The sequence below is a fragment of the Mesorhizobium sp. M0830 genome, from assembly GCF_040319965.1.
GTDB lineage: Bacteria > Pseudomonadota > Alphaproteobacteria > Rhizobiales > Rhizobiaceae > Mesorhizobium.
Window position 1 is genome coordinate 1 of the sequence record NZ_JAMYOR010000053.1, and the last position, 48,525, is coordinate 48,525.

54 protein-coding genes and 1 pseudogene are annotated in these 48,525 nt (G+C 61.3%); 31 read left to right on the plus strand and 24 right to left on the minus strand.

Annotated elements, in window-relative coordinates:
• Positions 1-452 precede the first annotated feature (452 nt).
• The 8 genes from NKI20_RS25350 to NKI20_RS25385 all read left to right on the plus strand — a co-directional run bounded on the left by NKI20_RS25350 (position 453) and on the right by NKI20_RS25385 (position 8,765).
• Complete coding sequence (locus NKI20_RS25350) at positions 453-1,097, plus strand: helix-turn-helix domain-containing protein (protein WP_245266448.1); 645 nt, start codon at positions 453-455, stop codon at positions 1,095-1,097.
• A 136-nt stretch (positions 1,098-1,233) separates the two neighbouring features.
• Entirely contained in the window at positions 1,234-1,893 is a 660-nt protein-coding gene (locus NKI20_RS25355; RefSeq protein WP_352835448.1) for a 2Fe-2S iron-sulfur cluster-binding protein, read from the plus strand.
• Positions 1,894-1,896: 3 nt separating this feature from the next.
• On the plus strand, positions 1,897-2,886 hold the full coding sequence (locus NKI20_RS25360) for an FAD binding domain-containing protein (RefSeq protein WP_023757906.1): 990 nt from the start codon (positions 1,897-1,899) through the stop codon (positions 2,884-2,886).
• Between the two features lie 82 nt (positions 2,887-2,968).
• On the plus strand, positions 2,969-3,439 hold the full coding sequence (locus tag NKI20_RS25365; RefSeq protein ID WP_023757905.1) for a nuclear transport factor 2 family protein: 471 nt from the start codon (positions 2,969-2,971) through the stop codon (positions 3,437-3,439).
• Positions 3,440-3,518: 79 nt separating this feature from the next.
• On the plus strand, positions 3,519-5,846 hold the full coding sequence (locus NKI20_RS25370) for a xanthine dehydrogenase family protein molybdopterin-binding subunit (RefSeq protein WP_352835453.1): 2,328 nt from the start codon (positions 3,519-3,521) through the stop codon (positions 5,844-5,846).
• A gap of 107 nt (positions 5,847-5,953) precedes the next feature.
• The gene (locus tag NKI20_RS25375; RefSeq protein WP_352835455.1) at positions 5,954-6,826 is read left to right on the plus strand and encodes an aldose 1-epimerase family protein; all 873 of its coding nucleotides are present in this window, start codon (positions 5,954-5,956) and stop codon (positions 6,824-6,826) included.
• Between the two features lie 387 nt (positions 6,827-7,213).
• The gene (locus NKI20_RS25380; RefSeq protein ID WP_023757902.1) at positions 7,214-8,023 is read left to right on the plus strand and encodes a nucleotidyltransferase family protein; all 810 of its coding nucleotides are present in this window, start codon (positions 7,214-7,216) and stop codon (positions 8,021-8,023) included.
• Entirely contained in the window at positions 8,016-8,765 is a 750-nt protein-coding gene (locus NKI20_RS25385; RefSeq protein WP_352835458.1) for a metallophosphoesterase family protein, read from the plus strand. Before NKI20_RS25380 ends, NKI20_RS25385 begins: the two co-directional genes overlap by 8 nt.
• A 42-nt stretch (positions 8,766-8,807) precedes the next feature.
• Here the strand turns inward: NKI20_RS25385 and NKI20_RS25390 are convergent, their stop codons facing one another.
• Positions 8,808-8,993 (minus strand): hypothetical protein, encoded by a 186-nt coding sequence (locus NKI20_RS25390; protein WP_023757900.1) that lies wholly within the window; start codon positions 8,991-8,993, stop codon positions 8,808-8,810.
• A gap of 202 nt (positions 8,994-9,195) precedes the next feature.
• Here NKI20_RS25390 and NKI20_RS25395 point away from each other — a divergent pair, with 202 nt between their 5' ends.
• The gene (locus NKI20_RS25395) at positions 9,196-9,402 is read left to right on the plus strand and encodes a hypothetical protein (protein WP_352835461.1); all 207 of its coding nucleotides are present in this window, start codon (positions 9,196-9,198) and stop codon (positions 9,400-9,402) included.
• A 114-nt stretch (positions 9,403-9,516) separates the two neighbouring features.
• Positions 9,517-10,272 carry an NYN domain-containing protein gene (locus NKI20_RS25400; protein ID WP_352835464.1) on the plus strand — a complete coding sequence of 252 codons (756 nt, stop codon included), beginning with the start codon at positions 9,517-9,519 and terminating at the stop codon, positions 10,270-10,272.
• A gap of 53 nt (positions 10,273-10,325) precedes the next feature.
• On the opposite strand, the gene NKI20_RS25405 is transcribed toward NKI20_RS25400, so the two are convergent.
• The 8 genes from NKI20_RS25405 to NKI20_RS25440 form a co-directional block, all read right to left on the minus strand.
• Positions 10,326-10,532, minus strand: a complete 207-nt coding sequence (locus NKI20_RS25405; protein ID WP_023757898.1) for a hypothetical protein — start codon at positions 10,530-10,532, stop codon at positions 10,326-10,328.
• A gap of 62 nt (positions 10,533-10,594) precedes the next feature.
• On the minus strand, positions 10,595-10,900 hold the full coding sequence (locus NKI20_RS25410) for a DUF1236 domain-containing protein (protein ID WP_352835467.1): 306 nt from the start codon (positions 10,898-10,900) through the stop codon (positions 10,595-10,597).
• A 243-nt stretch (positions 10,901-11,143) separates the two neighbouring features.
• Positions 11,144-11,635 carry a sarcosine oxidase subunit gamma family protein gene (locus NKI20_RS25415; protein WP_352835470.1) on the minus strand — a complete coding sequence of 164 codons (492 nt, stop codon included), beginning with the start codon at positions 11,633-11,635 and terminating at the stop codon, positions 11,144-11,146.
• Positions 11,628-14,582: a sarcosine oxidase subunit alpha family protein gene (locus tag NKI20_RS25420; RefSeq protein ID WP_352835473.1), complete on the minus strand. Its 2,955-nt coding sequence runs from the start codon at positions 14,580-14,582 to the stop codon at positions 11,628-11,630. Before NKI20_RS25420 ends, NKI20_RS25415 begins: the two co-directional genes overlap by 8 nt.
• Positions 14,579-14,845 (minus strand): sarcosine oxidase subunit delta, encoded by a 267-nt coding sequence (locus NKI20_RS25425; protein ID WP_352835476.1) that lies wholly within the window; start codon positions 14,843-14,845, stop codon positions 14,579-14,581. The genes NKI20_RS25420 and NKI20_RS25425 overlap by 4 nt, the downstream gene beginning before the upstream one ends.
• Positions 14,846-14,858: 13 nt before the next feature.
• A complete protein-coding gene (locus tag NKI20_RS25430) occupies positions 14,859-16,115 on the minus strand; it encodes a sarcosine oxidase subunit beta family protein (RefSeq protein WP_352835479.1) in 1,257 nt (418 codons plus the stop codon).
• Between the two features lie 10 nt (positions 16,116-16,125).
• Positions 16,126-17,274 carry a M24 family metallopeptidase gene (locus NKI20_RS25435; protein ID WP_352835482.1) on the minus strand — a complete coding sequence of 383 codons (1,149 nt, stop codon included), beginning with the start codon at positions 17,272-17,274 and terminating at the stop codon, positions 16,126-16,128.
• A gap of 36 nt (positions 17,275-17,310) precedes the next feature.
• The gene (locus NKI20_RS25440; protein WP_352835484.1) at positions 17,311-18,501 is read right to left on the minus strand and encodes a M24 family metallopeptidase; all 1,191 of its coding nucleotides are present in this window, start codon (positions 18,499-18,501) and stop codon (positions 17,311-17,313) included.
• Positions 18,502-18,728: 227 nt separating this feature from the next.
• Between NKI20_RS25440 and ehuB the strand changes: the two genes are divergently transcribed.
• The 5 genes from ehuB to NKI20_RS25465 are packed head-to-tail and all read left to right on the plus strand — an operon-like array spanning position 18,729 to position 22,530.
• A complete protein-coding gene (gene ehuB / locus NKI20_RS25445; protein WP_352733425.1) occupies positions 18,729-19,598 on the plus strand; it encodes an ectoine/hydroxyectoine ABC transporter substrate-binding protein EhuB in 870 nt (289 codons plus the stop codon).
• Positions 19,599-19,650: 52 nt separating this feature from the next.
• The gene (gene ehuC, locus NKI20_RS25450; protein ID WP_352733428.1) at positions 19,651-20,379 is read left to right on the plus strand and encodes an ectoine/hydroxyectoine ABC transporter permease subunit EhuC; all 729 of its coding nucleotides are present in this window, start codon (positions 19,651-19,653) and stop codon (positions 20,377-20,379) included.
• Positions 20,376-21,035: an ectoine/hydroxyectoine ABC transporter permease subunit EhuD gene (gene ehuD, locus NKI20_RS25455; protein WP_352835488.1), complete on the plus strand. Its 660-nt coding sequence runs from the start codon at positions 20,376-20,378 to the stop codon at positions 21,033-21,035. Before ehuC ends, ehuD begins: the two co-directional genes overlap by 4 nt.
• Positions 21,032-21,811, plus strand: coding sequence for an ectoine/hydroxyectoine ABC transporter ATP-binding protein EhuA (gene ehuA / locus NKI20_RS25460; RefSeq protein ID WP_352486724.1), 780 nt, complete (start codon positions 21,032-21,034; stop codon positions 21,809-21,811). Before ehuD ends, ehuA begins: the two co-directional genes overlap by 4 nt.
• Positions 21,808-22,530: a GntR family transcriptional regulator gene (locus NKI20_RS25465; RefSeq protein ID WP_352835491.1), complete on the plus strand. Its 723-nt coding sequence runs from the start codon at positions 21,808-21,810 to the stop codon at positions 22,528-22,530. Before ehuA ends, NKI20_RS25465 begins: the two co-directional genes overlap by 4 nt.
• A 26-nt stretch (positions 22,531-22,556) precedes the next feature.
• Here the strand turns inward: NKI20_RS25465 and NKI20_RS25470 are convergent, their stop codons facing one another.
• Both NKI20_RS25470 and NKI20_RS25475 read right to left on the minus strand, forming a co-directional pair.
• Positions 22,557-23,747, minus strand: a complete 1,191-nt coding sequence (locus tag NKI20_RS25470) for an NADH-quinone oxidoreductase subunit D (RefSeq protein ID WP_352835494.1) — start codon at positions 23,745-23,747, stop codon at positions 22,557-22,559.
• A gap of 64 nt (positions 23,748-23,811) precedes the next feature.
• Positions 23,812-24,156, minus strand: a complete 345-nt coding sequence (locus NKI20_RS25475; RefSeq protein ID WP_352835497.1) for a hypothetical protein — start codon at positions 24,154-24,156, stop codon at positions 23,812-23,814.
• 215 nt (positions 24,157-24,371) lie between these two features.
• Between NKI20_RS25475 and NKI20_RS25480 the strand changes: the two genes are divergently transcribed.
• Positions 24,372-24,632 (plus strand): hypothetical protein, encoded by a 261-nt coding sequence (locus NKI20_RS25480; protein ID WP_352608257.1) that lies wholly within the window; start codon positions 24,372-24,374, stop codon positions 24,630-24,632.
• Between the two features lie 170 nt (positions 24,633-24,802).
• Positions 24,803-25,003 carry a hypothetical protein gene (locus NKI20_RS25485; RefSeq protein ID WP_032907017.1) on the plus strand — a complete coding sequence of 67 codons (201 nt, stop codon included), beginning with the start codon at positions 24,803-24,805 and terminating at the stop codon, positions 25,001-25,003.
• Between the two features lie 107 nt (positions 25,004-25,110).
• Here the strand turns inward: NKI20_RS25485 and NKI20_RS25490 are convergent.
• Positions 25,111-26,977 (minus strand): annotated as a pseudogene (locus NKI20_RS25490) (multicopper oxidase domain-containing protein).
• Between the two features lie 181 nt (positions 26,978-27,158).
• Here NKI20_RS25490 and NKI20_RS25495 point away from each other — a divergent pair.
• A complete protein-coding gene (locus tag NKI20_RS25495) occupies positions 27,159-27,590 on the plus strand; it encodes a hypothetical protein (RefSeq protein WP_023757880.1) in 432 nt (143 codons plus the stop codon).
• 59 nt (positions 27,591-27,649) lie between these two features.
• On the opposite strand, the gene NKI20_RS25500 is transcribed toward NKI20_RS25495, so the two are convergent.
• The 5 genes from NKI20_RS25500 to NKI20_RS25520 form a co-directional block, all read right to left on the minus strand.
• Complete coding sequence (locus tag NKI20_RS25500; RefSeq protein ID WP_352835501.1) at positions 27,650-27,811, minus strand: hypothetical protein; 162 nt, start codon at positions 27,809-27,811, stop codon at positions 27,650-27,652.
• Between the two features lie 104 nt (positions 27,812-27,915).
• The gene (locus NKI20_RS25505; protein ID WP_023757878.1) at positions 27,916-28,383 is read right to left on the minus strand and encodes a YbhB/YbcL family Raf kinase inhibitor-like protein; all 468 of its coding nucleotides are present in this window, start codon (positions 28,381-28,383) and stop codon (positions 27,916-27,918) included.
• Positions 28,384-28,438: 55 nt separating this feature from the next.
• Positions 28,439-28,681, minus strand: a complete 243-nt coding sequence (locus tag NKI20_RS25510; protein ID WP_352733452.1) for a hypothetical protein — start codon at positions 28,679-28,681, stop codon at positions 28,439-28,441.
• A 32-nt stretch (positions 28,682-28,713) separates the two neighbouring features.
• Complete coding sequence (locus tag NKI20_RS25515) at positions 28,714-28,920, minus strand: hypothetical protein (RefSeq protein WP_023757876.1); 207 nt, start codon at positions 28,918-28,920, stop codon at positions 28,714-28,716.
• Positions 28,921-29,000: 80 nt separating this feature from the next.
• On the minus strand, positions 29,001-30,992 hold the full coding sequence (locus tag NKI20_RS25520) for a protein-L-isoaspartate(D-aspartate) O-methyltransferase (protein WP_352835505.1): 1,992 nt from the start codon (positions 30,990-30,992) through the stop codon (positions 29,001-29,003).
• A gap of 315 nt (positions 30,993-31,307) precedes the next feature.
• Here NKI20_RS25520 and NKI20_RS25525 point away from each other — a divergent pair, with 315 nt between their 5' ends.
• From NKI20_RS25525 to NKI20_RS25555, 7 genes are all read left to right on the plus strand, one after another.
• The gene (locus NKI20_RS25525) at positions 31,308-33,719 is read left to right on the plus strand and encodes a phosphoketolase family protein (protein ID WP_352835508.1); all 2,412 of its coding nucleotides are present in this window, start codon (positions 31,308-31,310) and stop codon (positions 33,717-33,719) included.
• On the plus strand, positions 33,716-34,903 hold the full coding sequence (locus NKI20_RS25530) for an acetate/propionate family kinase (protein ID WP_352835547.1): 1,188 nt from the start codon (positions 33,716-33,718) through the stop codon (positions 34,901-34,903). The genes NKI20_RS25525 and NKI20_RS25530 overlap by 4 nt, the downstream gene beginning before the upstream one ends.
• 167 nt (positions 34,904-35,070) lie before the next feature.
• Positions 35,071-36,075 (plus strand): L,D-transpeptidase family protein, encoded by a 1,005-nt coding sequence (locus NKI20_RS25535; protein WP_352835510.1) that lies wholly within the window; start codon positions 35,071-35,073, stop codon positions 36,073-36,075.
• 216 nt (positions 36,076-36,291) lie between these two features.
• A complete protein-coding gene (locus NKI20_RS25540) occupies positions 36,292-37,359 on the plus strand; it encodes a type III polyketide synthase (protein WP_352835513.1) in 1,068 nt (355 codons plus the stop codon).
• On the plus strand, positions 37,356-38,066 hold the full coding sequence (locus NKI20_RS25545; protein WP_352835516.1) for a class I SAM-dependent methyltransferase: 711 nt from the start codon (positions 37,356-37,358) through the stop codon (positions 38,064-38,066). Before NKI20_RS25540 ends, NKI20_RS25545 begins: the two co-directional genes overlap by 4 nt.
• A 2-nt stretch (positions 38,067-38,068) precedes the next feature.
• Positions 38,069-39,319, plus strand: coding sequence for an NAD(P)/FAD-dependent oxidoreductase (locus NKI20_RS25550; protein WP_352835518.1), 1,251 nt, complete (start codon positions 38,069-38,071; stop codon positions 39,317-39,319).
• Positions 39,320-39,524: 205 nt separating this feature from the next.
• On the plus strand, positions 39,525-39,989 hold the full coding sequence (locus NKI20_RS25555) for a DUF2231 domain-containing protein (RefSeq protein ID WP_352835521.1): 465 nt from the start codon (positions 39,525-39,527) through the stop codon (positions 39,987-39,989).
• A gap of 119 nt (positions 39,990-40,108) precedes the next feature.
• On the opposite strand, the gene NKI20_RS25560 is transcribed toward NKI20_RS25555, so the two are convergent.
• Both NKI20_RS25560 and NKI20_RS25565 read right to left on the minus strand, forming a co-directional pair.
• A complete protein-coding gene (locus NKI20_RS25560) occupies positions 40,109-40,273 on the minus strand; it encodes a hypothetical protein (RefSeq protein WP_352608237.1) in 165 nt (54 codons plus the stop codon).
• Positions 40,274-40,287: 14 nt separating this feature from the next.
• Positions 40,288-40,680 (minus strand): hypothetical protein, encoded by a 393-nt coding sequence (locus NKI20_RS25565; protein ID WP_352835525.1) that lies wholly within the window; start codon positions 40,678-40,680, stop codon positions 40,288-40,290.
• Between the two features lie 105 nt (positions 40,681-40,785).
• On the opposite strand from NKI20_RS25565, the gene NKI20_RS25570 reads away from it, so the two are divergent.
• Positions 40,786-41,673, plus strand: a complete 888-nt coding sequence (locus NKI20_RS25570; RefSeq protein WP_352835528.1) for an isocitrate lyase/PEP mutase family protein — start codon at positions 40,786-40,788, stop codon at positions 41,671-41,673.
• A gap of 25 nt (positions 41,674-41,698) precedes the next feature.
• Here the strand turns inward: NKI20_RS25570 and NKI20_RS25575 are convergent, their stop codons facing one another.
• Both NKI20_RS25575 and NKI20_RS25580 read right to left on the minus strand, forming a co-directional pair.
• On the minus strand, positions 41,699-41,938 hold the full coding sequence (locus NKI20_RS25575) for a KTSC domain-containing protein (RefSeq protein WP_502898156.1): 240 nt from the start codon (positions 41,936-41,938) through the stop codon (positions 41,699-41,701).
• A 54-nt stretch (positions 41,939-41,992) separates the two neighbouring features.
• Positions 41,993-42,430, minus strand: coding sequence for a GFA family protein (locus NKI20_RS25580; RefSeq protein ID WP_023757864.1), 438 nt, complete (start codon positions 42,428-42,430; stop codon positions 41,993-41,995).
• 373 nt (positions 42,431-42,803) lie between these two features.
• On the opposite strand from NKI20_RS25580, the gene NKI20_RS25585 reads away from it, so the two are divergent.
• Positions 42,804-43,412 (plus strand): alpha-ketoglutarate-dependent dioxygenase AlkB, encoded by a 609-nt coding sequence (locus tag NKI20_RS25585; RefSeq protein ID WP_352835553.1) that lies wholly within the window; start codon positions 42,804-42,806, stop codon positions 43,410-43,412.
• 594 nt (positions 43,413-44,006) lie between these two features.
• Here the strand turns inward: NKI20_RS25585 and NKI20_RS25590 are convergent.
• Positions 44,007-44,240, minus strand: coding sequence for a hypothetical protein (locus tag NKI20_RS25590; protein WP_352835531.1), 234 nt, complete (start codon positions 44,238-44,240; stop codon positions 44,007-44,009).
• Positions 44,241-44,375: 135 nt separating this feature from the next.
• Between NKI20_RS25590 and NKI20_RS25595 the strand changes: the two genes are divergently transcribed.
• The 3 genes from NKI20_RS25595 to NKI20_RS25605 all read left to right on the plus strand — a co-directional run bounded on the left by NKI20_RS25595 (position 44,376) and on the right by NKI20_RS25605 (position 46,695).
• Positions 44,376-44,993, plus strand: coding sequence for a flavodoxin family protein (locus NKI20_RS25595; protein ID WP_352835534.1), 618 nt, complete (start codon positions 44,376-44,378; stop codon positions 44,991-44,993).
• A gap of 162 nt (positions 44,994-45,155) precedes the next feature.
• A complete protein-coding gene (locus NKI20_RS25600; protein WP_023757858.1) occupies positions 45,156-45,320 on the plus strand; it encodes a DUF3309 family protein in 165 nt (54 codons plus the stop codon).
• A gap of 88 nt (positions 45,321-45,408) precedes the next feature.
• The gene (locus NKI20_RS25605; RefSeq protein ID WP_502898157.1) at positions 45,409-46,695 is read left to right on the plus strand and encodes an Nramp family divalent metal transporter; all 1,287 of its coding nucleotides are present in this window, start codon (positions 45,409-45,411) and stop codon (positions 46,693-46,695) included.
• 36 nt (positions 46,696-46,731) lie between these two features.
• Here the strand turns inward: NKI20_RS25605 and NKI20_RS25610 are convergent, their stop codons facing one another.
• Together NKI20_RS25610 and NKI20_RS25615 are read right to left on the minus strand one after the other, a co-directional pair.
• Positions 46,732-47,445, minus strand: coding sequence for an MgtC/SapB family protein (locus NKI20_RS25610; protein WP_352835537.1), 714 nt, complete (start codon positions 47,443-47,445; stop codon positions 46,732-46,734).
• A 125-nt stretch (positions 47,446-47,570) separates the two neighbouring features.
• The gene (locus NKI20_RS25615) at positions 47,571-47,831 is read right to left on the minus strand and encodes a hypothetical protein (RefSeq protein WP_023757855.1); all 261 of its coding nucleotides are present in this window, start codon (positions 47,829-47,831) and stop codon (positions 47,571-47,573) included.
• Positions 47,832-48,130: 299 nt separating this feature from the next.
• Here NKI20_RS25615 and NKI20_RS25620 point away from each other — a divergent pair, with 299 nt between their 5' ends.
• Positions 48,131-48,325, plus strand: a complete 195-nt coding sequence (locus tag NKI20_RS25620) for a DUF2934 domain-containing protein (protein WP_352486737.1) — start codon at positions 48,131-48,133, stop codon at positions 48,323-48,325.
• The last annotated feature ends 200 nt before the right edge of the window (positions 48,326-48,525 follow it).

A 48,525-nucleotide genomic window follows, 5' to 3' on the forward strand; every position in this document is an offset into this window, starting at 1 on the left:
GGGGGGCTCGTGGCGGATAATTTTTATTCATTCTAATCTCACTGCTGTTTTTTTTTATTCCGGGCGGTGGGCGTTTCTCCTGTTGCCTGCGGTCCCCCCCTAAACAACCTGGGGGGCCGGCCCCGGCTTCCGTGCTGATCATCTTCCCATCGGAGGCCAGGCGAATAATCCCAAACCGAGCGTTCTGTTGCTCAAAAGTGGATCAGTAAAATATCGCCATGTCATTCAGACCCTTGCTTGGTCACGGACGGATTCGGAGCCGGGAGGAGAAGTCGGAAGCCCTGCAAACGGCAGCCTGGGTCGACTCTTCGGTCGTTTTCGACAATCGGCGCTGGGTGTGCCGGGACGCAGAGCTCCGCTGGACAGCTCCCCACCATCTGATCGTACTGACTGAGGAAGGGGGGACGTCGCATACATCGATCCGCTCCGGGGAAAAGTCCGTCTACGACGGGATGGATCGTCCGGGAGACCTGACCTTCGTCCCCGCCGGCGCGGAGCGGCTCGGCGTCTACCGGGACGTCAATCTTTCCTATTCGGCCCTGTGGATCGATCCCGAATTTCCAGGAAGCGAAAGGCTTGCGGATACGCCGATCCTGGTGAACAGGAGCGATAATGTCATCGCAACGCTTTTGAGTTCGCTCCGGGTCGAGATGGCGCTCGGTCACAGGCCGGACACCGGCTATGTCGAGCATCTGGCTGCGCTCGTCAGCATGCGCGTGGCGATGCTGGCCGGCAAGCAGCTCCCGGCCCCGCGTTACGGCCGTCTCAGCCGCCGCACGTTTGCCCGCATCCGGGAATACATCGAGGCACGCATCAACTCCGACATTTCGCTGCGCGAGCTGGCGGCTGTCGCAGAGATGGGAGTCGACACGTTTGCGCGCCGCTTCAAGGCGACGACCGGTCTTGCACCCTACGCCTACGTGATCGAGGAACGGGTCCGGCGGGCGGAAGTCGTGTTGCGTGAAACCGGGTCGTCCATCGGCACCATTGCCTTTCGCTTCGGCTTCTCTAGCCAGAGCCACTTCACCGCGACGTTCAGGCGCCTCAGGGGCATGACTCCTCGGGCCTACCGGGTGCAGTTTTCTCCGGAATCCTGATAGTGCCGCCGATTTCCTGAAAGAAATGCCGAGCCTGCCGGACCACGTCCATAAGCGTCAATGAGCGCACCCGACGCGCCCGCTGTCGGGCCGGGGTCGCTGTCGAGCCCTTATCACTGCGCCCGGGAGATCACGCATGGCTGAGACGGACAACAGGAACGGACCGACGCGTCGAGCGGTGCTGGAGGGAGGGGCCGCGACCGGTCTGCTGCTAGCAACCGGGCTACCGGTTGAAGCCCAGCAAATGGAGCCCGCCGTCGCAGCCGCATCCACCACGCCGGGACCAACGATGCCGGTGTCGCTGCGCATCAACGCCAGGGACTTTGCCGTCGAGCTCGATCCTCGGACAACGCTGCTCGACACGTTCCGCAATCATCTCGGCCTTACCGGTTCGAAAAAAGGCTGTGATCACGGCCAGTGCGGCGCCTGCACCGTCCTCGTCAACGGGCGTCGGATCAATTCTTGCCTGACGCTCGCTGTCATGCATGAGGGCGACGAGATCACCACTGTCGAAGGGCTCGCCGACGGCGACCGGCTTCATCCCGTTCAGGCCGCCTTCATTGCACGCGACGGCTTCCAGTGCGGATATTGCACGCCCGGCCAGATCTGCTCCGCGGTTGGCATGCTGGGCGAGGCCAGGGAGGGTTGGCCGAGCCATGCCAGCGACGAAGTGGCGGCAGCCTCGGTCGCGCTCGACGATGCCGAGATCCGCGAGCGGATGAGCGGCAATATCTGCCGTTGTGCTGCCTATCCGAACATCGTCGCCGCCATCCGCAACGCGGCAGGGGAGGCGTGAGCGATGCGGGCTTTCACCTATGAGCGCGCCGGGAGTGCGGAAGAGGCGGCCGCCGCGGTTGCCAATCGGCCGGATGCCAAATTCATCAGCGGCGGCACCAATCTCCTCGACCTGATGAAGCTCGATATCGAGCAGCCGGCGCATCTCGTCGACGTCAGCCGCCTGCCGCTCGACCGGATCGAGGAAACGGAGGAGGGCGGCCTGCGCATCGGCGCGCAGGTCCGCAATAGCGATCTTGCCGCCGAGCCGCGGGTGAGGTCGCAATACCCGATGCTCTCACAAGCGCTGCTGGCGGGGGCTTCCGGTCAGATCCGCAACAAGGCCTCGACCGCCGGCAATCTCCTGCAGCGCACGCGCTGCTTCTATTTCTACGACCGCAACATGCCGTGCAACAAGCGCGAGCCGGGTTCCGGTTGTGCCGCGCTGCAAGGCTTCAACCGCATGCATGCGATCCTCGGTGCAAACGACGCCTGCATTGCTGTTCATCCCTCCGACATGGCGGTTGCCATGGCCGGGCTCGACGCCAGGATCGAGACCTTGTCGCCAGGTGGCGAAGCTCGCACCATTCCGATCGGCGATCTCCATCGCCTGCCCGGGACAACGCCCGACGTGGAGACCACGCTCGGTCATGGGGAGATGATCACCGCGGTCACCTTGCCGCCCCCTCCGCCCGGTCGGCAACTCTACCGCAAGGTGCGCGACCGCGCCTCCTATGCTTTCGCGATGGTGTCGGTGGCGGCGATCGTCGAGAAAAGTGGCGATCGCATACGCAGCGCCCGCATCGCCATGGGCGGGGTCGCGGCCAAGCCCTGGCGCGCGACCGCGGCTGAGCAAACGCTCGCCGGCTCGGTGGCGTCCGATGGCGCTTTTACCGAAGCCGCCGAAGCCGCGCTGGCCGAGGCAGTCGGGCATGGCGACAATGATTTCAAGATCCCGCTGGCCAAACGGACGCTGCGGCACACGCTTGCCGCAGCCGCAGTCGAGCGCGCGTAAGGTCATGCAGAGACGATGGCCCCGAACGGCCGTCCCTAGATGTTTGTCCCGCAGTCGACGGGCCGGTGGCAAGGAGATAGACATGAAACTCACGCGACGCGCCGTTACAGCCGCCAGTGGCGGCCTTCTCGTCGCGCCCGCCACCGCTTGGGGCGCCGCGTCAGATACTGAGCTTCGTCGCGAACTTGAAGCGGCCGTGGAAGCCTTCTTTGCCGGCTGGGCTTCCGGCGACTGGTCGGCTTTCCTCGATCGTTGCGACGAGACGATGACCTTCCAATTTCCGGTTGGTGAGCAACGGGGTAGACACGAACCGCCGAACGGCAAGCGCGCGCTCGCAGCGTGGACCGCCGCACATAAAGCGCAGGGTAACAGGATCACGGAATCGATCGTTGATCTTAAGCTCTTCGCCTCCGATTGGATCATCATTTGCGATCGCGGGAGTGGGACGATCGGCGGCGGGCCCTATACGGGCCTGCACGCGCTTTTCATGCGGGCCGGCCCGACGGGGCGGCTGATCGAGTTTCGAGAGTATTTCGGCGATATTGCTACGTGAACAGCAGCTGCGCGGCGATCACGAAGAGCCATGCTGCGGCTATGTGAGTTTCCGAGAACCGAACATTCCAGGTGAGCCCATGCACAAGACCACGACGCTTCGCGGACAGTCCGCAGATTCGACCGGCTTTGTTTCCCGTTCAACGGTGAAATCTTCCCCACATGCTGAATTCATTGGTCGTCCGGTCGACCGCATCGACGGGCCGTTCAAGGTGACGGGCCGCGCGACATACGCCTATGAACATCCAATCGACGGCGTAGCTTATGGCTATGTCCTCGGCGCTGCCATCGCCAAAGGTCGCATCGCGGAGATCGATATCTCGGACGCCGAAAGGGCACCGGGCGTAGTCGGCGTCATGACGCACCGAAATGCTCCGCCACAACCGGATTTTGGCCCGGCGGTGACACCGACCGTACCGGAGGTTTTCACGCGCGCCCGACCGGCGCTCAACAGTGACCGCGTACGCTACTATGACGAGCCGGTGGCGCTGGTCGTCGCGGAGACGTTCGAGGCGGCGCGCGCCGCCTCGGGACTCATCAAGGTGCGCTACGAAGAGGAGGTGGGCACCTACGATCTACAAGCGCATCTCAGCGATGCCTATGCACCCAGGCGAACAAATGCCGGCCTGGCGACGGACAGCGTTGTCGGCGACTTCGAGAGCGCCTTCGCACAAGCTCCGGTCAAGGTCGATGCCACGTATCGGACGCCCTTCGAGCACCATAACCCAATGGAACCGCATGCGACGATCGCCGTCTGGTCAGGAGACGAGTTGACGATCCATACATCGGCGCAAACGCTTGCGAATTACAGGGCAGGCATTGCCACCACGCTCGGCATGCCGCCGGAGCGCGTGCGCATCGTCAGCCCCTTCGTCGGCGGAGGCTTCGGTTCCAAGTTGATTATCCATGCCGACACGGTGCTGGCAGCGCTTGCAGCGCGGGTCTTGCAGCGTCCGGTGAAGATCGCGCTTACGCGCCAGCAGATGTTCGCCAACACCGGCCACCGCGCCGAGATGATCCATCAGCTGCGCTTCGGTGCGGATAGCGACGGACGGCTCACCGGGATCTCGCATGACGTCTGGTCGGCGACGTCGAGCTTCGAGGAGTATTGCGAGCAGACGGCAGCCTTTGCCCGCTCGCTCTACGCGGCGCCGAACCGCCTTACCCGCCATCGCTTGGTTCGACTCGATATCAATCGCGGCGAATGGATGCGCTCGCCCGGCGAAGCGCCGGGCATGCTAGCCTTCGAATGCGCCATGGACGAACTTGCCGAGCATCTTAGGCTGGATCCGATCGAGCTCAGGATTCGCAACGAGCCGACACAGGATCCGGAGCGCGGTGTGCCGTTTTCGACCCGCAACCTCGTGGCCTGCATGGAGGAGGGTGCGCGTCGTTTCGGCTGGCAGGGGCGGGATCCGGTGCCCGGCCGCACCCGGGAGGGCCGCAACCTCATTGGCTACGGCATGGCGGCGGCGATCCGTCCGAACTATATAGGCGCGACGACGGCGCGGGTCGCGATCGACCGGGACGGCCAGGTCACGGCACGGCTCGACATGACAGATATCGGCACCGGCACCTATACGATCTTGACTCAGATCGTCGCGCAAAACCTTGGCTTGCCGCTCTCATCTGTCAAGGTGGAGCTTGGCGACAGCCTTTTCCCGCGCACCGCCGGCTCCGGCGGCTCCTGGGGTGCGACGAGTTCGGGTTCCGCGCTGCATCAGGCGTGCAGCATCCTCAAGCAGCGGATCCTGGAAGTGGCGCGGTCGAGCGAAGCTTCGCCGTTCCGTGGCGTCAATGTCAGCGAGGCGAACTTCGCCCACGGCGAAGTCAGGATCGGCGAGCGTTCGGCAAGGCTGAGCGATCTCATTCGCAATATTGCCCCGGACGGGTTCGTGGCCGAAGGCTCAGTTGCCGCCGCCAATGCCACCGAAACCTACAAGGCCTATTCCCAGCACTCACACGGCGCCCATTTCGCCGAGGTCGCGGTCGATTGCGATACAGGCGAAATCCGGATGCGTCGCTTTCTGGCAGTGATTGGCGCCGGCCGCATCCTCAACCCGAAAACCGCGCGCTCACAAATCATCGGCGGCATGAGCTGGGGCATCGGCGCCGCGCTGATGGAGGAGACGGTGCTCGATCGGCGCCACGGCCACTTCGTCAACCACGACCTTGCCGAGTATCACGTCCCGGTCAATGCCGATATCGGCGCGATGGAGGTCGTCTTCCTCGAGGAACACGATGACAAGGCCAATCCACTCGGCGCCAAGGGATTAGGCGAACTTGGCGTCTGCGGGGCGGGGGCTGCTGTCGCCAACGCCGTCTACAACGCCACCGGCGTCAGGGTGCGCGAATTTCCGATCACCCTTGACAAGGTGCTGCCTGGCTTGCCCTTGACCGCCATCTGATCCGGCAAGCACCAGGACGAAGGCGCCAACACGCTCGCCCTTGAGTCCGCGAAGGCTTTTGCTAACCTGACTGTCCCGCCAGCAAACCGCGAGGACATCGAGGACATATGGAACAGGATAGCCAGACGCTTCACGGCGACGGCATCTCGGCGACTGTCGTCGGGCAGGGCGCCGAACTGGTCTCTCTGCGCGATGCCGACGGCACAGAGTTTCTATGGCAGGCCGGCCCGGAATGGCGGCGTCACTCGCCGGTGCTGTTCCCGATCGTCGGGCGGCTCAAGGGCGACCAGTTGCGCCATCGCGGCCGAACCTATCCGATGACGCAGCATGGGTTCGCGCGCGACAAGCCGTTTGCCTGGGCGCAGAGGCGGCCAGGGTCCTGCACGCTGGTTCTCACCGACGACGCCGATACCCGCGCACACTACCCATTCGCCTTTCGCCTGGCGGTGACCTACACGCTGGACCGCCGGCAGCTCGGCGTGACCTTCGACATCACCAACACCGGCGACGAGCCGCTTCCGGCGTCGATTGGGGCGCACCCGGCATTCAATTGGCCATTGCTGCCGGAGCTGGCCAAGACGGATTACCAGCTGGCCTTTGCCGAGGACGAGGGTGCGCCGATCCGCCGGCTGAAGGACGGTTTGCTGTTGCCGACGCCGCAGCCGACGCCTGTCGAGGGCAATATCCTCAAGCTCTCCGAACGGCTGTTCGACGAGGACGCGGTCATTCTCGATCGGCCTGCCAGCACCAGCGTGCGCTACGCCTCCGAGCGTGGTCCGGCGATAGAGATGTCGTGGCAAGGGGTTCAGGAGTTGGGCATCTGGTCAAAGCCGAGCGGCGCGCCGTTCCTGTGCATCGAGCCCTGGCACGGCATCGCAAGCCCGGTGGACTTCGACGGCGATTTTGTCGACAAGCCGGGACTGATGCGGGTCGCGCCCGGTGGGAAGCGCGTGCTGAGCTATCAGATACGGCTGCCGTGACGTGCCTGCAGATCCAGCCACACCGGCGGTGCCCAATGCCTGACGACAGCCCCAGTTCGGCGGTGTTGGCAGCTTTTGCGCCGGCAGCTGTTCACGATAGGAATTTTTTCTTGATTCCGTGACCTCAGCTATGGTACAAGTTTGTCTATGGTGCTGATTCGCGCCAGTGACCCGCCTTACAGGCGGGTTTTTCGTTTGATGCTCCGTCAGCCAACGCACCGGCGAAGGCTGCGAAGGAACCCGTTCACATTGACCAGGAGGCGCGCGGCGGTCAGGCCGACAGGACGAGAACGAATCCACTCACCTGTCCCGCCGGGGGAACCGGGTGCGGTTCACGTTGTTACTCCAGCGGGCGGTCGTTGGCCGTCGGATTGGAGTCATCATACCATGACCAATGGTCGTTCACCTGAAAACGTTCTGGTTACGCTTCCCACGATTGATGCAAAGGCCGCGCCGACACTCAACAACACCGAGGCCGAGGTGTTCTATTCGGAGGCGATCCGCGAACTCACCGGCACGGACATTCCTTTTCTTGTCGCTGGAACATACGCCTTAAGTGCCTATACGGGCGTCACCCGCCAGACCAAGGATCTCGATATCTTCTGTAAGGCGGGCGACTATGCGCGCATCCTCGCCCATTTCAAACAGCTTGGATATGCGGTCGAAATCGAAGACGATCGGTGGCTTGGAAAAGTGTTCAAGGGCACGCATTTCTTCGATGTCATATTCGGCTCCGCCAATGGCATGATGCCTGTTGGCGATCTGTGGCTGGAACACGCCCGGCAGACCGAGCTGCTGGGCAACCGGGTGAGAATTATCGGGCCGACCGAGCTTGTCTGGTCCAAATGCTTCATCCAGGACAGGGGGCGTCACGACGGAGCCGATATCGCTCATACGATTCTCAAGGCGCATGACCAGATCGACTGGCACAGGCTGCTTTCCTATCTGGAGGTTCATTGGGAGGTGCTGCTGATGCATCTGCTCAATTTCAGGTGGATCTATCCGAGCGAGCGCGATCATGTTCCGGCTTGGCTGCTCGATGAATTGCTGGACCGCCTCGCCAAGCAGCGACAATTGCCGTCTCCTAGAATGAAGATCTGCCGCGGGCGCCTGCTTTCGCAAGTCGACTACGAAATCGATGTCAAGGAATGGGGCTTTGCCGGTGTCGGCGGCGCGGGAGAATTTCGCGATGGCTGATCGCATCAGGAAGGCCACGCCGGGGGACGGCAAACGCATGCTCAAGATTGCCGCGCTAGGCGACCTGCATGTCAGGGAAGATGGCCATGCCTCTTATCGCGACCTTTTCGGCGAGATATCGCGCGAAGCCGATGTACTCGTACTCGCGGGCGATCTCACCAATCTCGGTAAGCCTAGTGAGGCGGAGCTCCTCGCCGAAGATCTGCGCAATTGCTCGATCCCGGTGGTGGCCGTGCTCGGCAATCATGACTACGAGTCCGATGCGGCAGAAGATGTCACCAAGATCCTGCGCCAGGCGGATGTTCACCTCCTCGACGGGCAGGCGATCGAAATTGGGGAGGTCGGCTTTGTCGGTGTGAAGGGGTTCGTAGGCGGTTTCGGGTCGCGCATGCTTGGCTCCTTCGGCGAACCGGCGATCAAAGCGATGGTCGCGGAAAGCGTCAGCGAAGCAATGCGGCTCGAAAATGCGATGCGGCAGGTCCGCGCGAAACGCACGATCGTGGTCCTTCACTACGCGCCGGTCGTGGAGACCGTTGCAGGAGAGCCGCCGGAGATATTCCCGTTTCTGGGCTCTTCACGTCTAGCGGAGACGATCGATCGGTTCCAGGTCAGCGCCGTCGTGCATGGCCATGCGCATCGCGGCTCGTACAAAGGTCAAACGCCTGGCGGAGCCAAGGTCTACAACGTCGCCATGCATGTGGCCAAGCCGAGCGGCCGCCCCTATGCCTTGCTCGACATCTGATGCGCGTTGGCATGCAGCCTGACCAGGTTCAATCGACCTGGTTCAATTCGCTGCGTTGATCGACTTCGCCAGCTCTTCCAGTTTCTTGGGATCGTTGCCGTGGCGACGCACCAGTTCGCGGGCTTGCTTGGAGGGCAAATCGGTTGCGACGGCAAGCTGCCGCACCTGGAGATCGTCGATGGCAACCTGCGGCAAGGTGTTTTCGAAATCTGCTGCCTTGTCCTTCATGGCGGTTCTCCTCGCTGTCTTTCCAAGACAACGGCTTGAGAATCGGACCGGTTCCGAAAGATATGCAAAACCCGAAGGCCAAGGCCTCGTCGCGACCACCAGCATGTGCGATTCCACTGCGCAATGATCAGAGCGGTAAGGGGTTTAGCCAGGAACCATGGCGGGGTGGATGAGTTGTCCAGGCTGAACGGAGATGACCTCGATGCCCCAGCCAAGAGAACCCGATCCAAATCGCGATGTACCCATGCCGGCTCCGACGTGGAAGCCTGAGCCGATCGAGGAGCCCGAACCGGAAGGGCTGCCGGACGAAACTCCGCTGCCCAATCCGGACGAGAATGAAGAGCCTCCAGTGCAGGCGACATCTGGTTCGCAAGCGCGAGGCCGCAAGTTGAAGCAATCGGACAATTGACGACAACCGCGGTCGTCTCGTACTCGGCGTCTAGGAGACCGAAAAGAAGCAAGACCAGGCACGGCAGCCGTGGTGACGCTTCAAAGTTCGGCTGATTTTTCCAAGGGGAATTCTATGCCCGATATCCGTTCTCCTCGTCTCGCTGTTCTCATTGATGCCGACAACGCGTCATCCAAGATCGCTGATGGCCTGTTCGAAGAGATCGCCAAGCTCGGCGAGGCAAGCGTCCGCCGCATTTACGGCGACTTCTCCGGCGTCCGATCCAAAGGCTGGGCCGACATCCTCTCGAAGCATGCCATCATCCCACAACAACAGTTTGCCTACACAACGGGGAAGAATGCGTCGGACATCACCCTGGTGATCGATGCAATGGACCTGCTTCACAGCGGTCGCTTCGACGGTTTCTGCCTGGTTTCGTCGGACAGCGATTTCACTCGTCTCGCGGCACGTATCCGCGAGCAGGGCATCGATGTATTTGGCTTCGGCGAACAGAAGACCCCGGAGAGTTTTCGCCAGGCTTGCCGCAAATTCGTCTACACGGAGAACCTGCTTGCAACGACGCACACAAATAGTGAGGACACAAGCCGGGCCACAAACCCTCTTCAGTCTCCCAGCGCCGCCACGCCAATCATTTCGAAAGTCATCGCGCAGATGGAGAGCGAGGACGGTTGGGTCCCACTCGGTGCTGTCGGCACTCAACTCGCCAACCTGGCGTCGGACTTTGATCCGCGGACCTTTGGGTTCCGGAAACTAAGTGATCTCGTGCGGAAAACGAATTCTTTCGAGATCGACCATCCCGAAGGTGGATCGTTGCGAATCCGCATTAAGCCGGCGGCAGCCAGGCAGGCAAGGTCGAAAGCTCGCCGATGAGCGGGTGTCGACGTAAAGGCCTCTCGATCATGCTGCGAATGGCGCTTTCGCCTTCAGTCCCTGTCGGACAGCACCGCGACGCCGAAGAGCGCCGCCTTCTTGGTGATCAGTCCTTCCAGGTCCGCGTCCGACCGCTCCGTCCCCGTGCGTTCCCGCAGCGCGGCGATTGCTGCCTTCATCGATAGCAACGCGTTGCATCGCTCGTTCAGCAGTTCGTCGACAGCGGCGGCCACATCGCACGTCTCAACATGCGGCAACATTGAACTGGCTCCTTTCCTATCGGACGGCACGCCTGCTGTCGCGAGGAACGGCGGGCTTGCCGTTAGTCAATAACCTTCACAATCTTGCGTGTGCCCGGGTCGACCAGCACTGTGTGATTGCCGACGACGACATATTTGTATTTGACATCGGGAACATCGATCGACCGAAGTTCGACCGTGTCGGGCAAAGCGGAACCGACACTGAGTTCCACCCCAAGAAGATTGATCGATGCCAGCGGATGCTTGTGCACATATTCGCGGATGACCGTCTGCTGTTCGGGCGTGACAATCACCTCGTCCGCGGTGGCCACGCCGATGCCGGCGAGCAGAATAAGCCCGGCGGCGGCAGGAATCAGATGACTTCTCATCGTCTTCTCCTATTCCTGGAAGGGGAGATCCGCCTTTCACTGCTTCGCAAACGGCGAACCCGTCTTTCTAACGTTCACCGAGACCCCTTGTTCCGTGAGCGACGACTAATTGATCGGGCTGTTGAGGTACCGTAGCGGCCGCTCAGCAGCCGCCATGAATCGCTCTGTGACGCGTGATTTCGCGCGACCAAACGGCGCGGCGGCGTCGGATTCGCACAATGGGATTCTGGGGCGGTATTCAGGCTAGCTGTCGGCGAGCCAATCTTGGAGGCTGCGGGCGAAGCTTCGCGGCGCGACGAGATCGCACGAGGTCTCGCCGGTGCGAAGCAAGAGTACCGGCACATGGTGGAAGGAAGTCTGCACGGCCCGGCCCGGAGCGGTGGTCGGCGCGTGCCAGTCGACGGCTATGCAGGTTGAGAGAACGCTCGCGATGTCGGCCCCCGCCAGGCTGAAACGCACGCGGCCTTCGCCAAGGCAAACCGAACAGCCGAGATCCGGATCGATTGCAAGGGACGGCGCTTGCGTCCCGTCGTCGAGCGCCAGCCAGAGACGGCGCGGTGCAATGCGAATGATAAGAAGGTTCTTGTGACGAACCGTCTCTCCGACCGAGGCGGGAAGTTTCGTGCCGAGCGCCGCCGAGAGGCTCGATTCGAATTGCCTCAGCGTTCCGTCCCAGCCCTCGACCTGGATGAGCGGGCAATCGGCCACGGACAGGCTGGAATCCGGGCTAGCCATGCAGTCGTTCTCCTTGCGGATCGAGGAATACCGGCGAGACGATGCGGGCACGCACCGTTTCGGCCTTCATGGGATAGACGGCCACGACCTCGCTTCCCTCCGTCGCCTCATCGCCGGCAAGCAGTGCCAGCCCAACATAGTGGCCGCGTTCGGGGCTGAAGGTGACGGAGGTGACGCGCCCGCGTCCGTGGCCGTGAGCTTTCTCGCCTGGCAGGAACAGGATGGCGCCACCGCGCAGTCGCTTTCCGTCCTCGATGCATTCCAGACCGACCAGTCGTTGCCGGTCAGGTGCCAGCAAGGCCGGGCGCCGCCGCAGCACATCGCCGACAAAGCCGCTGCGCTTGCCGACGATACGGCCAAGGCCGAGATCGTCGAGCGTCGTGCGTCCATCGATTTCAGGCCCTGCGACATGGCCCTTCTCGACGCGCAGCGCACCAAGCGCCTCGACGCCGTAGGGCTTCAGGTCGAACGGCCTGCCGGCTTCGAGCAAGCGGCTCCAGAGCTGTTCACCGGCAGTTGCGCCGACGTAGATTTCATAGGCCCGCTCGCCGGAATAGCTGAGGCGCAGGATCCGCAGCGCGCGGTCTTCCCATTGGCTTTCGAGTACTCCCATATGCGGCAGCGCTTCGTTGGAAACGTCGAGCGACGGAAATGCCGCCGCCAGGGTCGCACGGCTCTTCGGTCCGGCGACCGACATCGCCGCCCATTCATCGCTCACCGAGGTGACGGCGACGCGCAGTTCCGGCCATGCGGTATCGAGCAGGAATTCCAGCCGCGACAGCACGTCGGCGGCCTTGGCCGTCGACGTGGTCATGAAGAACCGGCTTTCCGCCAGCCGCGTCGTGGTACCGTCGTCGAAGACGATGCCGTCGTCGCGCAGCATGACGCCGTAGCGGGCACGGCCGACTTGCAGCTTGGCGAAGCCGTTGGCGTAGACCCGGTCGAGGAACATGGCGGCGTCCGGACCCTGGACGTCGATCTTGCCGAGGGTGGAGATGTCCATCAGACCAGCGGCCTGTCGCACGTTTCGCATTTCGGCGACGTAGGCTTCATTCACATCGGCTCCGGACTGCTTGTAAAACCAGGGCCGCATCCAGAGGCCGACTTCCAGCATGTCGGCGCCGTTCGCCAGATGCCAGTCGTGCATCGGCGTGCGGCGGAATGGCTTGAAATGATGGCCGGTGGTGCGGCCTGCAAGGGCACCGATGGCGACCGGCGTGAAGGGCGGGCGGAAGGTCGTGGTGCCGGTCTCGGGAACCGTTATGCCACGCAGGGCGGCCATCGCCGAAAGGGCCGGGAAATTGCTGGTCTTGCCCTGGTCGGTGCCCATGCCGAGCGTTGTGTAGCGTTTCAGGTGCTCAACCGCCTCATAGCCTTCGCGATGGGCGAGTTCGACGTCCTTTGTCGTCACGTCCATCTGGAAATCGACAAAGGCTTTTCCGCGTTGGGCGGACGGGATTTCGCGAAGCATGGTCGTAATGGTCTCGCCCAGATCGAGCTTTGAAGGAACTGATACATGCGCCGACTTGCCACAGAAGGATGCAGCTTCAACGCCGGCACGATGACCGTCCTCGATGGCATCGGCGGTAGCATAGTTTCCCATCATTGCGCCGGCGCCGAAACGGTCGGCTGGAAAGATGCCTGGCACGAAGCCGTCGATGTCTTCGCGATATCGGGGCTTGACGCCCAGATGCGAAGTGAGGTGCACGGTCGGCGACCAGCCGCCGGACACGCAGACCAGATCGCAGGCGGCCTCGGACTGGCCGTACGGTCCGGCGAGTGTCGCGCCCGTGACGGCACGGCCGCCATGCAGGTCGACAATGCGCGTTGCGGCCCGCACTGTGACGCCGATGCGTGCGGCTTCCGCTACAAGCGCCGTTGGCGGTGCGGCGCGCAGATCGGCAACCGTTACCTCTGCGCCGGCTGCGGCATAGTCGAAGGCGGTGCGCCAGGCGCTGTCATTGACAGCAGTGATGATAACTTTCCTGCCCGGCAGAACGGCGAAGCGGTTGAGGTAGGTCCGGGCGGCCGAGGCAAGCATTACGCCGGGCCGATCGTTGTTCGCAAACACCATTGGACGCTCCATGGCGCCGGTTGCGAAAATGATCGAGCGGGCGCGAAGCAAAGTGATTGTTTGCCGAGCTTCGCCGGTTCGCAGCGGGTCGACTTGGTCGCGTTGTTCGACCAGGCCTATGACATTGCCGTCATAGACGCCGAATGCGCTGGTCCGCTTCATCAGCGTGACGGTTTTGAAGCTGTTCAGTTCGGATTCGACATGGCTCAACCATGAGGCCGCCGTGCCGTCCGACCGTTCCGCCAGAAGCTGGCCGCCGAGCAGGAAATCCTGTTCGATCAGCGCTACTCGCGCGCCGGCTGCGGCGGCAGCCCGCGCCGCCGACAACCCAGCCGGACCACCACCGACAATTGCCACATCGGCAAAGGCATGACGGACGACGTAGCGATCGGGATCCGGCTCGGTGCCGGCTCTGCCGAGGCCGGCCGCCTTGCGGATGAAGTGCTCGTAGACCTTCCAGGCGCGCCGCGTCGGACCCATAAAGGTCTTGTAATAGAAGCCGGCAGAAAGAAACGGCGCGAACTGGCCATTGACGCTTTGCACGTCGAACGCGAGCGACGGCCAGCGGTTCTGGCTTTCGGCGACCATGCCGTCGTCAAGTTCCAGCGTCGTCGCCGGCAGGTTCGGCTCGCGCCGGCCCGCTGTCCCCAGCGTGACCAGTGCGTTCGGCTCCTCCGGCCCGGCGGAAAGAATGCCGCGCGGACGATGATATTTGAAGCTGCGTCCAACCAGGGTGACGCCGTTGGCGAGCAGCGCGGATGCGAGCGTGTCACCACGATATCCGGTCATCTTTCGGCCGTCGAAGCTGAATTCGACGGGATAAGAGCGGTCGATGCGACCACCGCCGGGTAGCCGATTGTTCTGGACGTTCATGCCTGCGATGTCCTGGCGAAGGTGACCGAAGAAACGACGTGATTGCGCGTGTCGCGCTCGACCACCAGCCACTGGCGGCAGCCGATCACGTGCTGCCAGAACTCGCGGTGGAGGCCTGCAGGGTTTTTCCGGACATAGACATAAGCGTACCAGGCCTCCGGATCGGGGTCATCATGGGGCGGACGCCTGACGGAAGCATCGCCGCCATAGCGGAACTCGTCATGGTCACGCGGACCGCAGCAGGGGCATTCGATGCGCAGCATTTTTTTCCGCCTCCTATTGCAGCCAGGCGGAGGGGCCTGCGCCGGCTTCGTCCAGCGTATGGCCAGTCCGGAAACGGTCGAGCCCGTAGGCCGCGATCAAGGGATGCGGCTTGCCGGTGGCGATCGTGTGGGCGAAGCACCAGCCGGAAGCCGGCGTCGCCTTGAAGCCGCCATAGCACCAGCCACCGTTGAGATAGAGGCCGTCGATCGGCGTCGGGCAGATGATCGGACTGGCGTCCGGCGTCATGTCCATCACGCCGCCCCAATGTCGCAGCAGACGGATGCGCGAGATGCACGGCATCAAGGCGACCGCCGCCTCCGCCACTTCGCGCACGACGCCGAGATTGCCGCGCTGGGCGTAGGAATTGTAGCCGTCGAGATTGCCGCCGAACACCAACCCGCCCTTGTCCGACTGGCTGACGTAGAAATGATCGGCGCCGTAGGCGACGACATGGTCGACCAGCGGCTTCAGCGGTTCGGTGACGAACGCCTGCAGGACATGGCTTTCGATCGGCAGTTCAAGGCCGGCCTTGGCACCGAGAATGGATGTATGGCCGGCGACGGCAAGCCCGACCTTGGCGGCGCCGATCCGGCCTTTCGTCGTTTCGACGCCGACGATCCGCTCGCCGTCGCGAATGAAGCCCGTCACTTCGCAGTTCTGGATGATGTCGACGCCATAGCCATCGGCGGCGCGCGCATAGCCCCAGGCGACGGCGTCGTGGCGCGCGGTGCCCGCGCGGCCCTGGAAGATGGCGCCATGGATCGGAAAGCGGGCCGTGTCGGAAAAATCGAGATAAGGTACAAGGCGGCGTACGTCCTCACGATCGAGGATGTCGGCGTCGATGCCGTTCAGCCGCATGACGTTGGCGCGGTGGCCGAAGCCGTCGAGCTGATCGGCCGAATGCGCGGTGACGAGTTGGCCGCGCTGCGAAAACATGACGTTGAAGTTCAGCGCCCGCGACATGCCTTCCCAGAGCTTCATCGAGAATTCGTAGAACTGGGTGTTGCCGTCGAGCAGGTAGTTGGAGCGGATGACGGTGGTGTTGCGGCCGACATTGCCACCGCCGATGTAGCCTTTCTCAAGCACGGCGACATTGCGAATACCGTGGTTCTCGGCGAGGTAGAATGCCGTGGCGAGGCCGTGACCGCCGCCGCCGATGACGATCACATCGTAGGACGGTTTGGGCTCCGCCGCCCGCCAGGCGCGCTGCCAGTTCTTCTGGCCGGACAGCGCATTGCGGAAAATCTGGAATGCCGAGTAAGGCGCCATCCGTGCGGGCCTATCGAACGATCGGGCCGGTCGGCGTGCGGGTCAGCACTTCGGCACCCGCATCGGTCAACAGCACGGTGTTGGAGACGAAGTCATCGCCACGACCGGTGCCCATCAGCCAGGACAGGATGTGGAAGCTCATCCCGGTCTCGATATCGAGATCGGAATCGTGCCGCAGCCCGGTCACCGAATTGCCACCGGTCCATGATGGCGGCTGGCCGGCGCCGACGAGATAGCCGCAGTGATGGCGGCGATAGTGGGCAAGGCCGGCCTCGTCGGCGACGGCCTGCCAGGCGGCGTAGACATCGCGCGCCTTGGCCCCGGGCCGCAGCGCCTTGACGACCGCATCGAATGCCTTGGCGGTCACTTCGGCCATAGCGGCGTCTTCGTCGCTGATATAGCCGATGCGAACGAGCCGGCCGAGCGGCGCGTGGTAGCGCGAGATGCAGCCGGACAGTTCGACGAAGACCGGCTCACCCTTGCGATAAATGCCGTCGCCCCAGGTCGTATGCTCCTCGCCAAGCCGCGCGGCCGGGCGGATGAACGGGCCGAAGCCCGGCGCATGGCCACCGGCGCGGATCATCGCCGAAACACATTGGGCGGCGACCTCTTGCTCGGTGGCGCCGTCCGAGATCGCCGCGATCGCGGCCCCGGCGGCAGCGTCGGTCACCCTGGCAGCCTGCCGCATCAGGGCCTGTTCCTCGGCGCTCTTCACCCGTCGCATCCTGTCGACCAGACCGGAGACGTCGCTCCATTTGGCATCCACCTGCGCCTGGAGCGCCACGGCAAGCCCGTGGCTGAGGCCCGCCGTCCAGTACTCGAGGCCGATCCGCTTACCGGACAGGCCGAGTTCCGCCAGCACCCGCGCCGCAAGATCCGCCGCCGTTTCACTGTCGGAGTGGCCACGGAACGCCGCTGCCGTCACCTGCTTTTCGATCGTCACCCTTTCCATCGAACGGGTAACCAGAACCGGCTTACCCTCGAGCGGGACGATCAGCAGGTGAGGGGCAAAATAGCCCCAGTGATCGAGGCCGGTGAGATAGAAGACGTTCTCCGGCGAGGCGAAGACGGCCGCGTCGAGTTCGCGCTCGGCCAGTGCCATGCGGATCCTTGCAAGGCGGCCGGCGATTTCGGCTTCGGAAAAGGGATTGCGGTCCATTGGATATCCTCGAATTGCCAGTTCTTGCGCCGGTTGTCAGTCGATGACGATAAGTTCGCGCGCCACATCGCAGAGGCGTTCGCCGCCGCGATCCGTGACCACGAAGGATTCCGAGATGGCGATGCCGAAATCGTCGAGCCAAACGCCGGCCATGAAGTGGAAGCACATTCCGGATTGCATCTCGGTGGTGTCGCCGGGGCGAAGACTTGCTGTGCGTTCGCCCCAATCGGGCGGATATGCCAGCCCGACCGGATAGCCGACGCGGCTTTCCTTCTTCAGCCCGTTCTTGCGCAAAACAGCCTGCCACGCCGCTTCCACTTCTTCTGCGGTGTTGCCAGGTCGGGCCTTTTCGAGACCGGCGTCGACGCCCTCGACGATTGCCCTGGCGATATCGAGGATAGCCGCCGGCGGCTTGCCGAAATGCACGGTGCGCGTTAGTGCCGCGTGATAGCGGCGGCGCACGCCGGCAATCTCCAGGATCGCAAGCCCGCTGTCCGGCAGCGGCGCGTCGGACCAGGTTAGATGCGGCGTGCTGGTGCCCTCGCCAACGGGCATCAGCGGACAGATCGCGGCATAGTCGCCGCCCGCTCCGGGCACGCCCATGATCTGCGCGTGATAGATTTCGGCGATGACGTGGTTCTGGGGCACGCCGGGCCGCATCTTGTCGATGGCGCGGTTCATGGCATGCGTGCAGATCGCGCCGGCCTCGCGGATCAGCGCCAGTTCGGCTTCGGATTTGACCAGCCGCGCCCAATTGACGAGGTCGTGGTTGTTGGCGAAGTGCGCGTCGGGCAATCCTTGGGTGAGATGGGCGTGGCAGCGCGCGGTGTAGTAATGCGCGTCCATCTCGACACCGACGCGAGCGGTTCCCCAGCCGCGCGAGCGGATCAGCTGGGCGAGCTCGTCATAGGGATGTTCGACGGGCTGCTGCACCAGCCGTTCCGAGAACGGCACGATGTTTTTCTCCGGTAGGCCAGTGGTCAGGCGCGCGCTGCGGGCATCTTGAGCCCTGCCGAACCAGATCGGCCGGTCCTCCTCCAGATGGACGAGCACGCACTGCGGAACATAAAACGACCATCCGTCATAGCCGGTCAGCCAGCACATGTTGGCGGGATCCTGACAGACGATGAGGTCGAAGCCGGCCTGTTCCATGCGTGCCTTCACGCCAGCCAGGCGCTGCGCATATTCCGCCTGCGTAGATGCCCCGAAATGGTTCGCGCTCGTCACCTGGATGTCCAGCCTTCTGGATATGATCCGCCCTTGGACGGGAAAATCGCTTAAATTGTGCACAACTGGATGGCTACGTGTCGTTCTGCTGTCTAATTTTCAAAGGTTTCTGCGTCTTGGCTTGCACAATGTCTAGGGCAGTTGTATACGTCTGGTCAAGCGCGTTTCAACCTCGAAGAAGGCCGCGACGCTGGGAACCATCATCAGTTGTTCAATGGGAGAAAAGCATGTTCAAATCATCGATCTCGCGCCGTATCGTCGTGAAGGCGGCGGCCTGTCTTGCTCTCGCCGCCACGTCACTGACGTCGCTGCCCGCTCACGCGGAAACCACCCTGGAGCGGGCCAAGAAGGACGGCTATATCCGCGTCGGCTTCGCCAATGAGGCGCCGTTCGGCTATGCCACGCCAGATGGTAAGCTGACTGGCGAGGCGCCCGAAGTCGCCAAGGCGGTGCTCGCCAAGATGGGCATCAAGCAGGTCGACGGCGTGCTGACCGAATTCGGCTCGCTCATTCCGGGTCTGAAGGCCGGGCGCTTCGACATCATCGCCGCCGGCATGTTCATCACTCCCAAGCGCTGCGCCGAGATCAACTACTCCGAGCCTTCTTACGGCATCGGCGAGGCCTTGCTGGTGGCAAAGGGCAATCCGAAGGCCGTGAAGGACTTTTCGAGCTTCAAGGACAATCCCGATCTCAAGCTCGCCGTGATGGCCGGCGCGGTCGAGGGTGGCTTTGCCAAGGATGCCGGTGTCGCGGCAGGGCAGATCGTTTCCCTGCCTGACCAGTCCAGCCTCGTCGCCGCCGTCCAGTCGGGCCGTGCCGACGCCGCTGCGCTAACCGCCCTGTCTATCGCCGACATGGCCAAGAAGGCCGACGGCGTGGAATCGACGAAACCATTCGGCGAAGTTGCCGGCAAGTCGGTGAAGGGCCACGGTGGCTTCGGCTTCCGCAAGGAAGACACCGATCTGCAACAGGCGTTCAACGCCGAGCTGAAGAAATTCCTTGGCTCGCCGGAGCATATCGCACTCGTCGAGCCGCTCGGCTTCGGCAAGGACTACCTGCCGAACAAGACCACCGCCGAGCTCTGCGCCGGCAAATAAGGTCCCAACTGCTGGGCGGCGCGAAGGCGCCGCCTCTTTTTCGGAGAGGCAGATGGGAATTGGCACGCTTGTAGCGATGCTGGCGATTGCACTCGCGGTCATCGGCATCCTGGCGACACAGCAGGCCTACAGCCTGTTTCTACCCGGTTTGCTGCAGGGCGCGGTCTTGACGATCGAGATCGCCATCCTTGGCAGCCTGCTCGCGATCATCATGGGCGTGCTTGCCGCGCTCGCCCGGCTCTATGGTCCGGCGCCGCTCAGATGGCTGGCAACGGTCTATGTCGAGATATTCCGCGGCACCTCGGCGCTGGTGCAACTGTTCTGGCTGTTTTTCGTGCTGCCGCAATTCGGCGTTTCGCTCGACCCATTCCCGGTCGCCGTCCTGGCGCTCGGGCTGAACGTCGGCGCCTACGGATCGGAGGTCGTACGCGGCGCGATCCTGTCTGTCGCTCGCGGCCAGTGGGAGGGATGCACGGCGTTGAATATGAGCCGTGCCCAGATGCTGCGGCGCGTGATCCTGCCGCAGGCCTTTGTGGCAATGATACCTCCCTGGGGCAATCTATTCATCGAGCTTCTCAAATCGACCTCGCTGGTCTCGCTGATCACGCTCTCCGACCTTGCCTTCAAGGCGCAGCAGATGAACCAGAATACGTTCAAGACCATTCCGATCTTCACTCTCGTCCTGCTGATGTATCTCGTTATGTCGCTGGTCCTCACCATCGGCATGCGGCTGCTCGAAAGGCGGGCGTCGGCTGGTCTGGCGCGGGGGAAGGCAGCATGATCTGGGACTGGAATTTCACCCTCGAAATCCTGCCGGTGCTTGCGCACGCGGCGATCGTCTCGGTCGAAGCGACGCTGATCGGCTTCGTGCTTGCCGCCACACTGGGCCTGGTGCTGGCGGTCGTGCGCATCGCCATACCGCGGACCGGCTGGACGATCTCGGTTCTGGTTGAACTGATCCGCTCGACCCCACTGCTCATCCAGATATTTTTTATCTACTTCGTATTCCCGAAATTCGGCCTCGTGCTCGACGCATTCACCGCCGGCGTGCTTGCCATCGGCATCCACTACGCCGCCTATTGTTCCGAGGTCTATCGCGCCGGTTTCGACAACATCCATCGCGGTCAGTGGGAAGCCTCGATCGCGCTCAATCTGTCGGCCTGGACGACGTTTCGCGACATCATCATCCCGCAGGCGATTCCACCGATCGTTCCAGCACTGGGCAACTATCTCGTCGCCTTGTTCAAGGAGACGCCCTTGCTTTCCGCGATCGCCGTGATGGAGCTGATGCAGACGGCCAAGATCATCGGCTCGGAAACATTTCGCTACACCGAGCCGATCACGCTGGTCGGCCTGTTCTTCCTTGCCATGAGCCTGGTTTCAGCCGCGCTGATCCGGACTCTCGAACGCATGCTCAACCAGAGGGCCACGCGATGACGGAACAACCGATGGTCCGTTTTGACAATGTGTCGAAACGCTATGGCTCACTGACCGTCCTCGACGGGCTCAATCTTGAAATCGCGCGCGGTGAAAAGGTTTCCATCATTGGCCCTTCCGGCTCCGGCAAGACGACGGTGCTGCGAATGCTGATGACGCTGGAAACGATCAACGACGGCGTCATCTGGGTCGAAGGCGAGCCGCTGACCCACATGAAGAAGAACGGCATGCTCGTTCCCGCCGACCTTGCGCATATTCGCCGCATCAGGGCGAAGATCGGCATGGTGTTCCAATCCTTCAACCTGTTCCCGCACATGACGGCGATGGCGAACTGCATCGAGGCGCCGATGACGGTGCTTGGCATGAAACGCGCGGATGCAGAGGCGCGAGCAGCCGAATTGCTGGAACTGGTGGGGCTGGCTCAGAAGAAGGATCATTACCCGTCGCAGCTGTCCGGTGGCCAGCAGCAACGCGTCGCTATCGCCAGGGCACTGGCCATGCGACCCAAGATCATGCTGTTCGACGAGGTGACGTCGGCGCTCGACCCGGAGCTTGTCGGCGAAGTGCTGCAGGTGATAAGGCAGATCGGGCGCGAGCATGATCTGACCATGCTGATGGTGACCCATCAGATGGGCTTCGCCAAGGAGTTTTCCGATCGCGTTTGCTTCTTCTACCAAGGCAAGATTTGTGAGCAGGGGCCGCCAAACGAACTGTTCGGGGCGCCCAAAAACGAGCGGACACGGCAGTTTCTGCATGCTGTCCTGGAGGCTGGATGACGCTTGAAACGGATGCCGCGCCCACAGCCGTGACCCCGCGCCCGCTCTCGGCCCGGGAGCGGTTCGAGCGCATCTACCGGATCTTGCGCGACCGCATCTGCCTGCTGGACTATGCTCCGGGAAGCCATCTCTCCGAGGAAGAACTCGCCCAGGAATTCGAGATCAGCCGGACGCCGGTTCGGCGCGTGCTGGCGCGCCTCGAATCCGAAGGTCTTGTTCAATCCGTCCATGGCGTCGGCACGATCGTCACGGACGTCGATATCGAGGAACTCCAGCAGGTCTATCATCTGAGGCTGGAGCTGGCGCTTCTGGTCGGCAAGCTGTCGCCGATCCCGCGCAAGCCGGATGATCTCGATCGGATAAGGGCGCTTATCGCACGCTGTGACTCCGATATCCTCAACCCCGATCAGCGCGCTTTCTTGCGCCTTAACATGGATTTCTTCTACGAACTCACCGCGATGACCGGCAACCAGCCGCTGCGCGAGATCAGCGAGCGCCTGTATTTTCAAGTCGCGCGGGTCGTCCTGAAGATGATGCCGCAATTGGGCCTTGTCGAAGAATTCACCGCCTTCCGCCGGGAGATGGAGGAAGTCCTTGCCGCTGCGGAGATCGGAGACTGGGAATCGATCGGCCACATCAGGCGCGCCCACATCTCGATGAGCTTTCGCCGCATGATGCGTCACGCCGATGAGGCCACCGATTTCGACAATGGCGTGTGATCTGCGGCATGTGATCTGCGCACCGGTCAGCGGTCGATCTCGCCGAACACGATATCAAGTGAGCCGATGATTGCGGCGACATCGGCGATCATGTGCCCTCGGGACAGGAAATCCATCGCCTGCAGATGGGCGAAGGAAGGCGCGCGTATCTTGCATCGATAGGGAACGTTGCTTCCGTTCGAAACCAGATAGACGCCGAATTCGCCCTTCGGAGCCTCGACCGCCGCATAAACCTCGCCGGCGGGCACACGATGCCCTTCCGTGTAAAGTTTGAAATGCTGGATGGTTGCTTCCATCGAACGTTTCATCTTGGCACGTGGCGGCGGCGTGATCTTGTGGTTGGGAATCGCTACCGGCCCCTGGCCTTGCGGCGAGCGCAACTTTTCCAGGCATTGCTTCATGATCCGGACCGACTGGCGCATTTCCTCCATCCGAACCAGGTACCGATCATAACAGTCTCCATTTTTTCCGATCGGTATGTCGAAATCCATCTCGGGATAACATTCGTATGGCTGTGCCTTGCGCAGGTCCCATGCCGCTCCCGATCCGCGCACCATCACGCCGGAAAAGCCCCATGCCCAGGCGTCATCGAGCCCAATCGCGCCGACATCGCAATTGCGTTGCTTGAAAATGCGGCTGTTGGTGAGCAGGTCGTCGAGATTGTCGCAGACCTTGAGGAAGGGGTCGCAGAAATCCCAGATGTCGTCGAGAAGCTCGGAAGGCAGATCCTGGTGCACGCCGCCGATCCTGAAATAATTCGCATGCATACGGGCGCCCGAGGCGCGCTCGTAGAAGACCATCAACTTCTCACGCTCTGCGAAACCCCAAAGCGGCGGGGTCAGTGCGCCGATGTCCATGGCCTGGGTCGTGACATTGAGGAGATGCGACAGAAGCCGGCCGATTTCGCAAAAGAGGACACGGATAAGTTGCCCGCGCCTTGGCACTGATATTTCGAGCAATTTCTCGGCGGCGAGGCAGAAGGCATGCTCCTGATTCATCGGTGCGACATAGTCTAGCCGGTCGAAATAGGGCAGGGCCTGCAGATAGTTCTTGTACTCTATGAGCTTTTCCGTGCCGCGATGGAGCAGGCCGATATGCGGATCGGCTCGGTCGACAATCTCACCATCCAGTTCCAGCACCAACCGCAGGACCCCGTGGGCCGACGGATGCTGCGGTCCGAAATTGATGGTGAAGTTGCGAACAGCGGCTTCGGCCATGGCGGCTCTCCGCGACATCTGCGTTTCGTTGCTTCACGGCGTAGCCGTATGTTCGGACGGCCGATCAAGTTGTCGTTTGGATGATCAGCGTCAAAGTGCCATCACCATCGATGTTGGCGGCCACGACTTGTGAAGAGTTGAGCCCGTTGGCCCTCAGCGCCAATGTTGCCCGAGGCGATGCATCGATGGAGTTCTGCAGACGCAGCAGATCTTGCGCACTGGTCTGGGTAATCACGGCTTCCGCCTGTGCCTTGATTTCTGCAGGTAGGTCCTCGACGGCGACGATGGCGACATCGGTGAAATTCTCACCAGGAGCCCCTTGCCGGGGCGGTATCGGCTCGGGCTGGGGTTCCATCGGTGTCATCTGTGGACCCGGCGGGTCGATGGTTTGCCCATAGAGAGGCTGCATGATGACCGCGCCCGAAAGCGCGGCAACTATCGTCAACATTCGCATGGTCGTTCCCTTGCATTCTCCGCAGGACGATTGGAGACACAACCTTTATGCCGAATGATGGTTCCGTGGGTCGGCCGCATTGGGCCAATTTCAATTGTTGTCGCATATCGGCTCAGCGGGTTTTGTACGAATCATACCATCAATTGATCTCCATCTCGGACAGGCTCAAAATGAAAGCTAACGTGGCCATGGGGAGGAGCCGCATGAGTATCGCTAGGGGAGCAATAAGGCCCGTCGGTACCGCGAGGGAATTTCTGGCGTTGGAGCTTGGAAGCGCGCGATACGGCGATATCGTCTCGGTCAAAGCGATGATCGAGGCAATTCGCAGGGACGCGCCTTACATGCGGGATACGGATAACGAATTGATGGAGGAGATCGTCGACCTGACGCGGAAGTTGGGGTTGGCCGTCCTTTTTGATTCCCGCGAATAGGGCCGACAATTTCACGCCCATAGCTGAATTCTCTACGACTTCCTTCTCTCTGTGGGAGCAAGTCTGCGCCAGCTATTGATGAACTCACAGGGCGGTCTGCGCCACTTCGTACGAAACCGACAATTGGCTCCTGAGTGAAAATGCGCAATCATTGCGAAATGGGACGCCGATTGGACGACAAACTTGATTGCAAGGCTTGCGGGACGATCCAGATGGACATTCCCGACAACGCCAAGGAGTCGACGCCAATCTATTGCAGCAATTGCGGCGCCTTCCTCGGCGAATGGGGTGAATTGCAGGACGATTTCTATCGCCAGGCTCGCGGCACCGAAGCATTCGACTTGCGCGACGGAAATATTATCAAGAAGTAGGACGCGACAATTGCAACGTCCGGACGGCTGCGGGAGGTTGCAATGTCTGTATGGGATCGCTCCTCTGTCGGCCGAGCGCACCTGTTCGGCCATGGCCTCGGTGCCGGTTAGCTGACATTGATGATGACCATCAGTCCGCCGCCGCCCTTTTCCTCGATATTGTTGTTCGTCGTGTGATGCGGAATGTGGCAGCCATTTGCCGGGCCGCTGTGCTTTCCAGACGACGTCATAGCGCTGCCCCGGCCCAACATTGATCGTGTCGGCCAGGAAGCGTGCCGAAGGGGCAAGTGTCTCGCCGTCACGGGCGGCGAGCTCGAACGGTCCGCCATGGATATGCATCGGATGGATAAAGCCATTGTTGGTGCCGATGAAACGCACCTTCAGCGTTTCGCCGACCTTCATATGGATCGTATCGGTTGAAGGATACGCTTTGCCGTTGATGGTGAAGAAGTTCGGCATGCCGCCTTCCATCGGCATCGCCGGGTAGGTCAGGCCGTCGCGCACCAGCCATTCCTGGAGCTCGATAACGTAATCGTGGTCGACCTGGATCTCGTCGGCGGGATTGGCGGGGTCGATGATCAGCGCTCCGTAGAGCCCGAGTGCCTGGGTGCGGTCGGGCTTGGCGTGCGGATGATAGAAATAGGTCCCGTGCTGTGTGGCGGTGAATTCATAGGAGTAGGTTTGCCCGGGCTCAATCGGCGCTTGGGTAATCTCGGCGGGTCCGTCCATCTGGTTCGGCAGGATCATGCCGTGCCAATGCACCGTCGTTTCCTCAGGCAGGTCGTTGGTGACATTGATGCGGACCCTGTCACCTTGGCGAATGTGGATGCGCGGCCCGGGAATCTGTCCGTTATAGGCGTAGGCATCGACCGCGACGTTGGGCAGTATCTGCCAACGGATCACTGACGGCCTGAGTTCGAACACCTTGACGCCGTTCTCCAGGCGAAACGGCAATTCCTGGCCGCCCTTGGCGGACAGATCGTAGGATGCTGTCACCCGACGCGGATCGGCTGCCGCCATGTCACGCATCGCCTCGGCCGGGGTATCGCGGCCCATGATCATGCCTCGCGGCATGATTACCCCGCCGACATCACGGGCCGACAGCGTCAGGTTCAGCCAGTTAGCCGGTGCGGCCATGCCGATCGCCAGCGCAATTACGGATACAATGCCGAGTGCCGAAACCTGCGGCGTCGTGGCGTCCGTCTTCATCTGGTGGCCACTGCTTTTGCCGCTGTGGGAGGTCTCGTTGTGGCCTGTTCCGTGCGGTTGGTGAGCAGATTTCTCTCGACTGCTCGTTCCGGTGATCTGCCGGCGCTGCGTCATCAATCCATGCTTCAGTCCTCGCGCCACCAGCCAGACATTGGCAGGGTAGGCGAGTGTGAAGCCGGCGATGACGCCGATCGACATCACGCCCCAGAACAGCAGTTCCGTCGGCTCCATCGCGCGCATGTCGCGCCCCATCATCAGGAAGCTCATGACAGGCGCCATACCCGCCATCATGAAGTTCATCGAAATGAATTCGGGCAGGAAGCTTTTGCGCACGTTTTCCCAATAGCTGCCGCCCATCATCGACTTCATGAACAGCGACTGAAAGATGAACAGACCGAAGGCGAAGCCGGAAACATATTCGACAATGAGGTCGAGCCACATAGGAAGGCCGAGCGTCGCCGTGACGACGGCGGCGAGGATGATGCCTGTAGCATCTCCGGCAACGCAGTGAATGGTCGAGCCGACGCCCTGCTTCCACAGCGGCCTCGTGAAGTCCTCGTGCTCGCCCGGTCGCGGCTCCTTGTCGGCCAACACATAGAGCAGCAGGCCGACGGGGCCCATATAGAGGGTGACCAGGATGAACCCCCATTTCATCACCGCCGGTTCGGGATTGTTGCGGTGCTGATCTATCCCGACATAGACCGTCGAGGCAGCAGCAAGAATGAACCAGGCAACAAGAAAATAGTCGATCGGCTGGACGAGCATGGGCAAACCGCGGGCAGTGATAACCCCATCTCTTCGATGAACGCGTCCGGCGCGTTTACGATCCAGCCGGTTGAACTTGGCGGTGACGAATTCTGTCGGGCTTTTGCTCTTGTCGCAGCATCGCTGCGCGATAATTCCTCTGAAGGCGTGGGTGCATCTCCCTTTGAAACAGGAGCCGACCATGAAACATCAGACACTCGACCAACTGCATGCCGTCGCCGCCATCGAGTCCTCGGCTGCATATTCGGCAATGACACGAAACCAGCGCATCGAGCGCTGGGCTGAACTTCTCGAGCAGAATCCCGAGCGGCTCCTCGCAGCGTTTTCCGGCACCGAGCATCTGCACCCGGAAGCACGTGCCACGGTGCGTGGCGAGGGTTCGGCAATTGCCGTCGCGTTCGAAGACTCGGTGCTGCGCGCGTCGGGCCTAAGGAATGACACCTATGGCGAAGCCAAGCGCTTCTTCGAGCTGAATGACTGGCAACTGCATGACATCGTCTGCGACTGTCACGTAGGCGCTTCCATGAAGGCGCGGTGGGCGGCAGCGCGGGTCCGCGCAACGATCGGCGGCAACAGGTTTCTCGCTTGGTTGAGGCAAAGGATCATGCACTGATCAGGGTTGGGAATCGTCGCGTGCCGTAGCCGTGCGATTCCCGCCCGCCCACCTTCCCATCATCGCCTGTCCTGGCGATACAGCCGGTCGGTTGCGCGGTCACGCTCTTTGCGTTCGGCGGGACCAGGGCGGCGGCGTGTCACCAAGACATAGGCCATCAGTATGATCAGCAACAGTGGCCCGCCGGCCACGACAATCAACCACATGACGCTTTCAAACATGACGCGTCTCCTTTCCCGAACAACCGTTAAGGAGACGAACTGTTCCGTTCACGCCGACATCAGCCACGCGATCCGGGTTCCTTCCGCCGGCTGCAAGCAACCCATCAAATCCGTTCGTATGTTCCGACGAGTTCTGCCTGCTCGATCAGATGTTTTTGTGCTTCCTGCCAGATACGCTGGACGCCGGCGCTTGCCGGAATAGCAAGGTTTGGCGTGTCGAGTGCGGCCAGCCGGAAATGATAATGATGGACGCCGTGTCCGACCGGCGGTTCAGGGCCGTCATAATAGGCGTTGCCGAAATCGTTCGTCGCCTGCCTGAGGGCCTGCGGACCCGGCTTGCCGCTTGCCGCCTCGGGAAGTTCCCGGGTATCGGGGGATATGTTGAACACCGCCCAATGGCCGAACGTTCCGCTTGGTGCATCCGGATCCTGGACGACGAGAACAAGGCTCCTCGTATCGTCAGGTACCCCCGACCACTTCAGCGGCGGAGACACGTTCTTGCCGTCCCGCGTGTATCTTTCAGGGATTTTTGCGCCTTCGGCAAAGGCGGAACTGCTGAGCGTGAGTGGCATGACTTGCTCCTGCGGAAGACAGTTGCTGCGCGGATATCGGTGTATGGGGCCGACCTCAACGACCTCCCCGATGCTTGTTGTGAGAGCTTTCCTGGTTCTCTCCGCGGATGATGTTCCGATCATCGGGGTCGGCAATATCCCTCAGTTTGGGCCTGAGGTTGTCCTGCCGCGAGGCTGCTCGCTCAGCGTCGGACTTTCTCAGCTCCGTCTTCGCGTCGAAGTCCTTGCCGGCATTCTTCGTATTCTCGCGCTTTTCGATTACGCGAAGGCTTTGCTCGTGGGTTTTGTTTCCGGCCATCGATAGCCTCCTTTCTCGTGCAATTCGACACGCTACTTGTTCGTCCGCATTTTCTGCCTTGGATTGATCCCGCCGGCGGCCGTCGTGTCATTCTCGACGTCGCCTTCGATCGTGTTTTCGCCTTCAAGGTCGAGGTCATCGCCTTCCTTGATCGTGCCCTTGGAGGTTCCGATGCCCGGATTGTTCACCAGGTCGGCATCGCTCGGCTTTTTCCACTTTGGATGTCTGCTCGTGCTCATGAGACAACTCCTTCGAGGGGTTCGGTTTCAAAACCCGAGGCCGGCCGAAATGTTCCGGGCCATTCGCCGTTCGCCGGCGGCTAAAGTCCGAACGGATAGGTGTCGGGAACACCAGCTCTTGCATGCTCCGGGCCAAGTGGAGTTACCGCGGTGGTTTTGTCGAACCACACGAAGGCGTCGAATTGCTGGGGCAGCGAAACATCCGCATAGTGGCTTCGCAGTTCGGTTTCCGGCCGATAGATCACCCCGATGAAGCGCTCCAGCCTGCGTTCCAGGAGCCGCTCGCGCAGCGCCTCGTCGCGCTTCAGGTCGAGCAGAAAATGCGGAATGCGGCAGTCATGGCAAAGCCGCTCGTAGCTGTCTGCGTGTGAGGGCCGCACCTGCTTCACCTTCATCTCGCCGTCCCAATCGGAAGCGGCGGCCACGGTGCCGGAATGCGTGCCCAGACCGATCAGGGCTGCCCTGTCGCCGAACCGTTGCCGGCAAAGCTGGCCGATATTCAGTTCGTCCCGGACAACGCCCATTTCGGTATAGCGAGCATCGCCGATATGCGAATTGTGCGCCCAAACAACCGCCTTGGAATTCGGTCCGTTGGCGTCCAGCAGGTGTTCCAGCGTTTCGAACATATGCGTATCGCGCAGGTTCCAGGATTCCGCGCCGCCATAGTACATGATCCGGTAATATCGTTCGGCGGAGGCAATCAACCGGGCGTTCTGAGCGGCATCGAGAAAGTCGCTGCCGTCCCGTCGGGCATAGTCCAGTTGCCTGGCGAGCAGGTCTCGACATTGCTCGAGAACCGCCTGCTCGCATGCCCGGTAGCCCGAGGTCAGCGCCGCACGGCCGTAGGTGGACGGTTCATTTTGCCATGGGGTCAGGCAGCCATAGCGCTCGCGCGCGATCTTTGCTGCCTGCGGATCAACCCGGTCGAGATATTCGAGAACCGCAGCTATGGACCCGCTCATGTTGTAGATGTCGAGACCGTAGAATCCCGCTTGCCTGGATGGCTCGAGCTTCTCGTTGTGGTCGCGCATCCAGCCGGTGAAGGCCGCGACGTCGGTGTTGCGCCACATCCAGGTCGGGAACCGCTGGAATGGCGCGCTGACACCGGCACGTGGCTCGCGATGACGAACATAGCGGTCGATGGCCGCGGCATCGGGCCAATCAGCTTCGACCGCAACGATCGTGAAACCGTGCTTGTCGACAAGCCGGCGGGTGATCGCCGCGCGCGCCCTGTAAAACTCCGACGTGCCATGGCTTGCTTCGCCGAGCAGAACGACGCGCCGGTCGGCGAACCGATCGAACACTTCGCCGAAGGCGGGGTCGTCGAAATCCGGAAGCGGTTCGGCGGCCATTGCGATCATATCGGGCAGACTGGCGGGATGCGGATGTCGGAGCGGACGACGGATCTCGGCGATCTCGCCACCTTCGGGCCAGCCTTGCTCGCCGATGAGAGGGACGAACCGCACGCCGCCAAAATCCTCCTCGCTGTAGCTTGCAGCGCCCGTTCGGGTGACCTTGAGCAGGCGTTGCGAATCCAGATCGTCACCGACCGGAATGACAAGCCTGCCGCCGACATCGAGTTGTTCCTGCAGGGCGAGCGGCGCGCCTGGTCCGCTGGCCGTCACCACGATGGCGTCGTAGGGCGCTGCTTCTGGCCAGCCCTTGGTGCCGTCGCCGGTCCTGACCTCGATGTTCTCGTAGCCAAGTCTCTCAAACCGACGCCTCGCGGTTTCAGCCAATCCGGGATGGCGCTCGATCGTGTAGACCTGTTCGACGATCCGGCTCATCACGGCCGCCGCATAGCCCGAGCCGGTGCCAATCTCCAGTACGTGGTCGCCAGCCTTGACGTCCGCCAACTCGGTCATGAGCGCGACGATATAGGGTTGCGAAATGGTCTGCCCGTCAGCGATGGGCAGTGGTCCGTCTTCATAAGCGAATTCTTCGAAGCCGGGATCAACGAAAGCCTCGCGCGGAACTTCCCGCATGGCCTGCAGGATCTCGCGATCGCGGATGCCACGCCGGGCGATATGCACATTGACCATCCGGTCGCGAGCACTGGGAAGATCGAGCATTTTCAGCTCCCTTGGCGGCCGCTTGTCCGCAATTGTTCAAGGATATCCTTCGACATTGGCGGGTCGGCCACTTCCTCTGCCTTCGGCGGCTCTCCCGACTCATGCCTGTAACCGTTGGAGGGCCTCAAAGTTCCTTCTGTGTTGCAGGACAAGTCCACTGACCCGGCTGGAGACGCCGACGGTTTCTTGCTTTGCCCAAGCGTCGCCTGGATATTGCTTCGAACGCCATCGCCAATTTGGGCTTGCTCGGGCGCGAAGTCGCTCCAGTTATCTCCAGCGAAACGATGCTGGAAAACCGATGCTGGAGACTGGACGATGAACGACAAGGCTGCCGCGACGACGCAGGCGATCAGCCTCGAACGGATCGATCTCATGAACCGCTACTGGAGCGCCGCGAATTACATCTCGGTTGGCCAGATTTATCTGCTCGACAATCCGCTGCTGCGCCAACCCTTGAAAGCCGAGCATGTCAAGCCGCGGCTGCTCGGCCATTGGGGTACAACGCCGGGCCTCAATTTCCTCTACTTGCATCTCAACCGAATTATCCGTGAGCGTGATCTTGATGTGCTGTTTATCTGCGGTCCAGGACATGGCGGTCCGGCAATGGTCGCCAACACCTGGCTCGAGGGCACCTACAGCGAGATCTACCCCGCTATCGGCCAAGGCGAAGACGGCCTGAGAAAACTGTTCCGGCAATTTTCCTTTCCAGGCGGGGTGCCAAGTCACGTGGCGCCCGAAACGCCCGGCTCCATTCACGAGGGCGGCGAACTTGGATATGCCCTGGTCCATGCTTTCGGCGCGGCGTTCGACAATCCAGATCTGGTGGTTGCCTGCGTGGTTGGCGACGGCGAGGCCGAAACCGGTCCGCTCGCGGCAGCGTGGCATTCCAACAAATTCCTGAACCCAGCCTCGGATGGCGCAGTGCTGCCAATCCTTCATCTCAATGGCTACAAGATCGCCAACCCGACGATCCTCGGCCGCATGGATGACCAGGAGTTGCGCAACCTGTTCACCGGCTACGGCTACGAACCGTTCTTTGTCGAAGGCCATGAGCCGGTCGCCATGCACCAAGCGATGGCCAGGACGCTCGACAGTGTGCTCGATCGGATCCATTCCATTCAGGAACAGGCACGAGGTCCGGGACGGCCTGGCGAACGTCCGCAGTGGCCGATGATCGTCCTGCGCAGCCCCAAGGGCTGGACTGGACCGAAAGAGGTCGATGGCGAAAAAGTCGAGGGCTTCTGGCGTTCGCATCAAGTGCCGGTATCGAACGCCCGCGGCAATGACGAGCACCGCAAGATCCTCGAAACCTGGATGCGAAGCTACGAACCGGAAAAACTGTTCGATGAGGATGGACATCTGCTGCCGGAACTCGCGACCCTTGCCCCGACAGGAACAAAGCGCATGGGCGCAACTCCGTATGCGAATGGCGGGTTGTTGAAGCGCGACCTGGCGCTGCCGGACTGGAAGAGCCTGGCGCTCGAAGTACCTCGGCCCGGAGGCGTCATTGCCGAGGCGACACGGATTTGTGGTGGCTATCTTCGCGAAGTCTTTCGCCTTAACGCCAAAGCGCGAAATTTCCGGCTTATGGGACCGGACGAGACGTCTTCCAATCGCCTTGACGATGTATTCGAGGTCACGGATCGGATCTGGATGGAGCGCATCGAACCCTACGACGTCCATCTTTCCCGCGACGGCCGGGTGATGGAAGTGCTGAGCGAGCATCTCTGCCAGGGCTGGCTGGAAGGTTATCTGCTTACAGGCCGCCACGGCTTGTTCTCGTGCTACGAGGCGTTCATTCACATCGTCGACTCCATGGTCAACCAACATGCAAAATGGTTGAAGACCTCTGGCGAGCTTGCCTGGCGCAAGCCGATCGCCTCGCTCAATTACCTGCTGACCTCTCATGTCTGGCGCCAGGATCACAATGGTTTCAGTCATCAGGACCCGGGCTTCGCCGACCTTGTCGCCAACAAGAAGGCCGACACGGTCAGGCTCTATTTCCCGCCGGATGCCAACACACTGCTGTGGATCACCGACCATTGCCTGAGAACCTACAACCGCATCAACGTCATCACCGCCGGCAAGCAGCCGACGCCGCAGTGGCTGTCTATCGAAGACGCTGAAGCGCACTGCAAGGCCGGCGCGGGCATCTGGGAATGGGCCGGCACGATTTCACAAGGCGAGGAACCGGATGTGGTCCTCGCCTGTGCCGGCGATGTGCCGACGCTGGAGACGCTGGCCGCGACGGACATTCTTCGCTCTGCAATTCCCGATCTGAGAATCCGCGTCGTCAACGTTGTCGACCTGATGACGTTGCAGTCGAACACCGAGCATCCTCACGGCCTCACCGACCAGGCTTTCGATGCGCTGTTCACCAAGACAAGGCCGGTCATCTTCGCCTATCACGGCTATCCCTATCTCATCCATCGCTTGACCTACCGTCGTGCCAATCATGACAACATGCATGTGCACGGCTTTCGTGAGGAGGGCACCACGACGACGCCGTTCGACATGGTGGTGCTCAACGAACTCGATCGCTACCATCTCGCACTTGCCGCGATCGCACGCGTGCCGGGCCTGGCCGAAAGAGCCGAAAGCCTCGCTAGCGAACTTCACGATCGACTGGTCAAGCACAAGGCCTATGTCCGCGAGCACGGCGAAGACATGCCCGAGATCCGGAAATGGAGTTGGCCGGCTGCCAACGGGGCAAAGGCTGGTCGATGAGTCAGTCGATCCTGGCGCTGAATGCCGGCTCGTCCAGCGTCAAGTTCGCGCTATACGATCTTGGCTCATCGGATGGCCAGCAGCTGGTTTCGCGCGGCACTCTGGATCTGGGCGACACGCCCAGGCTCACTGCAAAGGCGGCCGATGGGACAGTGCAGTGTGATAGGCAGTTTAACGCGGACGATCCTCATGGCGCGGGGATTGGCGAACTACTGAACCTGGTGCAGCGCGAACTTGGTGGAAGAAAACTGATCTGCACCGGCCACCGTATCGTGCATGGGGGAAACGAGTTCAGCAAACCTGTCCGACTGACGCCCGGTACCATTGAGGCCCTGGACAGGCTGACCGCACTCGCGCCTCTGCATCAGCCTCGCAGTCTCGCGCCAGTTCGCGCGATAGCTGCATTGCAACCGGACCTGCCACAGGTCGGATGTTTCGATACCGCGTTCCATCAAACGATCGATCCGCTCGTGCGGCGCTTTGCCCTGCCGCAAAAATATGAAGGGGAGGGACTGCGACGCTACGGATTTCATGGTCTCTCCTACGAATATATTGCTAGGCGGCTGAACGAGATATCGCCCGCGCTCGCGGCAAAACGGACAATCGTTGCTCATCTCGGCAATGGGGCAAGCCTTTGCGCTCTGCGCGACGGCAAAAGCGTCGATACGACGATGGGCTTTTCGGCACTGGATGGTCTTGTCATGGGTACGCGTTGCGGCGCCATCGATCCCGGCGTGCTGTTGTACTTCCTGCTGGAGAGGGGCATGGCAGCGGACGAGCTGCAGACAATGCTTTATGAGAAATCCGGACTGCTCGGCGTGTCCGGCGTTTCGGGCGACATGCGCACGTTGGAGGCAAGCAGCGACCCTCGTGCCCGCGAGGCGATCGAGCTCTTCGCCTTTCGCGCCGCGAGGGAAGCAGCAGCGCTCGCAGGCACGATGGGTGGTCTCGAATGCCTCGTGTTCACCGCCGGCATCGGCGAACGGTCATCGTCCATCCGCAAGGCGATATCCGAAAGATTGACCTGGCTCGGCGTGGCGCTCGACGAGCCGGCCAATGACGCCCACGACGAGATCGTCAGTCGTCCGGACAGCAAGGTGGAAGTGCGTGTGCTTGCGACTGACGAGGAAAGTGTCATCGCGCGCCATAGCCATGCGGTAATGCAGGTTGGGTCCGCAACTTAAGGCGAACATGCTGGTTTCTGCTCACCTTGAGACTAGCCTTGCCGTGCTTTCCCACGAGATCCTTTGGCAGCAAGCCCTGCCGTCATGCGTCTGTCCGCAAAGGGAACCAGATGGGGCGTGCCGCGTCATAGAAGCAGAGTTTCTGTTGCAGTCCAGGAGTGACATCGATGATCAGGCTCCTTCTTGTCGCTGCGGCGGCGCTCGTCCTCACATGCGGCGGGACGGAGGCGGCCAAGCTGGACCCATCCGCTGTCAATCAGGCCCAGTTCGCCGCCGGCGAGCCGACGGGCATCGATCCGACAGTTCTGAAGGCGCAGATTCTCCTGGATCGCGCCCGTTTCTCGCCGGGCCTGATCGACGGCCGGCTATCAGAGAATTTCGCCAAGGCCATTAGCGCCTTTCAGACGGCGAACGGATTCCGGGCCGACGGCAAGCTCACTCAGGAGACCTGGGACAAGCTCGTGGCGAATTCCGCCGGTCCCGTCCTGGTAACCTATGAGGTAACGTCCAAGGACATACACGGGCCCTTCACCAAGCGCATTCCGGCTCGCATGGAGAAGATGGCCCACTTGCGGCGGCTCGGCTATCGCAACGCGGTGGAGAAGCTGGCGGAGCGCTTCCATATCAGCGAACAATTGCTCAGAGGGCTCAATCCGGGTGTCGGCTTCAAGAGAGCAGGCGCGACGTTGGCGGTACCGGATGTTGGCCGGGGCGATCGTCCTGACGCCGTTGCCGCTATCGAGGTCGACAAGGGCGCCCGCTTGGTGCGTGTGCTCGATCCGTCCGGCAAACGGCTCGCAGTCTATCCCGCCTCGATCGGCAGCGACGAAAAGCCGGCGCCGAGCGGTACGGCGGAAGTCAAACGCGTGGTGCATAACCCCACCTATCACTACGATCCGGACTTCGCCTTCAAGGGAGTGAGGAGCAAGCGGCCCTTCACCATCGCTGCGGGGCCCAACAATCCCGTGGGATCTGTCTGGATCGACCTCTCAATCGAAAGCTACGGCATTCACGGCACGCCCGAACCCGGCAAGATCGGCACAACCTTCTCGCATGGCTGTATCCGGCTGACCAACTGGGATGCCGAAGACCTCGCCGCCATGGTGCAGAAGGGCACGAAAGTTAACTTCAAGGACGAGGTGGCGGACGCTGGCGATACGCGGCCGCAGTAGCGTTCGCCAGCCGCGACACCGACATGGAAGCGCGCGGTTCCCGATTGCGAGAACCAATATGATGTCCCGTGGCGGTGCGGCGGCCCGGGATGAAATCGGCTCCATGAAGCGTTCATGGAACAACGCTCAAGCCATGCGCCCCTAACACTGGCGCCATTCAGCAAAGATCACTCGGGCATCCGCGCCATGCAGCGTGCGGCGCCCTGGGAGACGGAAATGCCCGCTAACGCCTATATCAACCGAATTGCGACAGCGGTTCCCGAATATGAGGTTCACAGGTTCTATCTGCGGTTCGCGGCCTCCATGATCGCCGTCCGTCACCGGAGAATTTTCGAACGGATGGCCGGCCTTGCCGGCATCGAGAGCCGCTATTCCTGCTTTGCACCTGCTCTCGACCCGGAAGGGCCATCCGCCGACCTTGGCGGAACCTTCGTTCGCGGCGCGTTCCCGGGAACTGCCATGAGAATGGCGATGTTTGGCGAAGCCGCTCCTGTGCTGGCGCAAAAAGCCGTCGACGGGCTGCACCTTGGCGACGACGCGTCGCGTATCACCCATCTCATCGTCACCACCTGCACCGGATTCTCCGCGCCCGGCATCGACTTGGATCTGGTCAAACGCTGCGGCCTCCCGGACGGCATCGAACGCACGATGATCGGGTTCATGGGCTGTTACGCGGCGATCAACGGCCTGAAGCTTGCCCGCCACATCGTCAGGTCAGATCCGCGGGCCAGGGTCCTGCTGGTCAATATCGAGCTCTGTACTTTGCATCTCAGGGAAAGCCCCGAACTGGAAAAGCTGCTGTCGTTCTGCCTCTGGGGCGATGGCTGCGCGGCAACTCTTGTCACCGCCGAGCCGCCCGGCCTTGAACTCGACAGCTTTCATTGCATGGTAGCGGATGAGCGGCGCGACCTGATGAGATGGGATATTCGCGACCATGGCTTTGACATGGTTCTTTCCGGCCAAGTTCCGACGGCGATCCAAGAGGTGTTGCGGAGCAATCATGATGCCTTTCTCGGCGGCCGGCCACCGGACGCGATCGACCTCTGGGCCGTGCACCCGGGCGGACGTTCGGTTCTCGATGCCGTCGAGAGGGCGCTGAAACTCGAGCCCGCCGCGCTGACGCCGTCGCGCGAGGTGCTGCGCCGATATGGCAACATGTCGTCGGCGACGGTGATGTTCGTGATGGAAGAAATGCTGAAGGCTCCATCCGGACTGCTCGGCTGCGGAATGTCGTTCGGGCCCGGACTGACGGCCGAAACCATGCTTTTTCGAACCGTGTCATGAACGCGCTCAGTCACCGCAGCCTCGTCCCGGAAATCCTCGACGGACTTGCGGCCGGCGACCCGCGGGCGCTGGCCTCGCGCCGCGACCTCCGTTGGATCAATGCGTTGATGTTTCAAGCGCCGATCATGGCGTCTTTGCTCAGGAAATTCGTGCCACGACCACCGCGCCGCATATTGGAGATCGGCGCCGGCGACGGCACCTTCATGCTCAAGCTCGCGCAGCGAATGGCACGGCACTGGCCCGAGGTAGAGCTGACGCTGCTCGACCGCGTCAATCTCGCTGGTCCCGGACTCCTCGCCGAATTCAACAGGTTGGGATGGAGCGCTGAAGTCGTCACCGCCGACGTCTTCGACTGGGCCGAAGGGTACGGGGGCGAATGGTTCGACGCGATCACCGTCAATCTCTTCCTGCATCATTTCGATGACGTCGAGCTCGTGCGTCTGTTTTTACTGCTGGCGTGGAAAGCCCCGCTGCTCCTGGCGACGGAACCGCTGAGGGCAAGGTTCCCTCTGGCCGCGACCCGCCTTCTCCCGGCGATCGGCGCCAACGACGTCACGCGACATGACGCGGCTCAGAGCGTGCGTGCCGGCTTTCGTGGTAAGGAGCTTTCCGACCTCTGGCTTGCGGCCGGCGGCAGGCCACTCGAGGAGCGGCGTGCCGGTCCGTTCTCGCACATCTTCGCCGGCGCCAGTGCACGATCGAGATGATCATGAGGCGACCATCCACCCACGATGCGATTGTCATCGGGGCCGGCCCGGCAGGCACTTCGCTGGCTTTGCTGCTCGCCCGGCGCGGGTGGTCCGTCGCGATCGTGGAAAAGAAAATGTTCCCGCGCCGCAAGGTGTGTGGCGAATACATCTCGGCAAGCAATCTGGCGCTTCTCGACCGACTGGAGGTCGGCGATGCCTGGCGCGCAAATGCCGGCCCCGAAATCCGCCGCGTCGGCTTCTTTTCCGGAGCGACTTGCATCGAGGCGCCGATGCCGGGTGCAAAATATGGGCCTCCTGTAGAAGGCGCCTTCGGCCGGGCGCTCGGCCGGGACATGCTGGACCATTTGCTGCTGCAAGCGGCGCGATCGGCGGGCGCCGAAATCTTTCAGCCTTTTCGCCCCGTCGCCATTGATCAGGATGGCGAGATGCAAGCCGTGCGAATTCAGGCAAAAGACGAGAATTCCGGGGACGGAACGACAGTCTTGCGGGCCCAGGTGGTCGTCGCCGCGCATGGTTCCTGGGAACCGGGACCGCTGCCAAGCCAGCTCAACAAGGCCAGCCACCCGTCTGACCTGCTCGGCTTCAAGGCGCATTTCACCGGGGCATCGCTCGCGTCTGATCTGATGCCTCTGCTGATATTTCCCGGCGGCTATGGCGGCATGGTCCTGGCCGATCATGGCCGCATGTCGATCTCTTGCTGCATAAGGCGTGACGTGCTCGCGCGGCTGCGCATGAACCATGTCTCCGAACCTGATAGGCCCCGGCAGGACGGCCATCCGTCGGCCGCCGAGGCGGTCTTTCGCCATCTCATGGCTTCTTGCCGAGGTGTGAGCGATGCTCTTGGCGGGGCGTGCCTCGACGGTCCGTGGCTAGCAGCCGGCCCGATCCGGCCTGGCATCCGCGCCTGCTATGAAAAGGATATCTTCCGCGTCGGCAATGCCGCAGGGGAGTCTCATCCGATCATCGCCGAAGGCATCTCGATGGCACTTCAGTCCAGCTGGCTGCTGGCCGCCGAACTCGCCGGCGCGTCAAGCGGCCGGGCGGGCCGCGAAGCTGCCGGCAGACGCTACCAAGCGGCCTGGAAGAGACTGTTTTCGACTCGGGTCTACGCAGCTGCAGCCATTGCCCGAACGGCCCTCTGTCCCGGCGGCGCAGCATTGATGGGTGCGGCTGTCCGCAGTTTCCCGCAAGCGCTGACACTGGGCGCCCACATGAGCGGCAAGACCAGGGCGATCCCCGGTCTTGGATGATCCGCGCTGCGGCGCTTCGCTTGCGTTCGTGGCATTGAGCGGGCCGGGTTATGGAACATTCCGTAGCAGCCAGCGTTCTGCCTGTGGTTTCGGGTTAGGCCCCCTAGCCGGCATAGACGGGGATTGGTTCTCTATGCGCGCCATCTTGGACATGCACTGCCGCCGGCGTGGACGCGTCGGCGCGACGTCTGTTGGAGGCATCATAATGACCCACAACCCGCGCAGCACAGCCAGCGTCTCCGGCCATCCCATCCATCCCATGTTGATTCCTTTCCCGATCGCGTTTTTTGTTGCCACCTTGGTTTGCGACCTGATCTTCTGGCGAACCGCTAACCCGGGCTGGGTCACCGGTACGCTTTGGCTCCTTGGAGCGGGCCTGATAATGGCCGCCCTGGCAGCCCTTGCCGGCCTCACGGATGTCTTGGGCGATGTTCAAATTCGCAATCTTACAACGGCATGGCTTCATGCAGGTGGAAATGTACTTGTCGTCCTGATCGAACTTTACAACTGGTACTCCCGATACGAGCATGGCGCGGCGGCTGTGGTTCCCACCGGCCTGATCCTCTCGTTGATAGTGGTTCTCATCCTGCTGTTCACAGGCTGGAAGGGATGGGAGATGGTCTATCGGCATCGCGTGGGCGTCGCTGACGGGTCGAACGAGTTGCGCTGAACCGGCGCGTAGCCAAGGTACCTGTTCGAACTCTCCGAAGGCGCAGTTGGGAAATGTCCGCAGGCAGATGGAGGCGTTAGGACTGGACGGTGGGAGTGCGTTACTTCCTTCTGAGGCGGCTATCCTTCCGCCTTGAAGTTCTTGGCTTCCTTTTCAACCTTCGAACTGTCCTTGCCATGCTTTTGCATGAGGTCCTTGGCCTGTTTCGGCGAAACGTCGGTCGTCTCCGCCAGGCGCAATGCCTTCTTGTCCTTGCTTTCGATCTTCGGTTTCTTGGTAGGCATAGATTCTCGAACTCCTATTGCACTCGCGATTCCAGCCCAATCGGCTTTGCCAGCATTTCGTTGGCCTCGATACGGCACAACGGCGGGACGACGGGGAGGTTCCCCCGAGACTTCTCACAAGTCGGTTGCGGATTTGATTTCCACCGACCATTCACGCCGCCAACGGCGCTCGCAATGTCTCGAAAGTCGGTCGAACAGCAGCGAAGGTGCTCGGCGATTTCGTTGGAGACAGCCAATTCTACATCACCGTTGATGGTGATCTCAAACAGATGCAAACCGCCAACCGCATCGGCGCCAGCAAGTGCATCCGGCAAGACCGCAAGGTCGTTCACTGACGTGAAGCGCCGCCCTTTGCCGCCTACCGCATGCACGAGCCCAATGAAATCGGGCGCCTTGAGAACTGCCAACTCCGGCTGAAGTCCTTTGTTCGCCAAAGCTCCTGGAACCTCGATCTATCGATCGCGTTTCCGACCGGAGGTTCGAAAATGGTCCGGCGTCCGTCCTGGAAATCGATGATTGATCATAACGCGCCGCTGGTGTTGCCGTCGGCCGGTGACGCGCTGACGGCCCGGTTGATCGAGCGCGCCGGGTTCCCGGCCTATCAGATCGGTGGCTTCGCCATGGTCGCGGCCATGCACGCGGTGCCTGACATCGATCTCGAACAGTTCGGTGAAAAGCACGCCAGGGCGCGCGAAATCGTCGAAGCTTCCGACCTGCCGGTGCTGATCGACGGCGACGACGGCTATGGCGATGTCAAGAATGTGACGCGCACTGTCAGGAGCTACGAGGCGATCGGTGCCTCGGCCCTGTTCATCGAGGACCAGAAGCCACCAAAACGCTGCGGCCACATGCCAGGCAAGGAGGTCGTTGCGTCGGAATTCATGGAGGAAAAGATTCGCGCCGCCGTCGCGGCACGCGACGACCCGGATTTCTTCCTGCTTGCCCGCACCGATGCGCGGCAACCGCACGGGCTGCGCGACGCGATAGAGCGCGGCAAGCGCTACCTCGATGCCGGCGCCGACGGTGTTTACGTCGAGGGGCCGACCAGCGTGGAGGAACTGACACAGGTCGGCGAGGCGTTTAGGGACGTTCCACTGGCCACAAGCATCCTGGAGCGTGGCGGCCAGACGCCTTGGCAATCGCCTGCCGAATTGCATGAAATGGGCTACGACATGATCCTTTATCCGACGACGCTTTTGTTCCGCGCTGTCCATGCCGTGCAGCAGGCGCTCGACGATTTGCGGCAAGGCAAGCCGCTGGCGCCGGAAGCAAGCGTCGACCTCGCCAGCTTTGAGGACATCGTTCGCATATCAGAATGGGCCGGCATCGAGAACCGTTTCATGGGTCAACCTCACGACGGCATGATAAAGAAGATCAAGCAAAAGCTGTCCGGACAGTGACCCCCGCAAAGCCCCTTAAAGCACTTCATTTCCCGCCTGCCTCCCGTTTCACAAACCGGTGATGTTTGTGCCGGTCGCGAATGAATTCATTGAAGAAGCGGCCTTTGGATGACGCCTTTCTGAAAGCGGCGTAGGTTGCCGGGGGCACGTCCTCGTAATCATAGCGAATACCACTCGGCACAAACCAGACGGAAAGGATCCTGGTCGTGGGGTCGTAGCTCGTTTCGCGGATCACAGTCGACGGCATGTCGGCACCCGTTGTCACTCGGACAAACCCCCCTCAGGATTGTCCGGTTCCACGGCGGGAGATGATACTCTGCTATCTGTCACGCGGATTGCCGAATTCCGCATTGCGCTTTCTCGAATACTGATCGATGCGCGGCAGGTCGTCGTCAACATCGACCCAAGGCAGTCGCAGGTCCCAATAGGCATGTGCCTGGGGCCGGAAACGTTCGGGATTATCGAAGAAGCCGATTGTCAGATAAAGCTCATTCGGCAGGCCGTCATCGCTGTAGCCTATCGAGGTCCCGCAGTCCGGGCAGAATGTCCTTACGACGCCGCGAGTCCTCGAAAAGGTTTTCGGCGTTCCCTTGAGCAGCCGGAATTGCTCGGGCCGATAGCCAACCCAGACCGTAAGCGGACTTCCAATGGCCCGCCGGCAATCGTCATCATGATCGTAGCATATCCAGAAAGGCTCACCGTGCATGACGGCGACAACCCCTCCGCAGAAACAGGCGCCGGTCTCAAGTCTCGGCATTGGGAGACCTGGTCGCTGCTGGAGTCCGATGGGAGGGCGGTGGTGATACTGCGAATCCTCGGGCGCCAGCGCTCAGCGCATCGATTGGGCGTTCTGTTGCATTGGGCATGGTCAAGGAAACTCCGATGGACGGTCTTCGAACCGGTGAACCCGAAGTTGGTTCCAAGCACGCCAACTCCAGCTTGGTAGAAAACTCAACCGTCTTGCGGCCGCTCTGTTCCACTGGACAACACAGGTGACGTCGCTCGGAGTGCGCGCCGACACCGCCGGGAACCGCGAGGATCGACGTAGCCCAAACCGCTGACTACCCGGATGAATGGTGTTGGAAACAATCTGGAGGTTGCGGGATGGATTCGTTTCACCATCTAAGGACATGTCGTCGCTGAAAACCAGGACTACCGATTCCGTGCGCCAAGCCGATCTCTTCGATGCTGCCGACGATCATCCGCAGGGATTTTTCTATCAGCCCGACTTGATCACGCCGGAAGAAGAAACCGAACTCGCCCGGCAACTGCAAATCCTGCCATTCCAGGCATTTGATTTTCATGGCCATCTGGCAAACCGGCGTGTCATCGGTTTCGGCTTGCGCTACGATTACGACCGGCGTGAAGTCTTGGAGGCGCCCGCGATACCTGATTTTCTACTGCCTCTGCGCAAGAAGGTCGCGGCCTTTGCAGGCCGGCCTGCCGAAGCTTTCGAGCAGGTGTTGGTCAACGAGTACCAGCATGGCGCTGGTATCGGCTGGCATCGCGACAAGCCACACTTCGAAGATGTGGCCGGCGTTTCGCTGCTGGCGCCGTGCAGTTTCCGCCTCCGGCGAAAGAATGGCACCAGATGGGATCGACGGACCATCGTCGTCGAGCCAAGGTCGGCCTATCTCATGACCGGTCCATCGCGCACGGAATGGGAGCACAGCATCCCACCGCTTGCGGAGCACCGTTATTCAATCACCTTGCGGACATTGCGCCCTCGAAATCCCTGATGCCTCGCGCACTGGCTTTTCAGAATCGCGGGGCCTTGCGACGCGGTCGGATCATCACGACTCCTTGAACGCGAGCCGTTCCTGGGAACATCCCAACCGCAAGTTTGTTTGAAGCAGAAGTCCAGCTTTCAGCAAGGTGAAGAATCCGATGGCCAGTTCACAGTCAATGATGGTGGTCGCCAGGCGCGATCCACCAGATGCCGATGGCGGTTGCTAACGCCTGTTTCATCGGACGCTGACCTATCCAGCCAACCAGGCAACGCGGAATTGGACCATCTTGCCCGAAAACTGGGAGCTGCTCCGGCGCCAGTGGGAATATTCGCATGCAATCGCCGCCGGGCTCAATGCCTTGGCGTTGCTGATGCTTTTCATATCGGCGCTTCGCACCGTACCACGCTAAAGCACCAAGTCATTCTGGTCTTGAGTTCCCCTACGAAAAGCCCCGCCGGCGCTGGGCCGGTGGGGCATAGTCCGAAAAGCCGACGCGATGGCTTTCCCGTCGCTGGAGTAAGGCGACTGCGACCTCAACACTCAAGGAAAGCCTAAGTTCCATTGTTTGCTAATATATCGTCGCGTGAAGCCCGATTGCTTCATCTATCTCGGTGCAAAATCCGTCAGCGCTTTCACGAATGGCTCCGGCGCCTCGATAGGCAGAAACTCACCGCAATTGGTGATCACCTGGCCATGCAGGTTCTTCGCGCCTGACAGCATCAAACCCTCGAGATAGTCGTCGATCGACCCGAAGTCCGCGTCACCCCGGATGGCGAAAAAAGAGGAATTCGCGCGACGGGAAAAGACATGGCTCCGCAGCCGGCCAACGGTCTGCATGCCGTGTCCGTCCGCGGAACAAGGATTTACCCTTGGCGTTAAATGCCAAGCGATCCCGCAACGAGTTGCATAAACGCGCCGCCGCGTGGCAGTCGCGGCGATTGCAGCTGGCTGGGACAATGCAGGAGATCTCACATGCCACTTACAGCCTTCGCCCTCAATTGCTCGCTTAAAGCTTCGAATGACAGAGAGAAATCCTCGACGGACCGGCTGCTTGCCGATGTTCTGGCGGCGCTGGTGCCATACGGCGTCAAAGGCGAAATCGTCCGTTCTGTCGACCAGGATATCAAGCCAGGTGTGCTTTCCGATCTGGGCAAGGGCGATGATTGGCCGGAACTCAGGAAGAAAATTATGGCGGCCGACATCTTCGTGCTCGGCCTGCCAATCTGGCTCGGCCAGCCCTCGAGCATCGCCAAGCGCGTTCTGGAGCGAATGGATGCGTTTTTGGAGGAGACCGATGACAAAGGGCGCATGCCGGCAGCAGGAAAGGTAGCTTTGGTGGCCATCGTCGGCAACGAGGATGGGGCGCACCACTGCCACGCGGAATGTTTTCAAGCATTGAACGACGTCGGCTTCACCATTCCCGCCAACAGCGGGGTCTATTGGGTCGGCGAAGCCATGGAAGATGTCAACTATGTCGACTTGCCGGAAACACCGGAAAAGGTCTCTGGCACTATCGAAATGGCTGCTTCCAACGCCGCCCACCTTGCTGGATTGTTGAAAGGCCAAGGCTATCCAGGCGTCACGGGATGAGTTTGGTCACGGCATGTTGAAACTGCCGATGACCGACATGTCAGAGCCAGTGGACCCCGCCCGGGAACTGGAAGGCTTGTGGCGAGTTCATATCCTCAGCAGGCGGCCGCCGGTGGCTTCGGACGGCGGGAAGCTGCAAAAAGGAGACGGAGAGGAAACGTCATGAGTCTCGGCACCATCCTCATCATCATTCTAATTCTTGCATTGCTTGGCGGCTTTAGTGGACTTGGCGGCGGGCCATTCTACGGCACCGGCTATTATGGTGGCGGCGGCCTCGGTCTGGTGCTGCTTATCGTTATTATTCTGGTCGTGCTCGGGCGCATTTAGCGTCACCTGACCCGAATGTTCGGCTTGTCGCTTCTGAGCGAGCGGCGGGCTTTGTAATGCCTGACGTAAAACGACAGCGAAGGAGAGAGTGCTGAACGCCAATGCTTCCGGTGGGGTGAGGGCGCCAAAATCGCGGCTTCTCACCGTCTTCGGGCCGGGCTTGATAACCGGAGCCTCCGACGATGATCCGAGCGGCATTGCCACCTATTCACAGGCCGGCGCGCAACTTGGCTACGGACTGGCATGGACGATGTTGTTCAGTTATCCGCTGATGTCGGTCGTTCAGGAAATCAGTGCGCGCATTGGCCGGACCACCGGCCGGGGCATTGCCGGCAACATGCGGGTCTACTATCCAAACTGGCTTCTGCAAGCGATTGTTTGTCTTCTTCTCATCGCCAACACCATCAACATCGGCGCCGACCTTGGTGCCATGGCCGATGCGTTGCGGCTTATCGTTGGCGGTCCGCAACTCCTCTACGTCGCGCTTTTTGCGGGCATATCAGTGGTTCTTGAGATATTTCTAAAGTACAGCAGCTACGTTTCGATCCTGAAATGGCTGACCGTTTCGCTGTTTGCCTATTTCGGTACGATCCTGTTCGTGCACGTGCCATGGGGAGAAGTCGCGCGCGGACTATTCGTCCCGACATTGTCGCCAGACCCGCAATTCTGGACCACGGTCGTGGCCATTTTCGGCACTACCATCAGCCCTTATCTGTTCTTCTGGCAAGCCTCGCAGGAGGTTGAAGAAGAAAAAGCCAGTCGACGCAAGCCTCTGAAAAAGGCACCGCGGCGGTTAACCCACGCCATCAAGCGCATCCGGCTGGATACTTATGTTGGAATGGCATTCTCGAATCTGGTGGCCCTTGCCATCATAATCACCGCAGGCGCAACACTGCATGTCAGGGGCATCACCGACATAACATCCTCGAGCCAGGCCGCGGAAGCGCTGAAGCCCGTCGCCGGCCAGTTCGCGTCGATGATTTTTGCCCTCGGCATCATCGGAACCGGGCTCCTGGCAATTCCGGTCCTTGCCGGGTCGGCTGGTTATGCGCTTGGCGAGGCGCGCAAATGGCCGATCGGGCTGGAGCGCAAGCCGCTGCAGGCGAAAGCGTTCTACGCGGCGATCGCCCTGGCGACGCTCCTTGGTGCGTGTCTCGACTTTACGCCTGTCAATCCGATCAAAGCCCTCTACTGGAGCGCGGTGGTCAATGGGGTGGTCGCGGTCCCGGTGATGGTGGTGATGATGCTGATGACGGCGCGACGCGATGTGATGGGGAATGCCGTTGTCCCATTGGCCATGCGCCTGGTGGGCTGGGCAGCGACAGGCATCATGGCGCTGGCGGCCGCGGTCATGATTTTCCAATTGTTCTATTAGCAGGTATTCATGTTAGGCAGGACAATCGCAATGTGGTCAGTGCGCCGGCTCGCTGACGAGACTGAATTTCTTGACTTCGCAGTGCTGGTCCAAGAGCGAAAGCAAATCTGTCGGCGGGCCGGCACGGTCCGGTCGCGTCCAGGCGATTTCAAATGAGAAGACAGGATCCTGGTTATCCGGGCGCTCCATGCCAACCAAGCGTGCCCGGTAACGCAGCGGCTTGACGAGTTCGCCGAGATCGCCCGTCTTTCCCTCCCTCCAGGCGATATAGAGTTCGGCGTGATGGTCGCGGGGAATGCGCACGTCGATCCATTTCAGCACGAGAAGTGTCAACAAGGTCAGCGCCGTCCCAGCCAACCCCAAACCGTACTGACCGCCGCCGAACGCCAGCCCGATCGCAGTCATCACCCACAATGTGGCGGCCGTCGTGACCCCGCTGACAAGGTTGCCGCGGCGAAGGATGGCGCCGCCGCCGATAAAGCCGACACCGGTCAGCACGCCAAGCGGAAAGCGCAACACGTCCATGGAGGCAAAGGAACCGGGAGTTTTGCCGACGACTCCCAGCAGCAGATTTGCCTGAGACATTGTGAGAGCGGCGGCCAGACCGACCAGAATGGTTGTCCGCAGCCCTGCCGCGTGGCCGCGCGCTTCGCGATCCAATCCTATCAGCGCGCCGGCAAGCACAGTGAAAACCAACCGTGCGGCTATATCTTGCCAATCCGGACTAATGGGCATCGCAATGACCTGCATTCGAACCCTCGTGGGCACTCAATCCGCGGTCGCACGTTAGGTTCCAGACCCCGTGTTGCCGGCAAGCCGCGCGATCAATTGGCAGATGAGATAACGGCGCCGGGTCAGCCCAGCGAGCAATGGATTTAGGGACGCGGATGGCGAACCGGAATCTGCACCACATTTTCCGATCCAGGCAGATCGAACGCCATGGCCAAGCGGCGGACGGAGGCCATTTCCACGATCAGTTCTTCGATCGAGAGATCCGGCAAACCTGTCTTCACCTTCTGCCTTACCCTGGCTGCAAGTTCATGAACCCTGACGGGGACGAAAAGCGGACTGTCGTCCAGGAGGTGGCTGATTTCGATCACCACGTCGGCGTCGATGTCTTTCGGCAATTCCCGCATGGGCGTCACCTTGATCTCGAAATGACAGTCACGTCTTTCGATCCGCGGCGATCAGGGCACTGCCCATCAGCCGATGGCGGAGGCTAGGGTACAGAGCGCAGATCAACAGCCGGATACATAAAACCGTCAGCGCTGGCATGTCACGAAAAAACGTCGGTACGGCAATAACCAAGTGCTTGTGCACGCAATCCACATGCGTCTTGTTTGAAACGCAGCGCCCGCAGTGGCTCTCTCCCCGGCAGAGAGGAACAAAAAATATCGTCCCGAATTGAGATTGATAGATTGGAGGATCGAATGTCATGGACAACAGGGAAGAGCGCATCAAACGGCGCGCCTATGAAATCTGGGAGCGCGAGGGCCGTCCGACTGGGCGCGAGCAGGAGCACTGGGATCAAGCCGTACAGGAGATAGAGGGAGAAGGTCCGGAGACTGAACGCGGCCCCGCAGTGCCTGATCCGACAGTCGGCGCCGGCTCAAAAAGCTCGAAGGACTGAAGGCTGGCCCGAGCGCCCGCCAAGGCAACCAAATTCGCCGAGCCTCGTTTGTCGATAACAGCCAGAGGAGATTTCGATGAAGAAATCCTTGTCGCTTCTGGTGTTTGCTGCTGCTCTAGAGCGGAATGAATTGAGGCTGAATCGGCGTGGGATTCCCTTAGGCGTGCAAATCTGATTCAACCTTCATGCTGGGCAAGGAG

Excerpts from the sequence above, each read along its gene's own strand:
- NKI20_RS25420 (WP_352835473.1), bottom strand. The coding sequence starts at position 14,582 with ATGAACGTCCAGAACAATCGGCTACCCGGCGGTGGTCGCATCGACCGC.
- NKI20_RS25395 (WP_352835461.1), top strand. The coding sequence starts at position 9,196 with ATGCCCCAGCCAAGAGAACCCGATCCAAATCGCGATGTACCCATGCCG.
- NKI20_RS25515 (WP_023757876.1), bottom strand. The coding sequence starts at position 28,920 with ATGAGCACGAGCAGACATCCAAAGTGGAAAAAGCCGAGCGATGCCGAC.
- NKI20_RS25430 (WP_352835479.1), bottom strand. The coding sequence starts at position 16,115 with ATGGCGCCTTACTCGGCATTCCAGATTTTCCGCAATGCGCTGTCCGGC.
- NKI20_RS25580 (WP_023757864.1), bottom strand. The coding sequence starts at position 42,430 with ATGCCGAGACTTGAGACCGGCGCCTGTTTCTGCGGAGGGGTTGTCGCC.
- NKI20_RS25540 (WP_352835513.1), top strand. The coding sequence starts at position 36,292 with ATGCCCGCTAACGCCTATATCAACCGAATTGCGACAGCGGTTCCCGAA.
- NKI20_RS25425 (WP_352835476.1), bottom strand. The coding sequence starts at position 14,845 with ATGCTGCGCATCGAATGCCCCTGCTGCGGTCCGCGTGACCATGACGAG.
- NKI20_RS25360 (WP_023757906.1), top strand. The coding sequence starts at position 1,897 with ATGCGGGCTTTCACCTATGAGCGCGCCGGGAGTGCGGAAGAGGCGGCC.
- NKI20_RS25500 (WP_352835501.1), bottom strand. The coding sequence starts at position 27,811 with ATGTTTGAAAGCGTCATGTGGTTGATTGTCGTGGCCGGCGGGCCACTG.
- ehuA (WP_352486724.1), top strand. The coding sequence starts at position 21,032 with ATGACGGAACAACCGATGGTCCGTTTTGACAATGTGTCGAAACGCTAT.
- NKI20_RS25555 (WP_352835521.1), top strand. The coding sequence starts at position 39,525 with ATGACCCACAACCCGCGCAGCACAGCCAGCGTCTCCGGCCATCCCATC.
- NKI20_RS25495 (WP_023757880.1), top strand. The coding sequence starts at position 27,159 with ATGAAACATCAGACACTCGACCAACTGCATGCCGTCGCCGCCATCGAG.
- NKI20_RS25365 (WP_023757905.1), top strand. The coding sequence starts at position 2,969 with ATGAAACTCACGCGACGCGCCGTTACAGCCGCCAGTGGCGGCCTTCTC.
- NKI20_RS25465 (WP_352835491.1), top strand. The coding sequence starts at position 21,808 with ATGACGCTTGAAACGGATGCCGCGCCCACAGCCGTGACCCCGCGCCCG.
- NKI20_RS25350 (WP_245266448.1), top strand. The coding sequence starts at position 453 with ATGGATCGTCCGGGAGACCTGACCTTCGTCCCCGCCGGCGCGGAGCGG.
- NKI20_RS25595 (WP_352835534.1), top strand. The coding sequence starts at position 44,376 with ATGCCACTTACAGCCTTCGCCCTCAATTGCTCGCTTAAAGCTTCGAAT.
- NKI20_RS25535 (WP_352835510.1), top strand. The coding sequence starts at position 35,071 with ATGATCAGGCTCCTTCTTGTCGCTGCGGCGGCGCTCGTCCTCACATGC.
- NKI20_RS25355 (WP_352835448.1), top strand. The coding sequence starts at position 1,234 with ATGGCTGAGACGGACAACAGGAACGGACCGACGCGTCGAGCGGTGCTG.
- NKI20_RS25525 (WP_352835508.1), top strand. The coding sequence starts at position 31,308 with ATGAACGACAAGGCTGCCGCGACGACGCAGGCGATCAGCCTCGAACGG.
- NKI20_RS25590 (WP_352835531.1), bottom strand. The coding sequence starts at position 44,240 with ATGCAGACCGTTGGCCGGCTGCGGAGCCATGTCTTTTCCCGTCGCGCG.
- NKI20_RS25400 (WP_352835464.1), top strand. The coding sequence starts at position 9,517 with ATGCCCGATATCCGTTCTCCTCGTCTCGCTGTTCTCATTGATGCCGAC.
- NKI20_RS25505 (WP_023757878.1), bottom strand. The coding sequence starts at position 28,383 with ATGCCACTCACGCTCAGCAGTTCCGCCTTTGCCGAAGGCGCAAAAATC.
- NKI20_RS25620 (WP_352486737.1), top strand. The coding sequence starts at position 48,131 with ATGGACAACAGGGAAGAGCGCATCAAACGGCGCGCCTATGAAATCTGG.
- NKI20_RS25435 (WP_352835482.1), bottom strand. The coding sequence starts at position 17,274 with ATGGACCGCAATCCCTTTTCCGAAGCCGAAATCGCCGGCCGCCTTGCA.
- NKI20_RS25380 (WP_023757902.1), top strand. The coding sequence starts at position 7,214 with ATGACCAATGGTCGTTCACCTGAAAACGTTCTGGTTACGCTTCCCACG.
- NKI20_RS25610 (WP_352835537.1), bottom strand. The coding sequence starts at position 47,445 with ATGCAGGTCATTGCGATGCCCATTAGTCCGGATTGGCAAGATATAGCC.
- ehuB (WP_352733425.1), top strand. The coding sequence starts at position 18,729 with ATGTTCAAATCATCGATCTCGCGCCGTATCGTCGTGAAGGCGGCGGCC.
- NKI20_RS25375 (WP_352835455.1), top strand. The coding sequence starts at position 5,954 with ATGGAACAGGATAGCCAGACGCTTCACGGCGACGGCATCTCGGCGACT.
- NKI20_RS25560 (WP_352608237.1), bottom strand. The coding sequence starts at position 40,273 with ATGCCTACCAAGAAACCGAAGATCGAAAGCAAGGACAAGAAGGCATTG.
- NKI20_RS25475 (WP_352835497.1), bottom strand. The coding sequence starts at position 24,156 with ATGCAGCCTCTCTATGGGCAAACCATCGACCCGCCGGGTCCACAGATG.
- NKI20_RS25585 (WP_352835553.1), top strand. The coding sequence starts at position 42,804 with ATGTCGTCGCTGAAAACCAGGACTACCGATTCCGTGCGCCAAGCCGAT.
- NKI20_RS25570 (WP_352835528.1), top strand. The coding sequence starts at position 40,786 with ATGATTGATCATAACGCGCCGCTGGTGTTGCCGTCGGCCGGTGACGCG.
- NKI20_RS25415 (WP_352835470.1), bottom strand. The coding sequence starts at position 11,635 with ATGGCTAGCCCGGATTCCAGCCTGTCCGTGGCCGATTGCCCGCTCATC.
- NKI20_RS25520 (WP_352835505.1), bottom strand. The coding sequence starts at position 30,992 with ATGCTCGATCTTCCCAGTGCTCGCGACCGGATGGTCAATGTGCATATC.
- NKI20_RS25385 (WP_352835458.1), top strand. The coding sequence starts at position 8,016 with ATGGCTGATCGCATCAGGAAGGCCACGCCGGGGGACGGCAAACGCATG.
- NKI20_RS25390 (WP_023757900.1), bottom strand. The coding sequence starts at position 8,993 with ATGAAGGACAAGGCAGCAGATTTCGAAAACACCTTGCCGCAGGTTGCC.
- NKI20_RS25370 (WP_352835453.1), top strand. The coding sequence starts at position 3,519 with ATGCACAAGACCACGACGCTTCGCGGACAGTCCGCAGATTCGACCGGC.
- NKI20_RS25510 (WP_352733452.1), bottom strand. The coding sequence starts at position 28,681 with ATGGCCGGAAACAAAACCCACGAGCAAAGCCTTCGCGTAATCGAAAAG.
- ehuD (WP_352835488.1), top strand. The coding sequence starts at position 20,376 with ATGATCTGGGACTGGAATTTCACCCTCGAAATCCTGCCGGTGCTTGCG.
- NKI20_RS25470 (WP_352835494.1), bottom strand. The coding sequence starts at position 23,747 with ATGGCCGAAGCCGCTGTTCGCAACTTCACCATCAATTTCGGACCGCAG.
- NKI20_RS25410 (WP_352835467.1), bottom strand. The coding sequence starts at position 10,900 with ATGAGAAGTCATCTGATTCCTGCCGCCGCCGGGCTTATTCTGCTCGCC.
- NKI20_RS25480 (WP_352608257.1), top strand. The coding sequence starts at position 24,372 with ATGAAAGCTAACGTGGCCATGGGGAGGAGCCGCATGAGTATCGCTAGG.
- NKI20_RS25405 (WP_023757898.1), bottom strand. The coding sequence starts at position 10,532 with ATGTTGCCGCATGTTGAGACGTGCGATGTGGCCGCCGCTGTCGACGAA.
- NKI20_RS25550 (WP_352835518.1), top strand. The coding sequence starts at position 38,069 with ATGAGGCGACCATCCACCCACGATGCGATTGTCATCGGGGCCGGCCCG.
- NKI20_RS25615 (WP_023757855.1), bottom strand. The coding sequence starts at position 47,831 with ATGCGGGAATTGCCGAAAGACATCGACGCCGACGTGGTGATCGAAATC.
- ehuC (WP_352733428.1), top strand. The coding sequence starts at position 19,651 with ATGGGAATTGGCACGCTTGTAGCGATGCTGGCGATTGCACTCGCGGTC.
- NKI20_RS25545 (WP_352835516.1), top strand. The coding sequence starts at position 37,356 with ATGAACGCGCTCAGTCACCGCAGCCTCGTCCCGGAAATCCTCGACGGA.
- NKI20_RS25530 (WP_352835547.1), top strand. The coding sequence starts at position 33,716 with ATGAGTCAGTCGATCCTGGCGCTGAATGCCGGCTCGTCCAGCGTCAAG.
- NKI20_RS25600 (WP_023757858.1), top strand. The coding sequence starts at position 45,156 with ATGAGTCTCGGCACCATCCTCATCATCATTCTAATTCTTGCATTGCTT.